The sequence below is a fragment of the Dickeya sp. ws52 genome, assembly GCF_007210685.1.
Classification (GTDB): domain Bacteria; phylum Pseudomonadota; class Gammaproteobacteria; order Enterobacterales; family Enterobacteriaceae; genus Dickeya; species Dickeya chrysanthemi.
The window spans coordinates 171,855-212,726 of the sequence record NZ_SZVX01000008.1 but is presented as its reverse complement, the minus strand read 5'-3'; the positions used below and the strand labels follow the sequence as shown (position 1 = coordinate 212,726).

The window sequence follows — 40,872 nt, the reverse complement described above, 5'->3', positions numbered from 1 at the left end:
AATGTGGCCGCGGGTCGCATATATTATGCTTTCCCGAAAAGAAGTCAAGCGATATGCGCCTGATTTCTTACTGAAACTGCTCTGGCGTTTCGCCGTTGCCGTGTCAGTGGAGGCGCATTATAGGGACTTCTTCGTCGCTGACAAGCACTAATTTCAAAAAACTTATCGAATGCCTCTTTTTTCACCATTGCGGGGTGAAACCTTATTACACCGTCTTTTTCTGGGTAAGTTGACCAAACGATTGAGCGAAACGCGCTACCTGTTCCCAATCGGTATACTCAATCTCTTTGGTACTGTCAGTCTCGCCGCCGGTCATATGCATAATCAATTGAATCATCACGCGGTCAAACCAGCGGTAACGCGGATAACGCAATGCGCCAGCAAAGACAGCCCCCAGATCCGGCTGCCAGGGCGAGCGCAACAAAAACTTACGTGTATAGGCATTGGTTTGCAGCGAACGTTTCTCCGGTTTACGGGCGGTCAAGTTGACAGAGAAAAAGGCGCTGGGTTTTTGTTGCAGTAAAACGAGATGCTGACGGATAAATTTTTCCAACGCCGGATGAAAACGCCCGTAGCGCACTGATGCGCCAATCATCACCTTGTCATACTTGTCGAAGTCAATCTCATGAGCACTCAGAATATTGACGACATCACACTCCAGGGTTCCTTTCAGGTTATTAGCGATATAAGACGCTATCGCCCGCGTTTGACCATCCCGACTGGAAAACAATATTAATGCCTTCATAGCATGTTTCCTTTATATCCGTTATTCCCGCCAAAAAGTGGGAGTAAAGAGTACCAGCATGGTGAATACCTCCAGACGACCAAATAGCATGGTGACAATCAAAATCCATTTGGCGGTGTCATTCATGGAGGTGAAATTATCGGCCACCGTTCCAAGCCCCGGCCCGAGATTGTTCAGCGTGGCGGCTACCGCTGCAAAAGCGGAGAAATTATCTACCCCCGTCGCAATCACCGCCAACATACTCACGATAAACACCAGTGCATAAGCCGAGAAAAACCCCCACACGGCTTCCAGTATCCGCTCCGGCAACGCACGTTGACCAAGCTTAATGGTATATACCGCATTCGGATGAACCAATCGCTTCAGTTCACGAGATCCCTGTAAGAACAGTAACAGGATACGAATCACTTTCAGGCCGCCGCCGGTCGAACCAGCGCAACCACCAATAAACGCGGAACACAGCAGCAATACCGGCAAAAACAGCGGCCATGAAGCAATGCTATCCGTGGTAAAACCGGCGGTAGTCGCCATTGAAACCACCTGAAAGAACGCCTGATTCAGGGTTTCCATACCATTCTTGTACACACCGTGCCCCCACAAAACGAGGGTGCAAATCACAACCAGCGACATCTGAACAAAAATGAACATACGGAATTCTGGGTCACGCCAATAAACACGCAGACTGCGCCCACTCAGAACGGAAAAATGCAAACCAAAATTACAGCCGGAAATCAGCAGAAACACCGCGATAATGGTATTGATGGTAGGGCTGTTGAAATAACCGATGCTGGCATCATGGGTAGAAAATCCACCGATGGCGATGGTAGAAAAACTATGGCTGATGGCATCAAACACCGACATACCCGCCAACCATAGCGAAAACGCGCAGATAACAGTCAGCAATACGTAAATCAACCACAGTGTTTTGGCTGTTTCCGCGATACGGGGCCGCATTTTATTATCCTTCAGCGGCCCAGGCATTTCAGCGCGATAGAGCTGCATCCCGCCGACGCCCAGAATCGGCAGAATGGCCACCGCCAGCACGATGATCCCCATGCCGCCCATCCATTGCAGCATTTGCCGGTAAAATAGAATGGCTTTCGGCAGTGAATCCAACCCGACCAGCGTGGTCGCACCGGTTGTCGTCAGGCCGGAAAAAGACTCAAAGAAGGCATCCGTCACCGACAAGCTGGGGCGCTCGGCAAACAGAAAAGGCAACGCCCCGACGCTCCCCAACACCGTCCAGAACAACACCACGATCAGAAAACCCTCACGGGCTTTCAGTTCATGGCGATGCTTGCGGTTAGGCAGCCACAGCAGCAGCCCCATCACCAACGCGACGATAAACGTCTGAATAAATGCCCGACCGGCGCCGTCACGATAAATCAAGGCCACCATGCCGGGAATGAACATGGTGCCGGAAAACAGGATGACCAGCAGTCCGACAATGCGGGTTATGGCACGCAAGTGCATCAGGGAGCCTTCCTTAAACGGTTCAAGATTACGCGCTGGATTATTGTGAAATTGGCTGCAAATGCAACGCGCCGCGGCTAATATCGCGCAGCCGTCGCGTCGCGTCGTCCACGGCCGTGACCGGAAGCGCCAGTTGAAGCGAGACATCGCCGGCGTACTCGGTTGAGACTACCTGCCCTTGTAACGCCAAGACGACGGCCTCCACCTGCGGCAACAACGCATAATCGCACTGCAATCGATACATTCGATACATCACTTTCTGCTGCAACGACAGTTGCTTCAGGGCTTGTTGCACGCCACCGCCATAGGCTTTGACCAGCCCGCCGGTCCCCAGCCTGACGCCGCCATAATAACGCACCACCACCGCCGCCACTTCGCCGATGCCGCTGCCCATCAATTGAGCCAGCATCGGTTTGCCCGCGGTTCCCGAGGGTTCTCCGTCATCGGAAAACCCGAGCTGTTGCGAATCATCCGGCGCGCCCGCGACATACGCCCAGCAATGGTGCGCCGCCGAGGGATGCTGCTCGCGAGCCTGCTGAATTACGCCACGAGCCGCGTCCACCCCGCAAGCCGGAGCGAGCAGGGTGATGAAGCGACTCTTTTTAATCTCTTCCTGAACGCTGACAGACGCAGCAGGGACCGGATAGGACTGCATCAGGCCAGATCAAGCGCGCGGGTCAGGTTTTCGATGCGTTTGTCATGAACCACGATATTGTCTTCAATACGAATACCGCCGAACGGACGCAACGCATCCAGCTTCTGCCAGTTGAAATGCTGACGTAGCTCGCCCTGACGCCAGGGCTCAAGCAACGAATCGATGAAATAGATACCCGGTTCGATAGTCAGCACCATGCGCGGCTCCAGAATCCGGGTACAGCGCAGGTAGGGATGGGCTGATGGCGCAGGCAGCGTCGTGCCGGCGTCGTCCTGCATAAATCCGCCGACGTCATGCACCTGCAAGCCAAGCGGATGGCCCAGACCGTGCGGCAGGAACGGCGACGTCACGCCCTGCTCTACCATCGCTTCTTCACTCAGCCCGGTCACCAGTTGATGACGTTTAAGTAGCGCCGCCACCCGGCGATGCATCTGCAAATGGTAGTCGGTATAGCGCACGCCGGCTTTCATCGTATCGATCAGCGCCAGTTGCTCGCGGTTCAGGTCTTTTACCAACGCAGCATAATCATTGTCATGCTGCGCGGCATAAGTGCGGGTAATGTCCGCCGCATAGCCGTTATATTCTGCGCCGGCATCCAGCAGGAAACTGCGCATTTCCGCCGGAACCCGGTGTTCGAGCTGAGTATAATGCAGCACCGCCGCGTGCTCGTTGAGAGCGACGATATTGCCATAAGGTACATCGGTATCACGGTGACCGGTGGCGGTCAGGTACGCCAGATTGATGTCAAATTCGCTCATGCCGGACTGGAACGCTTCGTATGCGGCGTGGTGGCCGACCACCGCCGTTTTCTGCGCTTCGCGCATACAAGCCAGTTCATAATCCGTTTTGTAGGCACGGTAGTAATGCAGATAATCCAGCACGCCTTTCGGGTTGATGTGTTCCGGCGCCACGCCCAGATTCAACGCCCGTTGCGGCGCAGAACCGATATAAGCGACGCGCTGGCGTTGAACCGGCAATTGTTGGCCGATGTCGTCGGCCTTGCGCAGTACCTGAATGTCCAACGAGGTGGTCCAAAAACTATCCGGCACCGGCGCCACGTTATGCCAGTAATCAACGGGGGAGTAGAACCACAGCCTCGGCGTGTTGACCCCATCCACCCACAGCCAGCAGTTCGGCACTTGCGTCACCGGCAGCCAGGCTTTGAACTGCGGGTTAACTTTGAACGGATAAGCATGATCATCCAGAAACGCCATCATCAACTCACCGGAGTGGATCAATAAGGCATCCAGATTATGTCGTGCCAGAACCGCCTGCGTGCGTTGCTGCAGAGTCGCCACATGTTGATGATACAAAGAAGTCAGCGTTTCCATCACAATCCCCATTGATAACAGACTGTTTCCCAGTGTAACACAGTGCCCTGATGACGGCAGCGTTGCTCACCTTGTGATCCTCCCGGCAAATCCCTCATGTGTTGTTTGCATTTCATTAACATCAAAACCACAATTTCTTACATCTGGTCATACCAGATTACGGATAACCGTGGAGAACACCATGATCTATCAAGGCGACACGCTGTACCTTAACTGGCTGGAAGACGGCATTGCCGAACTGGTTTTTGCCGCGCCCGGCAGCGTCAATAAGCTGGATACCCGCACCGTAGCCAGTCTTGGCGAAGCCCTGAATCACCTGACGAACCAACCCTCACTCCGCGCGCTGCTACTGCGCTCGGATAAACCCGCCTTCATTGCCGGAGCGGACATCACCGAATTCCTGTCGTTGTTTGCCGCCCCGCCGGAAGCGTTGCATCAGTGGCTGACCGAAGCCAACGCCATTTTCAGCCGACTGGAGGATTTGCCGGTGCCGACGTTATCCGCCATCAACGGCTATGCGCTGGGCGGAGGATGCGAATGCGTGCTGGCGACCGATTTTCGTCTTGCAACGCCTGATGCGCGCATCGGCCTGCCGGAAGTCAAACTGGGTATCATGCCGGGGTTTGGCGGTACGGTCCGATTGCCGCGGCTGCTGGGCGCGGACGGCGCGCTGGAAATCATCACTGCGGGTAAAGACCTGTCTGCCGGCGAGGCGCTGAAAGCCGGGCTGGTGGATGCGATAACAGATAGCGACAAGCTGCTGTCTGCCGCCCTGCATATGTTGCGTCTGGCGGCAGAGGATAAACTGGATTGGCGTACCCGTCGCCGTCAGAAACAATCGCCGCTACGGCTTAACCGTATCGAAGCCACCATGAGTTTTGCTACCGCCAACGCGCTGGTGCAACAAGCTGCAGGCCGCCACTACCCCGCACCGATGATGGCGCTCAAAACCATCGAAGCCGCCGCCGGATTACAGCGAGACGCCGCACTGAAGCTCGAAACCGATAATTTCGTCGCGCTGACTCAAACCACCGCGGCATACGCGTTGGTCGGTGTATTCCTTAATGAGCAGGCGGTAAAAAGCACCGCTAAAAAATGGGCTGCCGATGCCTCACCGCCGACTCGCGTTGCCGTACTGGGCGCCGGGATCATGGGCGGCGGCATTGCCTGCCAGTCGGCACGCAAAGGGGTGCCGGTGTGGATGAAAGATATCAGTGAAAAAGCGCTGACACTGGGGATGGAGGAAGCGGCCAAGCTGCTTAACGCGCAGTTGGAACGCGGCAAACTGGACGCCATGAGCATGGCGGGGGTGCTGGCCCGTATTCACCCGACACTCAATAACAACGGGCTTGAACAAGCTGACCTGATTATCGAAGCCGTAGTGGAAAACCCACAGGTAAAAGCCAGGGTGCTGGCAGATATCGAAGCCTATGTCAGCGAACAAACGTTGATTGTTTCCAATACGTCGACGATTCCCATCGGGCAATTAGCCGCTTCATTGCAGCGGCCGCAAAATTTCTGCGGGATGCACTTTTTCAACCCGGTACATCGTATGCCGCTGGTTGAAGTGATACGAGGCCCAAAGACCGATGAGAAAACGCTGGCCCGCGTAGTGGCCTACGCCAGCAAGATCGGCAAAACCCCGATCGTGGTGAACGACTGCCCAGGATTCTTCGTCAACCGCGTGCTGTTTCCCTACATTGCCGCCTTCAACCTGCTGATGCGCGACGGCGCGGATTTCCGCGATGTGGACGCGGTGATGGAGAAACAGTTCGGTTGGCCGATGGGGCCGGCTTACCTGTTGGACGTAGTCGGGCTGGATACCGCTCACCACGCGCAGGCGGTGATGTCTGCTGGCTTTCCGCAGCGTATGGCGAAAACCTATCGCGACGCGGTCGATGTGCTGGTGGAGCATCAGCGTTTCGGTCAGAAGAGCGGCGCAGGTTTCTACCGCTACTGTCCGGATGCCAAAGGCAAACCACGCCGCGAACAGGACGAGCAGACCGACATCTTGCTGGATGCAGTCTGCGAGCCGAAGCGAACCTTCAGTGCACAAGAGATTATCCATCGCCTGATGGTGCCGATGCTCAACGAAGTCGCGCGTTGTCTGGAAGAAGGTATCGTCGCCACCCCGGCGGAAGCCGACATGGCGCTGCTTTACGGCCTGGGTTTCCCGCCATTCCACGGCGGCGCCTGCCGTTACCTGGATACGCTGGGCAGCCGGCACTATGTCGACATCGCCCGGTCGCTGGCATCACTGGGGCCGCTTTACACCATACCGGAAAGCCTGTTGCAGATGGCGCAACGCCAACAGCGTTATTACCCGGCGGTTGAACCTCACAGCAACCTTTCTCTTCATCAACCGGCATAAGGACGCACGACGATGGAAAACGCAGTAATTGTTGATGCGGTGCGCACCCCGATGGGGCGATCCAAAGGCGGTGCGTTTCGTCAGGTCCGGGCGGAAACCCTGTCCGCTCATCTGATGCGCAGCCTGCTGAGCCGTAATCCGGCGCTGGAAGCGGACAAGATTGACGACATCTACTGGGGTTGCGTGCAACAAACGTTAGAGCAAGGCTTTAACGTGGCGCGCAACGCGGCATTGCTGGCGGAAATCCCCCATTCGGTGCCGGCGGTGACGGTCAACCGCCTGTGCGGTTCATCCATGCAAGCGTTACACGACGCGGCGCGCGCCATTATGGTGGGTGATGCCGACGTTTGTCTGGTCGGCGGCGTCGAACACATGGGACATGTGCCGATGACCCACGGCGTCGATTTTCACCCTGGACTCGGCAAGAGCATTGCCAAAGCGGCGGCGATGATGGGGCTGACGGCGGAACTGCTGGCGCGCCAACACCACATCAGCCGCGAAATGCAGGACGCGTTCGCCGTCCGCTCACACCAGCGTGCCTGGGCTGCGACCCAGTCCGGCGCCTTTCGCCGCGAAATTATCCCCACTACCGGTCATAACGCCGACGGCGCACTGCAACCGTTTGACTACGACGAAGTCGTCAGAGCGGAAACCAGTATCGATGCGCTGGCAGCGCTGCGCCCGGCATTTGACCCGGTCAATGGCACAGTCACCGCCGGCAGTTCATCAGCGCTGTCGGATGGCGCGGCAGCACTGCTGGTAATGAGCGAATCCCGCGCACTGGCGCTAGGGTTGACGCCACGGGTACGTCTCCGTGCGACGGCGGTCGTCGGGTGCGACCCATCCGTGATGGGATACGGCCCGGTGCCCGCTACCCAGAAAGCGTTACAGCGGGCCGGGCTCTCACTGAGCGATATCGGTCTGTTTGAACTGAATGAGGCGTTTGCCGCCCAAACGCTGCCCTGTCTCAAAGCGCTCGGGCTACTGGAAAGCATGGACGACAAGGTTAACCTGAACGGCGGCGCCATTGCGCTTGGTCACCCGCTGGGATGTTCCGGCGCACGCATCATCACCACACTCATCAATTTGATGGAACAGCGGAATGTGGAATTCGGCGTGGCGACCATGTGTATCGGTTTAGGTCAGGGCATCGCAACGGTGCTGGAACGGGTATAACCTCCACCCGCCGGTGCCATCGTACCGGCGGGGTCAACACCCGCGTCAGGAAACCCGCTCCCGATGGCGTGAAGAAAGCCACTCATACAACCCCATGCCCGCAAGCATGGAACCAAAGAACACCCAGCCTTTTACCGTGCCATACGACAGCAGCACCAGGGCCGGGCCGGGGCAAATACCGGCCATCCCCCAGCCGATGCCGAACAACAGGCTACCCACCACCAGCGGTTTATCGACTGCTTTTTTTAGCGGCAGGGAAAATGACGGCATACACAATGGCTTCGACATGTACTTGACCACGCGAAAGCCGATCATGCCGACGACCAGCGCGCCTCCCATCACCAGCGCCAGCGACGGGTCCCACTGCCGGGTAATATCCAGGAAACCCAGCACTTTCTGCGGGTTCGCCATACCGCTGATCAGCAGTCCGAGCCCAAAAACCAGCCCAGCCAGAAAAGAAAACAGGTTATTCATCGTCCGCTCCTTAACGTGCGTCATAACACCCTATTCAACGGAATGCGCCCAGCGCCCAGACGGTGACAAACGCCGCCCCCATGAACGTCAGCGTCGCCACCAACGATCGCAGCGACAAACGGGATAAGCCACACACACCATGTCCACTGGTGCAGCCCGCTCCATATCGAGTACCGACGCCCACCAATAGACCGGATACGACCAGCCAGAGCGTGGATGTTGATATCGTACTCTCCGGCAACGGTGCCGCCAGTTGGTAGAGCCAGGGCGCAGCGATCATTCCCAGCACAAACGCCAGCCGCCATCCTTTATCCGGCGACGAGCGGTTCAGTAGCCCACCGAGAATGCCGCTGATGCCGGCAACACGTCCGCAGAATACCGCCAGCATGACTACCGCAACGCCAATCACCAGACCGCCTGTCAGGCTCATCAGCGGCGTGAACGCCGCCATATCAATCTGCATAACCTCTACTCCCAATGATGTCAGGCCGTATACCAGCCAGCGCAATCCATACCGCACATTGCGCTGCGACGAACGTCACCAGCTCGCAGCACAACCGAGAGCCCTGTCGTGTGTTTATGCCGCGTTAGGGTAATCGGCGAGTTAGGGCAATCGGCGATGATGGTGCCTATCGCTTGTCGCCCACCCATTCAGGCTCAGGCATACAACCACTATGTGATACGCGGCTCCGCCGTACCAACCATCCCTCTCACAAAAAATAATATATTATTTAATATAATGAAAAATACAAGATTGTTACCAAACTTGTTACCAAACCCCATCACCGATCACACCATATATGACTTGATGAACGATCGGTTGTAGAAAACAGGCTGCTGAAAAACAACAAGGCCGGGTATCAACCCGGCCTCGAAAGCACAACGACGACAAAAATCAAATGAAAGAAAAAGCATCGCTGTACATATGCGCGCTCTGTGCACCACGTTCGTTGCAAAAACGCTCACGGGCAATTTTCGCCATCTCGAAACGGCCTGCGATATAAATGTCGTGCGACGCCAGCGAGCCGAAATCCTGGAGTACCGCACTCAATACGGTTCCGGAACGGCCATGCCACTGTTCATCCGGCTGTTCAACCACCGGGATCACCTTCAGGTTAGGGTGTGACTGCGCCAGAGCTTGCAACGCCCCCAGATCGTACAAGTGCCGCAACTCACGGCCCCCCCAATACACGGAAACCGGACGTTCCGGCTGGCTTGCCAGCACCGTCAGCAAAATAGAACGCACATAGGAGAACCCCGTGCCGCCCGCTATCAGAATCAACGGCCGATCGCTGTCTTCACGCAACCAGGCATCACCGTGGGGAATATCCACCACCAACGATTTTTCCTTCAAAATGCGATCCATCACCGCCATCGCATACAGGTTCATCTCAGACGCCCCGATATGCAATTCGATAGTCCCTTGTTCTGTCGGCGTTGAGGCCACGGAGAACGGGCGCTTGTCACGTTCGTCCATTACCACCATCAAATATTGCCCGGCACGAAAGGAAAAAGGTGCCGATGGCAATAAGCGCACCCGGTAAACCGTATCGGTGATAGCTTCCACCGACGTTACTGTACAGCTCAACGTTGTCATGCGATCCCTCTGTAGGGTCAAAGCAAAATGGAGAACAGCGTAAGCGCCGTCAGTGCGGCTTACCACTGTCATTCAATATGGCCAATTCGTCCCATATGGCGTCCACACGGGCGACAACCGACGGATCTTTGGTAATAGGGTGACCCCATTCACGCTGCGTTTCACCCGGCCATTTATTCGTTGCATCCAGCCCCATTTTGGAGCCAAGCCCGGAGACCGGTGAAGCAAAATCCAGATAATCAATCGGCGTATTTTCAACCAACAGCGTATCACGCGCCGGATCCATACGTGTGGTGATTGCCCAAATCACATCTTTCCAGTCGCGGGCATCAATATCGTCATCACAGACAATAACGAATTTGGTATACATGAACTGGCGTAAAAAAGACCAGACGCCCATCATCACCCGTTTGGCATGACCGGCATACTGTTTTTTCATAGTAACGACAGCCAGCCGGTAAGAACAGCCCTCCGGCGGCAGATAAAAGTCGACGATTTCCGGAAACTGCTTTTGCAGCAGCGGCACGAACACTTCATTCAGCGCCACGCCCAGAACGGCAGGCTCATCGGGCGGGCGACCGGTATAAGTGGAATGATAAATCGCGTCGCGCCGCTGGGTCACGTGAGTTACGGTAAACACCGGGAAATGGTCGACTTCATTGTAATAACCGGTGTGATCGCCATAAGGGCCTTCCGGCGCCGTTTCATCCACGTCGATATAGCCTTCCAGCACGATTTCGGCGCTGGCCGGTACGTCCAGATCGCAGGACAGGCATTTCACGACTTCGGTCTTGTGACCACGCAGTAACCCGGCAAAAGCATATTCAGATAACGTATCCGGCACCGGCGTCACCGCGCCCAGAATTGTAGCCGGATCTGCGCCCAACGCGACCGCCACCGGGAAACGCTCGCCGGGGCGTTGCTGACGCCACTCCTGAAAATCCAGCGCACCGCCGCGGTGTGACAACCAGCGCATAATCAGTTTGTTGCGGCCAATCAGTTGCTGACGGTAAATCCCCAGATTCTGGCGCTCTTTGAAAGGCCCGCGCGTTACCGTCAGTCCCCAGGTGACCAACGGCGCCACATCGCCCGGCCAGCAATGCATGATCGGAATTCGGCCCAGATCCACCTCATCGCCCTCCCATACCTGCTCCTGGCAGGGCGCGCTCGACAGCCGTTTGGTCGGCATGTTAAGCACCTGGCGAAATTTAGGTAGCTTATCCACCAGGTCACGAAAACCACGCGGCGGCTCCGGCTCTTTTAAAAATGCCAACAAGCGACCGACATCACGCAACGCGCCGACCTCTTCCTGCCCCATTCCCAGCGCCACGCGTTTAGGCGTACCGAACAGGTTGCACAACACCGGCATACCGTAACCTTTCGGATTTTCAAATAACAGCGCCGGGCCGCCGGCACGCAAGGTGCGATCGGCAATTTCGGTCATTTCCAGGTAGGGATCTATCGGCTGATGGATGCGTTTGAGTTCGCCTCTCGCCTCAAGCTGAGCGAGAAATTCACGTAAGTCACGGTATTTCATGCTGATCATCAGAAAGGTCAGTGGTGGCGGTATTATAAAGGCTATTGACCATGCTGTCGCTTACCGCCCGCGCGATTTCCGGCAAGTGCCTGAGCCGGCAACGTTCAACGCCGCCTATAATTTAGGAATTTATCCCAGAAATTTTATCCCGCAAGGGATAACGCTTTTGCTATCCTCTCCCGCGGATAAAGCCATAGAAAAGTGAAATTATGCGAGCCTGGTACTTACTTTATTGCAAGCGCGGCCAACTATTACGGGCCAAAGAACATCTGGAACGTCAGGACGTGGTCTGCCTGAGCCCGATGATTGCGCTGGAGAAAATCGTACGAGGGAAACGAACCGAGGTCAGTGAACCGTTGTTCCCCAATTACCTGTTCGTCGAGTTCGACCCGGAGCACATACATACCACCACCATCAGCGCCACTCGCGGCGTCAGTCATTTTGTCCGTTTCGGCAGCCTGCCGGCACTCGTCCCCCAGCAGGTGATTGACGATTTGCAGAACCATCAATGCACGCCTCACATCGCCCCTGAAACGCCGCAACCCGGCGATCACGTCACCATCACCGAAGGGGTGTTCAGCGGCCTTCAGGCCATTTATACCGAACCGGATGGCGAAGCGCGCTCCATGCTGTTGCTCAATCTGCTGAACAAACAGGTTCGGCAAAGCATCGACAACCGCCAGTTTCGAAAAGCGTAAACCGTCAGGGCTGCGCCCTGACGGTACAGCCATTAACGGCGCAGCGCTTCATCACGCAACCATTCGGCTACGCGTTTGGCGAAATAGGTCAACACCCCATCAGCGCCGGCACGTTTGAAACACAACAGCGACTCCATCACCAACGGCTGCTCCTGCAGCCAACCATTCTGGATCGCCGCCATCTGCATCGCGTACTCACCGGACACCTGATAAGCGAAAGTCGGTACGCCGAAGGTATCCTTCACCCGACGCACCACATCCAGATACGGCATCCCCGGTTTCACCATCACCATATCAGCCCCTTCCTGCAGGTCTTGTGCGATTTCCTGCAATGCCTCATTCGTATTGGCCGGATCCATCTGGTAATTTTTCTTGTTGCCGCCTTTCAGGTTGCCCGACGAGCCAAGCGCATCGCGGAACGGCCCGTAGTAGCAAGACGCGTACTTGGCGGAATACGCCATGATCTGGGTATTGACCAACCCCTGCTCTTCCAACCGCCCACGGATAGCGCCGACACGGCCATCCATCATATCGCTGGGTGCCACGATCTCCGCACCGGCTTGCGCGTGAGACAACGCCTGACGCACCAGAATCTCTTTGGTAATGTCATTGACCACGTAACCCTCTTCGTCGATTACGCCATCCTGACCGTGAGTGGTGTAAGGGTCCAACGCCACATCGGTCAACAGCCCCAGCTCCGGCACCGCATCTTTCAACGCGCGCACGGTACGCTGCACCAGCCCATCCGGGTTGTAGGCTTCTTCAGCCAGCAACGACTTTTTATCCGCTTCAATCACCGGGAACAGCGACAACACCGGAATGCCCAATTTGGCGATAACCTCCGCTTCGCGGACCAGTTCATCAATCGTCAGGCGATACACGCCCGGCATGGAGGGCACTTCCTGACGCCCCTGTTTGCCTTCCATGACAAACACCGGGTAGATGAGGTCGTTGACCGTGACCTGATGCTCCGCCACCAGACGACGGCTGAAATCATGACGGCGCAGACGGCGCAGGCGACGTCCAGGAAACGCACCGGGAAAAACATTACTCATCGTTATTCTCCTTTCTGGCCCGGACGGAAAATCCGACGGGCGTTTTCATCCACATTCCTGCCGAGCCATTGCGCATCCTGTTCGCGCCAATGCGCAACCTGGCGGACAATGTGCGGCAGAAAACAAGGTTCGTTACGGTGGGATGCAGGTTTAGGATGTAAATCCCGGGGTAAAAGATAGGGCGCATCGGTTTCCAACAGTAACCGATTGTCCGGGATCCGTGGCAGCAACGCGCGCAGCGCCAACCCACGACGTTCGTCACATACCCAGCCGGTAATGCCGATCATCAGCCCGGCACGCAGGCAATCATCCAGCTCGTCACCTGAACCGGTGAAACAGTGCAACACCGCCGCCGGCAGTTTATCGAGCCACGGCGTCAGCAGCGCCATAAAGCGTTCATGCGCATCGCGACAGTGCAAAAACACCGGTATCGCGCGTTCAGCGGCGATGGCTAACTGCGCGCTAAATGCCAGTTCCTGTTCTTCGGGGGTGGAAAAATTACGGTTGAAATCTAACCCGCATTCGCCAACCGCCAACACCTGATCACGTCCTGCCAGGTGATAAATCAATGCTGCGGCATCATCGTTCCAGCCGCTGGCGTCATGCGGATGCACACCGGCGGTTGACCAGCAATAATCGGGATACTGTGCCGCTATCCGGCAGGCTTGTTCACTCTCTTCGGCGTTGGTTCCCGTCAACAATAGCCCCGTTACGCCGGCCTGTCGGGCGCGTGCCACAACCTGCTCTCGGTCTGAACGGAACTGTGGGCTGGTGAGGTTAACGCCAATATCGAACATGAGCGGATATCCGGAAATTCGTCATGGTCATCCTGACGGACAACCCAAAAAACAACACCTCCCGAAAGAGGTGTCACAGTAAGAAGATCGCCGCTTACGGCGAGATGCTACTCAGGGAGACGGCGCAGATTCGTCTACGTCTTCTTGCTCTGGCTGGCGCCGCTTACCGACGTAGAATCTGGCGAAAAACACCCCGACTTCAAACAGCAAATACATCGGAATGGCCAGCAGCGTCTGGGAGAACACATCCGGCGGAGTCAGCAACATCCCCACCACGAACGCGCCCACCAGTACGTATGGCCGTTTCTGCTTCAGTTCTTCCGGCGTGACGACCCCACTCCAACACAGCAGCACAATCGCCACCGGTACTTCGAACGATACGCCGAACGCCATGAACAACGCCATCACAAAATCGAGATAGTTGTTGATGTCGGTGGCGATTAATACCCCTTTCGGCGCCGTCTGGGCAAAGAAACTGAACGCCAACGGAAAGACGACGAAATAGGCGAACGCCATCCCCATGTAGAACAGCAGGCTGCTGGACACCAGCAACGGCATCATCAGCCGCCGCTCATGTTTGTACAACGCCGGCGCCACAAACGCCCAAACCTGATACAGCACCAACGGCGCAGATAAAAACACCGACACGATCAGCGTCAGTTTAATGGGGGTGAAAAACGGCGAGGCCACATCGGTTGCAATCATGCTGGCCCCGGCTGGCAACTGTTTGATGAGCGGCGCGGAAACAATCTGATAGATGTCATTAGCGAAATAGACCAGTACCAGAAATACCACCAGCACGCTGATAATGCTATTCAACAACCGCTTACGCAGTTCGATCAGATGGCTGATCAGCGGTTGGGTTTGATCAACAGCCATAGGTTAACGATCACCAGAAGGTTGGGAAGGAGGAGCCGACGTGACCTGCTCAGGTTTGGCCTTGCTTTCGACATGGGCTGTACCGCCTAATACCGGATCGGCAGGCGCTGGCACGGTCTGGGCCGCCGTTTCGGTACGTGTGGCCGGCTCCGTAGCCGAAGCGGCGACAGCAGGGGAGGACGACACGGTCTTCCGCTCAACGTCCAGCACGCCATCATGCACGGCTTCAGGGTCGCCAAGCGGCACATGGCCCGGCGAATCACTGCCATCCAGCTTGATACTATGGGGGCGCTTCATCGCTTCGGCGGCCTCTTTCAGCTCATCCATCGACGCTTTAAGCTCTGGCGACAGATTTTGTAACTGGCTGGCCTGCTCTACTTTCTTCAGGCTGTCCTGCAATTCCTGCAGCTTCATCTCCTGCGCCAGTTCATTTTGCACCGTCGATGCCAATGAGCGCAGTGCCCGAATCCACCCCGCCACGGTTCTTACCGCTATCGGCAGACGCTCCGGCCCGAGTACGACCAGGCCAATCACCATCACCAATAGCAGTTCACTAAACCCGATATCAAACACCGGTTACACCTGCTCTTTATGCTGGCTTTTCTCTTCCGGACTGTTCTGCGGCTTCTGCTCCGAAATGGATTTGGTCGCAAAGTCAGCGTCCTGTTGTTTGTCGTTATTGGCAGCAGGCTGATCGTCGCTCATGGCTTTCTTAAAGCCTTTGATTGATGCGCCCAGGTCGGAACCCAGGGTTCTCAATTTATTGGTGCCAAACAACAACACCACGATCACTGCGATCACCAACAGATTCCAGATACTAATACCGCCCATACAGTGCTTACCTCTTTACTCAAAAGGAATTCATGTGACACGTTCATCAGGTGCCGCCAGGCGCCTGATGAGGCGCGGGTTCAACGGGTACAACTGCTCAACGAGTACAACGCCAGCCGATAATCCAGGCGACAAAGCCGGCGGCGATCAAACCCGCCGGTACGATATCGGCTTCGACCTGACTCACCAGCAGTATCGTCCCGCTCAGCAGCAACGTCGCCCCTATGCCCAGCAGATAACGAGCCTGACCATGACGGGTACGCTGTGTACGCAGTTCGCTGGTCAACAACTCCATGTTCTGCTTCAGCATCTTATGCTGACGTAAACCGTCGTAGAACAATTCGGGAATCTCAGGCAGTTTTTCCGCCCAAAACGGCGCTTTCTCTTTAAATGCTCGCAGCATGGCGGGCAAGCCGACCTGATCCTTCAGCCAGGTTTCCAGAAACGGCTTAGCCGTCTTCCACAAATCCAGCTGTGGGTAGAGCTGACGCCCCACTCCCTCAATGTACAGTAACGTCTTCTGGAGCAGCACCAATTGGGGCTGAACTTCCATATTGAAGCGACGCGCCGTATTAAAGAGGTTCAATAATACATGACCGAAAGAAATTTCTGCTAACGGCTTTTCAAATATTGGCTCACAGACCGTGCGGATAGCGAATTCGAACTCTTCTACATTGGTGTCGTGCGGCACCCAACCGGAGTCGACATGCAGTTCAGCAACGCGACGGTAGTCACGGTTGAAAAAGGCAATAAAGTTCTCCGCCAGATAGCGCTTATCGTCTTTATTCAGCGAGCCGACAATGCCGCAGTCAATACCGATGTATTGCGGGTCTTCCGGGTGATCATAACTGACGAAGATATTGCCGGGATGCATATCCGCATGGAAAAAGCTGTCGCGGAATACCTGGGTGAAAAAGACCTGTACGCCGCGTTCGGCCAACAGCGGCATATTAACGCCGTGCCGCTTCAACGCGTCCACATCCGACACCGGAATACCGTAAATACGCTCCATGACCAGTACCCGCTCATTGCAATAGTCGGAGTACACTTCCGGTACGTACAGCATCGAGCTGTTTTCAAAGTTTCGCCGCAACTGGATGGCGTTGGCCGCTTCACGCAGCAGGTTCAACTCATCCAGCAGTGTTTTTTCGTAGTCGCGCACCACTTCGCGCGGCCGCAGGCGGCGCCCATCCGGCAACAGAATCGGCAACCAGCCGGCCAGTCGATGCATCAGGCGCATATCCGCCTTGATCACCGGCAGTATGTCCGGACGAATGACCTTGATAACGATTTCTTTGCCGGTGGTTTTCAGCCTGGCGGTATGTACCTGAGCGATCGACGCCGATGCCAACGGCTTCGCGTCAAAATCATCAAACCAGGTTTCCAGCTTGCCACCCATCGACGTTTCAATCTGATGACGAGCCAGCTCACCATCGAAAGGTTCAACCTGATCCTGCAGCATTGCCAGTTGATCGGCGATAGCCGGGGGAAACAAGTCACGACGGGTGGACATCATCTGACCGAACTTGATCCACACCGGCCCCAGTTCCTGCAACGCCAATCGCAGACGCTCGCCCAACGGTTTGTCTTTGTGCCGATTCGGTAACCAGAACAATAAACAACGCCACAAACGTAACGGCATCGTCAGCGGTATTCGCGGAATCAGTTCATCCAGTCCGTAGCTCAGTAATACCCCGATAATTCGGTACAACCGCAAGAGTTCTCCTGGCGTCATGGCGATCCCTCCATTTTGGTCAGCCGGGCGGACAACGCCTCCACCGACTGCGCCAGCACATCCACCTCATCCGCAAACCAGAGTCCTTCCAGTTTACCGGGCGCCAGGCGCCACTCTTCGGTTATTGTTTCCGATAACGCCTGTTGCTGGCGGCACACAGAACGCATCAGCGTGCCGGCAACCTTGCCTGCCACCTGACTCACCCCCTCCGCCGCAACATCGCCCAACCAGGGAGATAACCATTCCGCCGGGTCAAATTCGGCCAGATCCAGCAAGGTGACAAACTGCTGTGCTACCTGAATATCCCCTTCCAGCACCAAATCGCCACTGCGCATCAGCGCAGACAATTGCTGCCGGTCGAGCAGTTTCATCAGTGCCGATAGGCGAGTCTGCAACAAACAATCTGGTTGTGCCGCCCACTGGCTCATGACATCAAGGCGGTATTCGGAAAAGATCAATACCAGCGGCGTATCCAGTTCCGCCACTTCAACTCGCAACGTTTTTCCGTGCAAACGCTGACGGGCGGCTTTCATGCTCCGGTCACGGAACAAAAGCTGGTTGAGCGCCGTTTCCAGTGCCGCCGTCAACACAGGCATTATCAACATGGGAGTATCCAACTCAGAATTTAAATCCGCGATGCAGCGCCACGATGCCGCTGGTCAGATTAAAGTAATCCACACTGTCAAAGCCGGCATCGTTCATCATCCCTTTTAATGTTTCCTGATCCGGATGCATACGGATGGACTCCGCCAGATAACGGTAACTACCGGCATCGCTGGCAACCATCTCGCCAATGCGTGGCAGCACATGGAAGGAATACGCGTCGTATACCTTGCTCAGCGCTTTCACGGTCGGCTTCGAGAATTCCAGCACCAGCAGGCGGCCACCGGGTTTCAGCACCCGATACATGGAGCGCAGCGCCCGCTCTTTTTCGGTGACGTTACGCAACCCAAACGAAATAGTAATGCAGTCGAAAAAATTCTCCGGAAACGGCAGGGCTTCGGCATTGGCCTGAACATAACTGATATTACCCACCACACCCAGGTTGCGCAGCTTCTCGCGTCCTACTTTCAACATCGACGCATTGATATCCGCCAGCACCACTTCGCCGTCATCGCCCACCAGACGAGAGAATTTGGCCGTAAGGTCGCCGGTGCCGCCGGCCAGGTCCAGCACACGCTGACCACGGCGCACACCGCTGCATTCGATGGTAAACCGCTTCCAGATACGGTGAATGCCAAATGACATCAGATCGTTCATCAAGTCATATTTAGCCGCCACAGAATGAAAAACATCCGCCACCATGGCTTCCTTATCATCTTTAGCTACCGTGCGAAAACCAAAATGTGTCGTATTATCCGAATCGTCTACCATGTTATCCGCCTGCTTTTTCAACTTCAGGATCGTGTTACCCATTAATGGGTAGCATTAATGGATAGAGAGTGTAACAGACGGCGCCTAAAAGCGACCGCCCTTCTTTTCACCCTGTGCACCGAACCTGATCAACATCATATCGCCGTGCCGTTCGGCACATCATCCATGCTATTCACGCCCTGTTCAGCCTCATCATCATGCGCATCCTGCGATAACGTGAGCCATTCATCGGGTGCCGCAGATTCATCCTGCATCATTGGTACGTTGACTGGCCGCTTAATCTCCACCCCCAACGCACGGAACCCTTCGGCCTGGCCTATCAGGTTGCCACGCCCGGACGCCAGTTTCTTCATCGCCTGACGGTAACCCGCCTGTGCCTTGTCCAATCCTTGCCCCAGCGACGCCATATCATCAACGAACAGACGCAGTTTGTCATAGAGCCGGGATGCCCGCTCCGCGATCAACTGCGCGTTGCGGCTTTGCTGCTCATAACGCCAGAGATTGTTAATCGTCCGTAACGCTACCAGTAAAGTCGTGGGGCTGACCAGCATAATATTGTGGCGTAATGCCTCGGTAATCAGATCAGGTTGACGATCGATAGCCACCAGGAACGCCGGTTCGACCGGAATAAACATCAGCACATAATCGAGAGAACGCAACCCCGGCAGTTGTTGGTAATCCTTGCTGCCCAGCAACCGCATATGATTGCGGATGGACAGCAGATGCTCGTTCAGCGCCACCGCGCGATCGGCCTCGTTAGCGCCGTTGAAATAACGCTCATAAGCCACCAGCGACATTTTGGCATCGATGACGACATCCTTGCCGTGCGGCAGCCGGACGATCACATCCGGTTGCAGACGGCTGTTGTTGCCGGTCTGGACGCTGACCTGAGTGTCATATTCGTGTCCTTCGCGCAGCCCGGAGCTTTCCAGCACCCGGCTCAGCACCACTTCCCCCCAGTTACCCTGGGTTTTGTTGTCGCCTTTTAACGCATTGGTGAGGTTGATGGCTTCCTGCGCCATTTGGGCGTTGAGTTGTTGCAGATTACGGATTTCATGCGCCAGCGTATGCCGTTCGCGAGATTCCGCCCCGAAGCTCTCCTGAACCTGGCGACGAAAACCATCCAATTGTTCCCGCAGCGGTGTCAGCAGCTTCTCCATACTCTGCTGGTTTTGCTGATCCACCTTATGCCCTGTCTGCTCAAAGATACGATTAGCGAGGTTTTCAAACTGGGTGGATAACCGCTGTTCGCTATTCATCAGCAACCGTTGCTTTTCTTCCGCCGCCAACCGGGTTTCTTCAAGGCGAATGGTCACTTCGCGCAGTTCTGCTTCCTGCGCACCGTTAGCTTCGCGCAACGCGCGCAGTTCCTGATTGAGCTGAGCGCACTCGTCCCGCAACTCCGCCAGTTGCCGCAACTTTTCTTCACCCGCCGCCAGTTGCGCGTGTAACGAACGCAACTCCTGCGTTTGCTGCTCCAACCGTTGTTGGTCTTGCTGCCGCGCCTGCTGGTTTTCGCTCAATTGCCGATGCGTCTGTTCAAGCGCCTGCTGCTGTAACTGAAATTCGGTGTCATGCCGCGCCAGGCGCTGCTGTTGCAGCAGGCTGGCGGCCAGCCAGCCCAGCAGCAAGCCGACCACGACACCGCCGACGCCATAAAATAAGGAGATCTCCACACCGCCTCCGGGTTATGCGTACCACTGCCCGCCAAGGTAGAATGAGGCTGTATATCTGTCCAGAGGTTATGCGAAAAATCAGCCGAAAAAGCCGCAGACAAACGGAAAAATGCGAGCCGACTTCAGAAAGCCGGTGACAGAAAAAACAAAACCGGCCCAGAGGGCCGGTTCAGAAACCGAGAATTAGGGATTAAGCCAGACGCTGCTTTGCGTCGGCGATGGCGCGCGCGACCTGCTCCGGCGATACCCCGCCCTGCGCGGCGCGTTTTTCCAGACAGGACTGCAACGACAGCACCGGGTACACATCGTCTTCAATCACCGCGCTGAACTGTTTAAGATCCGACAGCGACAAGGCTTCCAACGCTTTACCCTGACGAATGGCTTCCACCACCGCTTCACCGACGATATGGTGCGCTTCACGGAATGGCACACCTTTGGCGACCAGATAATCGGCCAGTTCGGTGGCGTTGGCATAGCCCTGCTGCGCCGCTTCCTGACAACGTGGACGTTTCACCTGGATGCCTTCCAGCACCAGCGCCGCCATCAGCAGGCAGTCGTGCCAGGTATCCAACGCATCGAACAGCCCTTCCTTGTCTTCCTGCATATCCTTGTTATAGGCCAGCGGCAGCCCTTTCAGCGTCACCAGCATACCAGCCAGCGCACCCTGCACCCGGCCGCACTTACCGCGGATCAGCTCCAGCGCGTCCGGGTTCTTTTTCTGCGGCATCAACGAAGAGCCGGAGGTCACGCGGTCAGACAGCTCGACAAACGCCGCTTCACCGCTGTTGAAGAAAATCAAATCTTCGGCGAAGCGCGACAGGTGCACCATGCCGATAGACGCGTCAGACAGCAGCTCCAGCACGTGATCGCGGTCAGAGACCGTATCCAGACTGTTGCGGGTAGCCGATGCAAAGCCCAGCCAACCGGCCAGTTGCTCGCGGTCAATCGGATAAGCGGTGCCTGCCAGCGCGCCGCACCCCAACGGGCTGACGTCCAGACGCTTGAGCGTATCCTCAAGACGGCTCTCATCACGCGCCAGCATTTCGTGATAAGCCAGGCACCAGTGGGCGAAGGTGACCGGCTGTGCACGTTGCAGATGGGTATAACCCGGCATCACCGCATCCTGAGTCGCTTCGGCGGTAGCCACCAACGCCGCGCGCAGATGACGAATCGCCTGCGACAGTTCGCTCACCTGCGCCTTGCACCACAGTTTCAGGTCGGTAGCGACCTGATCGTTACGGCTACGCCCGGTGTGCAGTTTCTTACCCAAATCGCCGACTTTCCCGATCAGTTTCTGCTCCACCCAGCTGTGGATGTCTTCCGCGTCGCTTTGCAGGACAGCCTCAGGGTCCGCCTGTACCTCTTGCAACAGTGCATTGAGCGCCTGCTCCAGTTGCTGCTGTTCCTGAGCGCTCAGTACGTTCACCGTCACCAGCGCCTTAGACCAGCCGATGGAGCCGATGATGTCCTGTTCCGCCAGACGGTAATCAAACCGCAGTGAATCGTTGAACTGTTTAAAACGCCTATCTGCCGCCTGCGTGAACCGTCCGCCCCACAAAGCCATAACTACACTCCCGGTCTCTCTGATAAAGGCGGGTCGACTCCTGTCCGGCCCACCGTTGAACTGCCCGCGTTTCACCGGCGGCTTACGCCGGGAGAAAGCGCGATGAATGCTTGCTGATTACGCCAGAATACGGGTGCCGATAGACACGCCGTTGAACAACGCCGGCAACTGCTCGGCGTGGCGCCAGCTGGCGATATCCACCGGGCGCCCCAGCGCACGCGCCGCGTCCAGCGCCGCATTCACTTTCACGATCATACCGTCGGTAATAATGCCCTGAGCGATCAGATCTTCCGCTTTACCAGCAGTCATTTCCGCGATGCGCTGGCCTTTGCCGTCCAGAATGCCGCTCACATCGGACAACAGGATCAAATCAGCGCCCAGTGTTTGCGCCAGTGCGGTAGCCGCTTGGTCGGCGTTGACGTTCATCAGCTCACCGCCGGCAGTAATGCCGATGGAACTGATCACCGGCAGATAACCGGCACTCAACAGGGTGTTAAGCAACGCCGGAGAACCCGCTTGCGCTTTGCCCACATGACCCAGCTCATCATTCAGTTGTGTCACCACGGTGCTGCCGCCATCCGCCAGGCTCAGGCCCACCGCGTTGATGCCGTGACGAAGCGCCCAGGCCAGCAGGGTTTTGTTGGCGGAGCCGGCCAGCGCGCCGGTAATAATGTCGATCTGGTCGGCAGGCGTCACACGCAGGCCGTTTTTCTTGACCACCGGCAGCGACAGTTTCTTCATCAGGTCATCCACCAGACAGCCGCCGCCATGCACGATAACCAGCGGGCGCTGATGCTGTTGACGGTAAGTTACCAGCGCGGTGAACAGGCGCTCCAGCGCCTCTTCGCTATCCAGTAATACGCCACCTAATTTGATAATTAACGGATTCATCGGTCTTTGCGCCTCAGGGTGTCATCAGAGTAAGGATTGGGTTTCAGGGAAACCGAAGCGAATGTTCATGCACTGCACCGCCTGTGCCGCCGCGCCTTTGAGCAGGTTATCTTCGGTAGCGACCACGATCAGGTGCTCATCCTGCACCAAGAAGCCGATATCGCAGAACGGCAGCCCGACCACCGATTTCAGCGCCGGTACGCCTTTTTCATACAACCGCACCAGCGGCTTGTCGTGGTAGGCATTGTGGTAGGCTTCCGCAACGTCCTGTGCAGTAACGCCCGGCTGCAAACGGCAGGTGATCGTCGCCAAAATACCACGCGGGAAATTGCCCAGATGCGGGGTGAAAATCACCGGAATACCCAGATGGGTGGCGATTTCCGGATGATGGCGATGATTGAAAATGCCATACGGTTGCAGGCTGACTTCACAGAAGCTGTTGGTCATGCTCGCTTTGCGACCGGCACCGCTGACGCCGCTGGTGGCGTCGATCACCGGCCACTGGTTCGGGTTCAGCAAACCGCCTTCCACCAGCGGTTTCAATGCCAATTGAGAAGCGGTTGGGTAACACCCCGGCACGGCGATAAGCCGCGCTTGCTTGATAGACTCCGCCTGCCATTCCGCCAGGCCGTACACCGCCTGCGCCAGCCAGCCAGCGTGCTGATGCTCGAAACCGTAGTAACGGGTATAGAATTCAGGGTCCTGCACGCGAAATGCGCCGGAAAGATCGAACACGGTACAACCGGCGTTCAGGAATTGCGGTGCAAGATCGTGGCTCACCTTGTGGTCGGTGGCCAGAAACACCACATCCACACCCTTTGCGGCCTCGGCCACGTCGGCCAACGGTTGCACCGGCAAATCAATAATGCCTTTAAGCTGGGGATGCAGGTCGGAAATGCGTTTTCCCGCATCAACGCTTTGCGCGGATACCGCCAAAGCGGTTATGTTCATCTGCGGGTGACGGTTCAGGTACAAGGCCAGCTCAGCGCCGGTATAGCCACTTGCACCAACGATCAACGTATTCAGCATGAGTTCGGTATACCTTTATTGCCAGATAGGTGGAACAGGGAGCAGGCTCATCAGCGTGGCCACGCCGTTTACCCACAACAGCCAGAAGAAACGATTATGCGACAATCTCACCTCGCCGCACAGCTTGTGATTTCATTTCGCCTGGCATTATTGTATTTTTATTCACAATAAATGCATGAATATTGATACTATCCTAACCCAGAGGCTGTCAACAGTGAAGATGAATTTACCCCCTTTTATGGAGCTCTACCGGGCATTGATCGCCACGCCGTCCATCAGCGCCACCGAGCGCGCTCTGGATCAAAGCAACGAGACCTTAATCAATCTGTTGGCGGGATGGTTTAGCGATCTGGGTTTTCACGTTGATGTGCAGCCGGTCCCCGGTACGTTTAATAAATTCAATCTGTTGGCTCGCCTGGGCGAAGGCAGCGGCGGGCTGCTGCTGGCCGGCCACACCGATACGGTGCCGTTCGACGACGGCCGCTGGACGCGCGACCCGTTTACCCTGACCGAGCACGACAACAAGCTGTATGGGCTCGGCACCGCCGACATGAAAGGCTTTTTTGCTTTTATTCTTGATGCACTGCGCGATGTGGATGCCGGTAAACTGACTAAGCCGCTGTACATTCTAGCCACCGCGGATGAAGAAACCACGATGGCGGGCGCCAAGTATTTCTCCGGATCGACCGGTATTCGCCCGGATTGCGCCATTATCGGCGAGCCAACCTCGCTGCAACCGGTACGCGCTCACAAGGGCCACATGTCGAACGTGGTTCGCATTCAGGGCCAGTCCGGTCATTCCAGCGATCCGTCGCGCGGCGTCAATGCCATTGAGCTGATGCACGAAGCCATTTCCGAGCTGATGGTGCTGCGCAACACCCTGCAACAGCGCTACCACAACCCGGCGTTCCACATTCCTTATCCGACCATGAATTTCGGCCACATTCATGGCGGCGACGCCGCCAACCGCATTTGCGCCTGCTGCGACCTGCACATGGACATCCGCCCGTTACCGGGCATGACGCTCAGCGATCTCAACGGCTTGCTGAGCGAAGCGCTGGCGCCGGTTAGTGAACGTTGGCCGGGCCGCCTGACCATCAGCGAGCTGCATCCGCCGATTCCCGGCTACGAATGCCCGGCGGACCATCAACTGGCGCAGGTGGTGGAAAAACTGGTAGGGCAACCGACCGATGTAGTGAATTACTGCACCGAAGCACCGTTTATTCAGGCACTGTGCCCGACGCTGGTACTCGGCCCCGGCTCCATCAACCAGGCGCATCAGCCGGATGAATTTATCGACATGTCGTTCATCAAACCCACGCGCACGTTGATTACCCAGTTGGTGCATCATTTCTGCCGGCATTGATACCGTTGTTCACATTTGCAGCGCCGTGCTGAGCAGGCGGCGCTGTTCACCAGGTGTTCGATGAAGAAAAAAGACTTTATTGCACAGGACTTGCTGAGCAAAATTTACCAGCACGCCGCATCACTGCCGGGCAAACAGATGCCGGAAAAACTACCGCCGGAACGTACGCTGGCGGAGGAATACGGTGTATCGCGCTTCACCATCCGCAAGGCGCTGGAAAAGCTGGCCAGTATCGGTGCCGTTCGTCTGGTGCAGGGCGCGGGTAATTACATCAATCCGGATATTCGCAACAATCCGCTGGTGTATAACTCCGTTACCGAGAAGAAATTTAATCAGATCACATTCCGCCTGCTCAGTTTGCATAAGCGCCTGCCCACCCGAGACGAGCAACAGATGTTCGGTATTTCCGATGCCGTTTTTTTATGGGAATTCTGCCGGTTACGGTGCGTTGATAATCAAAAGGTACAAATCGAGGTCTCCAGAATGCCTGCCGACCTGTTTGCCGATATGACGCGACGTGTTCCAGAGCAATCCATCCAAAAATACGTTCTGGGCAAGGGCTATGAAATTTCTCACTTTTTAACCCATTACCAGGCCGTCACCGTAAATCAGGTACAAGCGCAACTGCTGGAGTGCAAGAAAGGTATCGCCGCGATGCATATTATCAATCGCGGCATGTTGAAAGATGGGCGGGTATACGAAGTCAGCGATATCATCGACATCAACTACACCTGTACCTACGTGATTCCCTTCAATCAGGACAACCTAACCTTCCGTCAGTCACCCTGAACAATCGTTTTCCCGAAACGGCTATGGCGTATGCAACGAGCCGTCCGGCAGGCGACTCTGCGTCCATTCGTGCGGCCGATAGACTACCGGGAACGCCTGCGCCGCCTCTTCCGCCATTTCGACGCCGATGCCCGCCCGTTCTATTGGGTACAAATATCCCTGCTCCGGTCTCGGCGAATCCGGGAACACATGCCGAGTGTTGTCCGGATACGCGATATATTCCTGAATGGCGGCGTTATGCAGGTGAATATTGAGGTGTAAATTCACCGCCGCGCCAATCGGCGTCATATCCGGCGGGCAGTGCCAGGCCAGGCGGATGCCAAAATTCTGGCACAGTGCCGCCAGCTTCAACGCAGGCGAAATACCGCCGATCTGGGAGACATGACAGCGGATAAAATCGATGTGCCGATGGATAATCAATTCCTGCCACTCGGCGGGATTGTTGAACAGCTCCCCTGTCGCCAGCGGCACCGCCGTCTGGGCACGGATTTGTGCCAACCAGCCGTTCTGCGCAGGAGGCAGAATATCCTCAATAAAGTAAGGCCGGTAGCTTTCCACCGCACGGGCAAACTGCACCGCCTGAGACGGGAATAGCCGCTCATGCACGTCATGCAAAATGTGAAACTTGTCGCCGTAACGCTCCCGCAGGGCACGAAACATGGTCAACGTATTCGCCATGTACTGTTCCTGATCGTAATAGGCTCCCGGCGTCGGTTGACGCGTCGCGTGCCATTGCGCAGGGGTTCCGCCGTAAAAACCCAGTTGGCAACGAATATGCCGGTAACCGTCGGCGTAATGGCGATCAACCTCGTCGAACAGACCGGTCAACGTATCGCTGGCGGCATGGGTATATACGGCAATCGCATCACGCGATTTTCCGCCCAGCAGTTGATACAACGGCATATCCGCCAGCTTGCCTTTAATATCCCATAACGCCATATCAACGCCGGCTATCGCATTGTTGATGACAGGGCCATTGCGCCAATAGGCGTTGACCATCATCAAATGCCAAAGATCTTCAATGTGATTTGCATCCCTCCCCACCAACAGAGGAGACAGATATTCATCCACCAATGTTTTCACCGCCAGAGGGCGTTGCTGGAAAGTCGCGCAGCCATAACCGGTAATACCTTTATTTGTATTCACTATCACCGTGACCAGATTATGCCTATCCGGTTTAGTGATAATACATTTTATATGAGTAATGATCGTTGGAGTCACAGAAACATATTCCCTGGTGTTGATAGCCGTTTTCCCGATGGCGAAAACACGCTTTTCACTGCGCGAAACGGCATGAGATAAGAGGGTTTTACTTATTTAAAACCGACTTGTAAAGGCATTATTTTTTGGTCTAAAAACACCATCATTATTGAATTAAAAACCATACCAATTTTAAAAAAAATGCCACAAACACCGCAATAAACGGGCAAATGTGACCATCATCATGTTTTATTGGTTTGTTTTTACTAGGTCATGTCACTATCATCGAAGCCGTTATTTTCACAATAATGACATTGAGGTTTTATTTATGGGGAAAAATGAAGTTGTTCAATCAATTATTACAATGATGGGCGGCGCAGAAAACATCAATAAGGTCTGGCATTGTATGACCCGGCTCCGCTTTGATGTCATCAATAAAGAAAATATCAATATCGACACGATAAAAAATCTCCCAGGAATATTAGGCGCACAATATCAGAGCGAACAATTTCAAATTATTATCGGCCCACAAGTCGCTGAATATTACACTTTGCTGACGCAAAACCTGTCGGGCAATACCGCCAGGCACACTGAGCCCGCGGCTACGCATCCGGCGACAAAGAAAGGGATTGTGTCGTTGTTCATGGATACGGTTTCCGGTGTATTCGGCCCGATTGTTCCGGCTATCGCCGGTGCCGGGATGATAAAAGGGTTACTGGCTGGGTTATTGGCCCTGAAGGTGATCCCCACCAAAACCGACACCGTTATCATCATCGACCTTATCGCCAGCGGCGTTTTTTATTTCCTGCCATTCTTTCTGGCTATTTCAGCGGCCCGCATGTTCAAAACCAATGAATATCTGGCCGCAGCGATAGCCGCCTGCATGATGTACCCCTCGCTGATTGATGCGGCGAAAGCGCTGTCAAGCAAGGCACCGAATGCTATCGACTCGTTTTATTTTATCGGCCTGTTACCCATACCGGTATTTAATTACTCCGCCAGCGTTATACCGGTAATATTCTCCATCCTGGCCTTAAGCTATATCCATCAGGGAGTCGACCGGATTATGCCGGCCGTACTGAAAACGGTGTTTACCCCAACGCTGACGCTGTTCATTACCGCATTAGTTTCACTGACGATCATCGGCCCATTGGGGATCCACTTCGGTAAAGGGCTCGCCTGGCTGATTCAAGGGCTGTTCGATCTCTCCTCTGTGCTGGCCGGTCTTGTCGTCGGCGCCATCCGCCCGGTAGCGATACTCACCGGTATGCATCACGCCATGACGCCTATCGCCTTGCAGAACTTTGCCGAAAAAGGCTACGACATGCTGATGCCTATGATGTGTATGGCCAATATGGCGATTGCCGGATCGACGTTCGCCATCTATTTTTACGAAAAAACGCGGCAGGATAAATCGGTGGTGCTGTCTGCCGCCGTCTCGGCGCTGTTGGGTATCACGGAACCGGCGTTATTCGGCGTACTCACCAAATACAAAAAAGCGTTTTTGTCTGCGACCATCGCCAGTTCGATTGCATCCGCATTCATCGCTTTCTTCGGCGTGAGATTGTTCGGATATATCCTGTCGAGCGTATTTAGCCTGCCCGCCTACATTGGCCCTTACTTCGTTTATGCCATCAGTGGCGTACTCATTGCCTTGACTCTCTCTTTTTCACTCTCTTACTTGTTGGTCGTCAGGCAGAACCGCTAATTTTTCCCCCGCCATCCGGTGCTTCGCCCGCAGGAGCACCGGACTGGCTTGCCTCCCCCCCCTCGTCTTTCCCCCTCTGAAACGGACAAATAATAAGTGACTCTTATAGGCAAGCTTTTGTAATTAAATTTCACAAATTGCCTTTGTACCGGTTAAACAGGTACAACTGTAGGGATTAAATGACGTTCATTGACGAACAATCGCGAACGTGGCTAGATAACAGACAGTAACCACACATTTTTTGTGTGTAATAAATTTACAAAATCACGAGGTGGGTCAGGGTAACTATGAATGAACAATATTCCGCCATGCGGAGCAATGTCAGCATGTTGGGTAAATTGCTGGGCGACACCATCAAGGAGGCGCTGGGCGCCAATATCCTTGAGCGTGTTGAAACCATCCGCAAGCTGTCTAAAGCCTCGCGGGCCGGCAGCGAAACACACCGTCAGGAACTGCTGACCACATTGCAGAACCTGTCCAACGAAGAACTGCTGCCGGTCGCCCGTGCGTTTAGCCAGTTCCTTAACCTGACCAATACCGCCGAGCAGTACCACAGTATTTCACCGCACGGCGAAGCGGCCAGTAACCCGGAAGCGCTGGCGACGGTGTTTCGCAACCTGAAAAACCGCGACAATCTGAGCGACAAAGACATCCGCGACGCCGTGGAATCGCTTTCTATCGAGCTGGTACTGACCGCGCACCCAACCGAAATCACCCGCCGCACGCTGATCCACAAACTGGTCGAAGTGAATACCTGCCTCAAGCAGCTCGATCATGACGATCTGGCCGATTATGAACGTCACCAGATCATGCGTCGCCTGCGCCAATTGATCGCCCAATATTGGCATACCGATGAAATCCGCAAAATCCGCCCGACGCCGGTAGACGAAGCGAAATGGGGCTTTGCGGTAGTAGAAAACAGCCTGTGGGAAGGGGTGCCCGCCTTCTTGCGTGAACTCGACGAGCAAATGGACAAGGAACTGGGTTACCGCCTGCCGGTGGATTCGGTGCCGGTACGCTTTACCTCGTGGATGGGCGGCGACCGGGACGGCAACCCGAACGTAACCGCCGAAATTACCCGTCGCGTGCTGCTGCTGAGCCGCTGGAAAGCCGCTGACCTGTTCCTGCGTGATGTGCAGGTGCTGGTATCCGAACTGTCGATGACCACTTGCACGCCTGAGTTGCAGCAACTGGCCGGCGGTGACGAGATACAAGAACCGTACCGCGAACTGATGAAAGCATTGCGCGCGCAATTAACCTCCACGCTGGACTATCTGGATGCCCGCCTGAAAGGCGAGCAACGCGTGCCGCCTAAAGATTTGCTGGTCACCAACGAGCAGCTATGGCAACCGCTGTACGCTTGTTACCAATCGCTGCACGCCTGCGGCATGGGTATCATCGCCGATGGTCAGTTGCTCGATACCCTGCGCCGCGTGCGTTGCTTTGGCGTACCGCTGGTACGTATCGACGTACGTCAGGAAAGCACCCGTCACACCGATGCGCTGGCGGAAATCACCCGTTATCTGGGGTTAGGGGATTATGAAAGCTGGTCGGAATCCGACAAGCAGGCGTTCCTGATCCGCGAACTGAACTCCAAGCGCCCATTGCTGCCCCGTCAATGGGAACCCAGCGCCGACACTCAGGAAGTGCTGGAAACCTGCCGCGTCATCGCCGAAACCCCACGCGACTCCATCGCCGCTTATGTTATTTCGATGGCGCGTACCCCGTCCGACGTGCTGGCGGTGCATTTGCTGCTGAAAGAAGCCGGCTGCCCGTACGCGCTACCGGTAGCGCCGCTGTTCGAAACACTGGACGACCTGAATAACGCCGATAGCGTCATGATTCAGTTGCTCAATATCGACTGGTATCGCGGCTTCATCCAGGGCAAGCAGATGGTGATGATCGGCTATTCCGATTCCGCCAAAGACGCCGGGGTGATGGCGGCGTCCTGGGCGCAGTACCGCGCGCAGGACGCACTGATCAAGACCTGCGAAAAATACGGTATCGCGCTGACGTTGTTCCACGGTCGCGGCGGTTCGATTGGCCGTGGCGGCGCGCCGGCTCACGCGGCGCTGCTCTCCCAGCCGCCGGGCAGCTTGAAAGGCGGCCTGCGCGTTACCGAACAAGGCGAGATGATCCGCTTCAAGTTCGGCCTGCCGGAAGTCACCATCAGCAGCCTGTCGCTCTACACGTCCGCCATTCTGGAAGCCAACCTGCTGCCGCCGCCGGAACCGAAGCCTGAGTGGCATCACATCATGGATGAGCTGTCGCGTATTTCCTGCGACATGTATCGTGGTTACGTGCGTGAAAATCCGGATTTCGTACCCTATTTCCGCGCGGCTACGCCGGAACTGGAACTGGGCAAACTGCCGTTGGGGTCGCGCCCGGCCAAACGCCGTCCGAACGGCGGCGTGGAAAGCCTGCGCGCCATTCCGTGGATTTTCGCCTGGACGCAAAACCGCCTGATGTTGCCTGCCTGGCTGGGTGCCGGTGCGGCATTGCAGAAAGTGATCGACGACGGCAACCAAAACCAGCTCGAAGCCATGTGCCGCGACTGGCCGTTCTTCTCCACCCGTATCGGTATGCTGGAAATGGTGTTCGCCAAAGCGGACCTGTGGCTGGCGGAATATTACGATCAACGGCTGGTGGAAGAGAAACTGTGGTCGCTCGGCAAACAGCTGCGCGAGCAACTGGCGAAAGATATCAAGGCGGTGCTGACCATCTCCAACGATGATCACCTGATGGCTGATTTGCCGTGGATCGCCGAATCCATTGCGTTACGCAACGTCTACACCGACCCGCTCAACGTACTACAGGCAGAGTTGCTGCACCGCTCACGTCAGCAGGACACGCTGGACCCGCAGGTCGAACAGGCGCTGATGGTCACCATCGCCGGTGTCGCCGCCGGGATGCGTAATACGGGTTAGTCGCGAACATCTTGCTGTATAACAACACCGGGAGTGCATAGCTCCCGGTTTTTACCCGCCATACTGCAAGTTGCAGGTGCGTTGGCTTTATTACCCGGCTCATCTCCGGGTCTCGCCTCGTTGGGTCCAACACATTACGTGGTTCAACACGCTGGCGTGTTTCCCTGCAACTTGAAGTGTGACGGATATAAATGACATAAGGCTTACTCATGTCATATCATTTTACATTATCGCTTTCTTTTCCTTTATCCGTACTCTCTTCTTTTTCATGATCTTTTCCTTTGATATCCGAAGGAAATAAATTTCTTATTACAACCACAAATACTGCGACAATATTTATTGTCACACCAGAAATAAGCGCAATAACAATTTCTTTATCCAGTTTAAAATCATGTGCATTAAACTGAATAAATAAGAATTTAAATGATGGATAGGATGAACCTTGCAAGAGCAGAATAACGATCAGTGCGATAGACCATAGCCACACAAAACGATACGCTTTTGATGCATAAGTCTGCCGCATATCAAGCTGTTGTTGCTGAAGTTTTACTTTTCCCTGCAACAGTTCAACACGAAGAGCAGACATCCGCTGAGACATGGCAACGTTTGCTCTCTTTAATCTGGCAATATCTTGTTCTTCTAATGTCGCTTCTGAGTAAGCTTCGCTCATCTCTTCTGTCGGAAACGTATCCTGACTCTCTGAAGAGAGACTATTGTTTTCCCGGCTTCGGAGCGTGGCCTGCTTTAACTTCTGATTAAATAAGACATCATCATCCTTGAGCTCTTTCATAAAAAGCTATAACCCAAGTTTCCGTTTCATGGCAGATTTAATAATTTCATTATCGATGACAAAACCTCTTCGGCTGCCATCATGATGATCACTTTTGGTAATACTCCAGGCAGAGTCGGGGGCATGAGTCAAATTTGACAGAAAGGTCGCACTCTTATCGCCATAAGTATCTAAAATCGCATCCATAACAGAATGCGCTCTGGTATCAGAGCTATCAACATACGGCGTAATAAATCCAACGTCGGGAACACCGCCATTATCCTCTGCATCAATCAGATCAAATTCGGTGCCAAAAGAATCAATATTTTTAGCACCGTATGCTTTGAATTCATGATAAACGGAATCAATGACAGGGCCAAATTTCCAGGCTTTAACGGTTTCATTAATTAAAGGACGCTCGTCAATCGCTAACATCCATGCATGAGCGAAATAAACCAGCTTTTGCAACTTCATTGGTGTGAGGTCTGTAATTCCTCTATTTTTTGCTTTTTCTATCAAAGAGTTGGCGACGGATATTGCAGAGTAAGCCATTTTACGCCTCCTTTTGATGTGTTCATAAACACCAATTACTGTTTTTTTATACAGTTAAAAATTACTACCAATAGTATCAAAAAAATTTGATAAGTCCAGAATTAGAACCATATGTAAAACAAAAAGTTATCAATGAAATGATGATAATTAAATATCTGCGTCTTTATGGATAAACAATATTTATCTCAATAGCAAAAACTCTATATCAACCAGTTTATATCGCCTTTCGCAACCTATTATCCTGATTACAAATAACGACAATCAGGGCAAATAAACGAGAGGCGATGCAAACCAGCAGAATGACAACTCATCATTCGCCAACGCGAGTTAAGCCAGATACTTCTCCCGCAGCGCATCACGCGATGAGGCGTCCAGCCCGTAATCCTGTACCAGCCAGTTATCCACCGACCCATGCTTCTCACGGATTGTATGTAGCGCCGTTGCCAGAAACTCTTCACGGGCGGAGAGCACAAAATCGAACCGCTTCAGCGCTTTTTCGCTCAGGCTGGCTGCCAGATCTTCCAGCAACTGCCGACGAAACGGCGTCAACGTGGACTCGGTAACCAGATAATCCTCCATCACCGTCTGCTCATCCGCCCCCAGAGCAAACAGCACCAGCGCGGAACCAATACCGGTGCGATCTTTACCCACCGCACAATGTTGCACCAGAGCGCCGTCATCCGGCTGGCGCAGCAACGCCACCAGATGTTGATAGGCCGGATTGCCGAACGGTAAACGGCGATACAGCTCCATCATAAAAGCACGGGAATCGAACGCTTCGAGTTTTGCCGATCCCAACGTTTCCAGACTGGCGGTCACTTCATGACGCAGCGGATTGGCGGGAACAGAATGATAACGCGCGCCGGACCATAGCCGGTCTGGCCGCAGCGCGGCCTCGTCCTGATCGCGGTAATCGACCACGTGGGCGACCGGCATACTGGCGAGTTGGTCGATGTCGCGCTCGCTTAATTGGTCAAGGGCGCCGGAGCGAAGCAGTTTGCCGTGGCGAACTTGCCGACCGTCCGCCACTCGAATTCCCCCTAAATCACGAAAATTGACGCCGCCGTCGAGCGGTAGCACCGAGGGATGCAGTAATAAAGATGAAGTCATATCGTTCCCTGTAGTTATCAAGAATGAGTTATCAAGAATGAGTTATCTATGCCGAACAATTACGTTTACGCCATAGTCGAACAACGGAAACTGACGGGTATTATCAGATCTGACAGTTAAATTAGCATTAAGGCAGACAAACAGATGAACAGCTCGTGGGGTGGTATCCCAGCGGAAATAAAACAGGCGGTACGCGAGCGTCGTCGTACCGCCGGCCGAGCGTCTCGCCCGGCGATAACATCAGGTTCAGGCGTCCAGTAATTTACGCGCCGCCGACAACACGACATTGACGGACGCATGTTCCGCTTTTTGCATCGTGGCGGTATCGGGAATTTCCTGTTGGGTGCGGTTGACAATCACCCCCGCCACCATGCCGGCGCGCAGGCCCTGACTGGCGCACATCGTCAGTAGCGTCGCGGACTCCATTTCATAGTTCAGCACGCCCATGCTCTGCCATTCAGCCATAGAGCCCTGAAAACGCCGCACGACCCGGCCGGAATAGGTGTCGTAACGCTCCTGACCCGGATAGAAAGTATCCGAGGACGCGGTAATGCCGACATGCAGCGTCGCCCCCGCTTCACGCGCCGCTTCCGCCAGTGCGCAGGTGCAGGCAAAATCGGCCGCGGCCGGGAACTCCAGCGGCGCAAAGTGCAGGCTGGCGCCGTCCAAACGCACCGCCGCGGTGGTGACCAACACATCCCCCACCGCGATATGCGGCTGGATAGCGCCGGTAGTGCCGACGCGCAGGAAAGTACGCACACCCAGTTGCGCCAGTTCCTCTACTGCGATCGACGTAGACGGGCCGCCAATGCCGGTAGAGCAGACAATAACCGGTTTACCCGCCAGTTCCGCACGCCAGGAGGTGAACTCCCGGTGCGACGCCAGAAAAACCGGGCTCTCCATCAACCGGGCGATCTTTTCCACACGCGCAGGATCACCGGGAACAATCGCCAGCGTGGCCCCTTGCAAATCTTGCTTTGTTAAACCGAGATGAAATACATCGGACATAAACGCCTCCCAGGCAAGCTGTCAGGTACAGGGTGATCTTAGCGCACAGGTAGCCGCCGTTAAGTGAAGCACGTCGCTCATTGGAAAGTAACGAATCTCTATTTACATAAACATTGTGATTTACATCACAATTTAAGGCGCAATAGTCCGCTGTTGCACCTCACAATGTGCGCACTGATTGCCCTATCTGGCTGCTGTTATTCGCAATACACTACAAAGTTTCTACACTTGCTTAACACGGGGGCGACATTGTCTCACTGGCAGATTTGTCCCACTGGCAGATTTGTCCCACTGGCAGATTTGTCCCACCGGCAGATTCCCGTCTTGATAAAGGAAAGGCAATGAAAACCGATGCGCTACTGACACTCAGAGAGACCACACGGGCATTTTCGCCAGCCGTCATGCCGCTGGCTTCTTCTGCGATGACGACTGACGCCGTCGGGCTGGTGGCCGGCGAAACCACCATCCCTTCGCAGGGCGACAGCCTGCCTGCTTATATTGCCAAACCGGAAAAAGCCGACGGCCCGCTGCCGATCGTATTGGTAGTCCAGGAAATCTTCGGTGTGCATGAACATATTCGTGATGTCTGTCGGCGGCTGGCTAAACAGGGTTATCTGGCCATCGCGCCGGAACTCTATTTTCGCCACGGCGACCCACAGCAATACAGCGATATCCCAACATTGATGAGTGAACTGGTCAGCAAAGTGCCGGACAATCAGGTCTTGTCCGACCTTGACCATACCGCGCACTGGGCGGTACGTCAGGGTGGCGACGCCAAACGGCTGGCGATTACCGGTTTCTGCTGGGGCGGCCGCATTAGTTGGTTGTACGCCGCACATAACCCACAGTTAAAAGCCGCCGTCGCCTGGTACGGTAAACTGGTCGCCGAAAAAACGCTGACCTCGCCGCAACATCCGGTGGATGTGGCGAAAGATCTGAGCGCGCCGGTGCTCGGGCTGTACGGCGGGCAGGACAAAAGCATTCCGCCGGAACAGGTGGAAACCATGCGTCAGGCGTTACGGGCGGTCAATGCCGATGCGGAGATTGTGGTCTATCCGGACGCGGATCACGCTTTCCATGCTGATTACCGCGCAACGTACCATGAAGCCTCCGCCAAAGACGGTTGGCAACGTATGCTGGCGTGGTTTGCACGCTACGGCGTGGCGTAATTCCCGCAGTAAGATCGGGAAAAGCGCAGCAAGCGCAAAAACAACCCACCACCTCACCAAGAGGTGGTTTAACGCTAACAAGAAAAAGGGAGACATTATCGTCTCCCTCAGACTGCTGACAAACGCATTAAGTACAGGATGAAGCATCTTTCCGGCGTCAAAAACTGTGCTGAGGTGGGCGACTTCGCCGGGTGAGCGACAGGACGTCGCGAAAGCCCGTGCCGTGTTGGGAACACGTCACGGGCGGCCCGAACCGCGAAGTCGAACGCCGAAGGTAGCGCGTAGCGCCGCAGTTTAGCCACCCAGCCAGTGGTCAAGGAGAGGTGGCGCTTGCACCTCTCCTTGTCGTGCGTGCGATGAAATAGCAGAGGAACCACACCGTTTATCCCGCACGAAACCATTCACTGAATAGGCAGACTTTCACCGTTCACAAGACAACCCGGCTGTTTGTCAACAGCCTCACCACCGCCTTGGCGGTGGTTTTTTTATGCGCAAGATTTTGTGGCCGCCGTCGCCTTCAGGCTCGGGAGTCGGGATGACGCCAGTGCGGACGGGTGGGGACGTAGATCCGGCTTTCTGTCAGCGGCCGCCCTTCGATAAGCGTCGTGATCATCTCAAAGCTGTTGCGTGCCAGTGTCTCGCAATCCTGGGATACGGTATCGATTTTCATCGTCAGGCAATCGAACATATAGTGATCGTCGAAGCTGCACAACCGCATGTCGCAATCCATCAGGTTATGCTGATTCAGGTAACGCAAAACCCCTTCCAGCAAACCACAAGCGGCGGTAAATAAGGCGCGGGGCGGGCGGCCAAGACTGGCGCACAGTTGGGCGAACATTTCGTAACCGGCGCTGGAGTGGTAGTTGCCGTGGATGATCCACTCCGGACGGCACTCAACACCCGCGCGCTCCAGCCCAAGCTGGAAACCGGCCAGCCGGTCGCGAGTCGGTGATATGCGGGACGGCCCGCCGATAAAATAGAATTCGTCCTGGTGCCGCCGCGCGATGTTTTCCACCAGCGCAGCGGTGGATTCCACCGCCTCGGAAACGACCATCGGCAAGTCGGAATCGCCGATGACCCGGTCGAATTGCAAGACCGGCAACTGCTGGTTGATCTTCTGATATTCAGCGTCGCTCAGCATACTGGAAGCAACGATCAGGCCGTCTACCTGACGTTGAATCAAACTGTTGACCGCCATCATTTCCTGACTGGCGTTTTCGTCGGTACAGGCGATCAGCAACTGTAATCCGGCTTCCCGGCACAGACACTCCAGCTCGCGCGAGATCATCGCAAAACCGTAGTTGGTCATTTCCGGTACCACCAGCCCCAGCGTGTTGCTGCGGCTGGAGCGCAGAGAACGGGCATGAATGCTGGGTTGGTAGCGTTGTTGTTGCGCCAGCGCCAGCACCCGGTCACGGGTTTCGTCCGAAACGCGGAACTCTTTGCTGCGGCCATTGAGAACCAGACTGGCAGTGGATTTGGATACCCCTGCCAGTCGTGCGATGTCGCTGATTGTGACGCGTTTGGTTGGTTTCACCGTGATATCTTTAGAAATCAGTGTGCCGCTAACGGCATGAAAAGGAGTCTTATTCTACCACGCATGGTGCTAACAGCCAGTGTTGCAGCGTGATACGACCGGAGCCGCTGAAACTGATCATGGCATCGCAAGTGGGGAAATAACGCGATGACATAACCGCCTGCCCGTGGTTGATAAAAATTTCCACGCTGGAGCGGTCGCACAGGATTTGCAGGTGGTACAGCGGCCCGTCATGCCAGTAACGGTGCTCCGGCTCGTTGGTGCGCCGATTGCGGCGGCTCAGGGTCAAGCGCTCTCCGTCCCAGCACAACACCATCACACCGGCAAAGTTGATTTGAAATTCGCCTTGCGTATCCATCATCAATTCGGCATTGCTGGCGGGTAAGGCGGGCGCATAGTCGGCAACGCCCTGCCACAGATGTTCCAGATGACGCAGGCTTTGCAGTTCGCGCGCCGGTTGTTGGTAGATCCGATCATCGCGCAGCGTCAGTTCACGCGGGCAGGTCATGGTATGGATCCAGCCGTGGGTGAGCGTCGGCTGGAAAAACTCGTTCTGATCCGGCACGCCCATCCAGCCGAACAGCAGCCGGCGGCCGTCTTCGCTCTGCGTGGTCTGCGGTGCGTAGAATTCGAAGCCTAAATCCAATTCGTGGAAGGCGTGATGAGTGAAACGGCCGTTCTCGTAATCGAGCGAGCCGATGAAATAGCCGGACTGATACGTGTTCAGATAGCGCTCTTCTTCCGCCGACAGCCCTTGCGGGCAACAGATCAACACCTCGCGGTTTTCCAGCGTAAACAGGTCCGGGCATTCCCACATGTAACCGAAATCGCCGAGGCCGTTGAGCCGTGAACCGGCGATTTCTCCCAGCAAGTGCCATTGCCGCAGGTCAGCCGACCGGTACAGCAGCACTTTGCCCTGCAAATCCAGATCCTGGGCTCCCAGCACCATGTACCAGTTATCCTGATGACGCCAGACTTTGGGGTCGCGGACATGGCCGGTATACCCTTCCGGCAGTGACAATACCGGGCCGAGTTTATCGAATTCGCCATGTTCATTGGCTTGCGCCAGGCATTGGTACGCGGTGCGTGAGCCGTTGTCATATTTCACGTTGCCGGTATACACCAGCATCAGCGTGTCGTTGTCTACCACGGCGGAACCGGAATAGCAGCCGTGGCTTTCATAGCTTTCAGCCGGCACCAGCGCCACCGGTTCATGACGCCAGTGCACCAGATCGGTCGAACTCCAGTGTCCCCAGAATTTGGCGCCGTGGGCGCAGGCGAGCGGGTTCCACTGATAAAACAGATGGTAACGCCCCTTGTGCTGGATGAACCCGTTGGGATCGTTCAGCAACCCGACTTGCGGCGACAGGTGCCACAGCGGCCGATGGGGATCGAATGCCTGTTTCGAGGAGGCAGACATCAGAGCGCAGGCCATGCGTTTTATCAGATGGATTTCCTTCATTATGCGTTATCCGTTTTGTATTTCAGCAACAGGGAAATGAGGAAGGCGGCACCAAAGGCGACAACCATACCAATCAGATAGTTCATGATAGAACCTGCCTGCACGATAGCGAGCCCTGGAATCCCCGTCAGCCCGACCGCCGTCATAGTGACCTGATTGGCGACGACCCAGGCGCCGCCCAGCGCGCCGCCCGCCAGCCCGGCCAGGAACGGCTTGATGAAGCGTAGGTTAATCCCGAAGATCGCCGCTTCGGTAATACCGAGCAGGCAGGATAACGACGACGGCACCGCGATGGCCCTGATTTTGGCATCACGGGTTTTGAAATACACCGCCAGACAGGCACCGCCCTGCGCCACGTTCGCCATCGCCCAAATCGGCAGCAGGAAGTTGACGCCGATGGAGGGGTTGCCCAGCAATCCGGCTTCAATCGCGTGGAAACTGTGGTGTACGCCGGTGATGACGATGGCGGAATACAACCCGCCAAACAACAGCCCGGCCAGCCAGCCTGCGTGAGTAATCAGCGTGCTCAGTACGAGGGAAATACCATCGCCCAACATGCGGCCTGCCGGCCCAATCACCAGCATGGCGACGAAGCCGGAAATGATCACCGTCAGGAACGGCGTAACGATAATATCCAGTGCGTTTGGCACCACTTTGCGCAGCCGCTTCTCCACCAGGCTCATGAACCATACCGCCAGCAGTACCGGGAATACCGTCCCCTGATAGCCGATCATGGCGAATTCCAGCCCGAACAGATGCATGGTTTTGAAACCACCGGCCACCCCCCAGGCGTTGGTCAACGCCGGGTGAGTCAGGATGCCGCCCAGCGTCGCCCCCAGATAGGGGTTGCCGCCGAATTCGCGCGCAGCGGTAAAGCCGATCAGGATCGGCAAAATGATGAATGCCGCGGAGCTAAACATGTCCAGCATGATGAAAATGGCGCTGCCGGCATCGACCCAGCCATAGGTCTTGATCATGCCGAGCAACCCCATCAACAGGCCGGATGCCACAATCGCCGGGATAATCGGCACGAAAATGTTCGACAACAAACGGGCCAGGCGTTGCAGCGGATTGAGTTTTTGCGCCGCCAACGTGGCGGCCTCGCTGGTGCTGGCTTCGCTGATCCCGGCGGCCTGGATGAATTCGGCGTAGACCTTGTTTACCAACCCTGAGCCGAAAATAATCTGCATCTGACCGGCGTTCTGGAAACAGCCTTTGACACCCTCGACACGTTCGATGGCGGCTTTATCGGCTAGGTTGTCATCATTAAGCACCAGCCGCAGGCGGGTAGCGCAGTGCGCGGCGCTGGCGATATTTTCCCGGCCGCCCAGCAAGGGGAGCAGAGATGCCGCAATGGCACGAATATCCATAATGTTCCTCTTTTATC

General features: G+C 55.4%; 37 protein-coding genes. 9 read left to right on the top strand and 28 right to left on the bottom strand.

Annotated elements, in window-relative coordinates:
* Positions 1-205: 205 nt before the first annotated feature.
* From hemG to pepQ, 4 genes are read right to left on the bottom strand one after another with little or no spacing between them, the layout of a single operon-like run.
* The gene (hemG, locus tag FDP13_RS10140) at positions 206-745 is read right to left on the bottom strand and encodes a menaquinone-dependent protoporphyrinogen IX dehydrogenase (RefSeq protein ID WP_015848195.1); all 540 of its coding nucleotides are present in this window, start codon (positions 743-745) and stop codon (positions 206-208) included.
* Positions 746-766: 21 nt separating this feature from the next.
* Positions 767-2,218 carry a Trk system potassium transporter TrkH gene (trkH, locus tag FDP13_RS10135; RefSeq protein ID WP_015848196.1) on the bottom strand — a complete coding sequence of 484 codons (1,452 nt, stop codon included), beginning with the start codon at positions 2,216-2,218 and terminating at the stop codon, positions 767-769.
* 40 nt (positions 2,219-2,258) lie between these two features.
* Positions 2,259-2,873, bottom strand: a complete 615-nt coding sequence (locus FDP13_RS10130) for an IMPACT family protein (protein WP_143839364.1) — start codon at positions 2,871-2,873, stop codon at positions 2,259-2,261.
* The gene (gene pepQ / locus FDP13_RS10125) at positions 2,873-4,204 is read right to left on the bottom strand and encodes a Xaa-Pro dipeptidase (protein ID WP_143839363.1); all 1,332 of its coding nucleotides are present in this window, start codon (positions 4,202-4,204) and stop codon (positions 2,873-2,875) included. Before pepQ ends, FDP13_RS10130 begins: the two co-directional genes overlap by 1 nt.
* A gap of 181 nt (positions 4,205-4,385) precedes the next feature.
* Here pepQ and fadB point away from each other — a divergent pair, with 181 nt between their 5' ends.
* Positions 4,386-6,575 carry a fatty acid oxidation complex subunit alpha FadB gene (gene fadB / locus FDP13_RS10120; RefSeq protein ID WP_143839362.1) on the top strand — a complete coding sequence of 730 codons (2,190 nt, stop codon included), beginning with the start codon at positions 4,386-4,388 and terminating at the stop codon, positions 6,573-6,575.
* 12 nt (positions 6,576-6,587) lie between these two features.
* Positions 6,588-7,751, top strand: coding sequence for an acetyl-CoA C-acyltransferase FadA (gene fadA, locus FDP13_RS10115; protein WP_143839361.1), 1,164 nt, complete (start codon positions 6,588-6,590; stop codon positions 7,749-7,751).
* 45 nt (positions 7,752-7,796) lie between these two features.
* Here the strand turns inward: fadA and FDP13_RS10110 are convergent, their stop codons facing one another.
* The 4 genes from FDP13_RS10110 to ubiD all read right to left on the bottom strand — a co-directional run bounded on the left by FDP13_RS10110 (position 7,797) and on the right by ubiD (position 11,368).
* On the bottom strand, positions 7,797-8,225 hold the full coding sequence (locus FDP13_RS10110; RefSeq protein ID WP_143839360.1) for a DUF6691 family protein: 429 nt from the start codon (positions 8,223-8,225) through the stop codon (positions 7,797-7,799).
* 34 nt (positions 8,226-8,259) lie between these two features.
* Entirely contained in the window at positions 8,260-8,688 is a 429-nt protein-coding gene (locus FDP13_RS10105; RefSeq protein WP_040003755.1) for a YeeE/YedE family protein, read from the bottom strand.
* Between the two features lie 432 nt (positions 8,689-9,120).
* On the bottom strand, positions 9,121-9,822 hold the full coding sequence (gene fre / locus FDP13_RS10100; protein WP_015848203.1) for an NAD(P)H-flavin reductase: 702 nt from the start codon (positions 9,820-9,822) through the stop codon (positions 9,121-9,123).
* Between the two features lie 49 nt (positions 9,823-9,871).
* A complete protein-coding gene (gene ubiD / locus FDP13_RS10095) occupies positions 9,872-11,368 on the bottom strand; it encodes a 4-hydroxy-3-polyprenylbenzoate decarboxylase (RefSeq protein WP_015848204.1) in 1,497 nt (498 codons plus the stop codon).
* On the opposite strand from ubiD, the gene FDP13_RS10090 reads away from it, so the two are divergent.
* Together FDP13_RS10090 and rfaH are read left to right on the top strand one after the other, a co-directional pair.
* The gene (locus tag FDP13_RS10090; protein WP_038927114.1) at positions 11,358-11,564 is read left to right on the top strand and encodes a hypothetical protein; all 207 of its coding nucleotides are present in this window, start codon (positions 11,358-11,360) and stop codon (positions 11,562-11,564) included. The two genes, ubiD and FDP13_RS10090, sit on opposite strands and share 11 nt — an antisense overlap.
* Positions 11,565-11,568: 4 nt before the next feature.
* Positions 11,569-12,057: a transcription/translation regulatory transformer protein RfaH gene (gene rfaH, locus FDP13_RS10085; protein ID WP_015848205.1), complete on the top strand. Its 489-nt coding sequence runs from the start codon at positions 11,569-11,571 to the stop codon at positions 12,055-12,057.
* A gap of 32 nt (positions 12,058-12,089) precedes the next feature.
* Here rfaH and hemB read toward each other — a convergent pair whose 3' ends face one another.
* The 12 genes from hemB to argC form a co-directional block, all read right to left on the bottom strand.
* On the bottom strand, positions 12,090-13,112 hold the full coding sequence (gene hemB / locus FDP13_RS10080; RefSeq protein WP_015848206.1) for a porphobilinogen synthase: 1,023 nt from the start codon (positions 13,110-13,112) through the stop codon (positions 12,090-12,092).
* 2 nt (positions 13,113-13,114) lie between these two features.
* Positions 13,115-13,909, bottom strand: a complete 795-nt coding sequence (gene tatD, locus FDP13_RS10075; RefSeq protein WP_015848207.1) for a 3'-5' ssDNA/RNA exonuclease TatD — start codon at positions 13,907-13,909, stop codon at positions 13,115-13,117.
* 111 nt (positions 13,910-14,020) lie between these two features.
* Complete coding sequence (gene tatC / locus FDP13_RS10070; protein ID WP_015848208.1) at positions 14,021-14,788, bottom strand: Sec-independent protein translocase subunit TatC; 768 nt, start codon at positions 14,786-14,788, stop codon at positions 14,021-14,023.
* Between the two features lie 3 nt (positions 14,789-14,791).
* A complete protein-coding gene (gene tatB, locus FDP13_RS10065) occupies positions 14,792-15,361 on the bottom strand; it encodes a Sec-independent protein translocase protein TatB (protein ID WP_033576476.1) in 570 nt (189 codons plus the stop codon).
* Between the two features lie 3 nt (positions 15,362-15,364).
* The gene (tatA, locus tag FDP13_RS10060; RefSeq protein ID WP_015848210.1) at positions 15,365-15,619 is read right to left on the bottom strand and encodes a Sec-independent protein translocase subunit TatA; all 255 of its coding nucleotides are present in this window, start codon (positions 15,617-15,619) and stop codon (positions 15,365-15,367) included.
* A gap of 97 nt (positions 15,620-15,716) precedes the next feature.
* Positions 15,717-17,354 carry a ubiquinone biosynthesis regulatory protein kinase UbiB gene (gene ubiB / locus FDP13_RS10055; protein ID WP_033576477.1) on the bottom strand — a complete coding sequence of 546 codons (1,638 nt, stop codon included), beginning with the start codon at positions 17,352-17,354 and terminating at the stop codon, positions 15,717-15,719.
* Positions 17,351-17,959 carry an SCP2 domain-containing protein gene (locus FDP13_RS10050; RefSeq protein WP_143839359.1) on the bottom strand — a complete coding sequence of 203 codons (609 nt, stop codon included), beginning with the start codon at positions 17,957-17,959 and terminating at the stop codon, positions 17,351-17,353. The genes ubiB and FDP13_RS10050 overlap by 4 nt, the downstream gene beginning before the upstream one ends.
* A gap of 13 nt (positions 17,960-17,972) precedes the next feature.
* Positions 17,973-18,728: a bifunctional demethylmenaquinone methyltransferase/2-methoxy-6-polyprenyl-1,4-benzoquinol methylase UbiE gene (ubiE, locus tag FDP13_RS10045; protein WP_027713438.1), complete on the bottom strand. Its 756-nt coding sequence runs from the start codon at positions 18,726-18,728 to the stop codon at positions 17,973-17,975.
* A 134-nt stretch (positions 18,729-18,862) separates the two neighbouring features.
* The gene (rmuC, locus tag FDP13_RS10040) at positions 18,863-20,404 is read right to left on the bottom strand and encodes a DNA recombination protein RmuC (protein WP_143839358.1); all 1,542 of its coding nucleotides are present in this window, start codon (positions 20,402-20,404) and stop codon (positions 18,863-18,865) included.
* Positions 20,405-20,594: 190 nt separating this feature from the next.
* Positions 20,595-21,968 (bottom strand): argininosuccinate lyase, encoded by a 1,374-nt coding sequence (gene argH / locus FDP13_RS10035; RefSeq protein WP_143839357.1) that lies wholly within the window; start codon positions 21,966-21,968, stop codon positions 20,595-20,597.
* Positions 21,969-22,085: 117 nt separating this feature from the next.
* Positions 22,086-22,859 (bottom strand): acetylglutamate kinase, encoded by a 774-nt coding sequence (gene argB, locus FDP13_RS10030; protein ID WP_033576480.1) that lies wholly within the window; start codon positions 22,857-22,859, stop codon positions 22,086-22,088.
* A gap of 24 nt (positions 22,860-22,883) precedes the next feature.
* The gene (gene argC, locus FDP13_RS10025) at positions 22,884-23,888 is read right to left on the bottom strand and encodes an N-acetyl-gamma-glutamyl-phosphate reductase (protein WP_143839356.1); all 1,005 of its coding nucleotides are present in this window, start codon (positions 23,886-23,888) and stop codon (positions 22,884-22,886) included.
* A gap of 214 nt (positions 23,889-24,102) precedes the next feature.
* Between argC and argE the strand changes: the two genes are divergently transcribed.
* Both argE and FDP13_RS10015 read left to right on the top strand, forming a co-directional pair.
* Entirely contained in the window at positions 24,103-25,254 is a 1,152-nt protein-coding gene (gene argE, locus FDP13_RS10020; protein ID WP_143839355.1) for an acetylornithine deacetylase, read from the top strand.
* 60 nt (positions 25,255-25,314) lie between these two features.
* On the top strand, positions 25,315-26,043 hold the full coding sequence (locus tag FDP13_RS10015) for a GntR family transcriptional regulator (protein ID WP_027713444.1): 729 nt from the start codon (positions 25,315-25,317) through the stop codon (positions 26,041-26,043).
* 21 nt (positions 26,044-26,064) lie between these two features.
* Here FDP13_RS10015 and FDP13_RS10010 read toward each other — a convergent pair whose 3' ends face one another.
* Positions 26,065-27,264, bottom strand: coding sequence for an enolase C-terminal domain-like protein (locus tag FDP13_RS10010; RefSeq protein ID WP_143839354.1), 1,200 nt, complete (start codon positions 27,262-27,264; stop codon positions 26,065-26,067).
* Positions 27,265-27,571: 307 nt separating this feature from the next.
* Here FDP13_RS10010 and FDP13_RS10005 point away from each other — a divergent pair, with 307 nt between their 5' ends.
* On the top strand, positions 27,572-28,951 hold the full coding sequence (locus FDP13_RS10005; protein ID WP_143839353.1) for a PTS transporter subunit EIIC: 1,380 nt from the start codon (positions 27,572-27,574) through the stop codon (positions 28,949-28,951).
* 287 nt (positions 28,952-29,238) lie between these two features.
* On the top strand, positions 29,239-31,878 hold the full coding sequence (gene ppc, locus FDP13_RS10000; protein WP_015848226.1) for a phosphoenolpyruvate carboxylase: 2,640 nt from the start codon (positions 29,239-29,241) through the stop codon (positions 31,876-31,878).
* A 217-nt stretch (positions 31,879-32,095) separates the two neighbouring features.
* On the opposite strand, the gene FDP13_RS09995 is transcribed toward ppc, so the two are convergent.
* From FDP13_RS09995 to udp, 4 genes are all read right to left on the bottom strand, one after another.
* Entirely contained in the window at positions 32,096-32,668 is a 573-nt protein-coding gene (locus FDP13_RS09995; RefSeq protein WP_143839352.1) for a hypothetical protein, read from the bottom strand.
* 6 nt (positions 32,669-32,674) lie between these two features.
* Positions 32,675-33,199: a Panacea domain-containing protein gene (locus FDP13_RS09990; RefSeq protein WP_015848228.1), complete on the bottom strand. Its 525-nt coding sequence runs from the start codon at positions 33,197-33,199 to the stop codon at positions 32,675-32,677.
* A gap of 327 nt (positions 33,200-33,526) precedes the next feature.
* Positions 33,527-34,309, bottom strand: coding sequence for a tyrosine-protein phosphatase (locus FDP13_RS09985; RefSeq protein WP_143839351.1), 783 nt, complete (start codon positions 34,307-34,309; stop codon positions 33,527-33,529).
* A gap of 246 nt (positions 34,310-34,555) precedes the next feature.
* The gene (udp, locus tag FDP13_RS09980; RefSeq protein ID WP_143839350.1) at positions 34,556-35,317 is read right to left on the bottom strand and encodes a uridine phosphorylase; all 762 of its coding nucleotides are present in this window, start codon (positions 35,315-35,317) and stop codon (positions 34,556-34,558) included.
* A 341-nt stretch (positions 35,318-35,658) separates the two neighbouring features.
* Between udp and FDP13_RS09975 the strand changes: the two genes are divergently transcribed.
* On the top strand, positions 35,659-36,486 hold the full coding sequence (locus FDP13_RS09975; protein WP_015848231.1) for a dienelactone hydrolase family protein: 828 nt from the start codon (positions 35,659-35,661) through the stop codon (positions 36,484-36,486).
* A gap of 517 nt (positions 36,487-37,003) precedes the next feature.
* Here FDP13_RS09975 and FDP13_RS09965 read toward each other — a convergent pair.
* Genes FDP13_RS09965 through FDP13_RS09955 form a run of 3 tightly spaced genes read right to left on the bottom strand, consistent with a single transcriptional unit; the run spans position 37,004 to position 40,855 of the window.
* Positions 37,004-38,023 carry a substrate-binding domain-containing protein gene (locus FDP13_RS09965; protein ID WP_015848068.1) on the bottom strand — a complete coding sequence of 340 codons (1,020 nt, stop codon included), beginning with the start codon at positions 38,021-38,023 and terminating at the stop codon, positions 37,004-37,006.
* 49 nt (positions 38,024-38,072) lie between these two features.
* Entirely contained in the window at positions 38,073-39,485 is a 1,413-nt protein-coding gene (locus tag FDP13_RS09960; protein WP_143839349.1) for a sucrose-6-phosphate hydrolase, read from the bottom strand.
* Positions 39,485-40,855 carry a sucrose-specific PTS transporter subunit IIBC gene (locus FDP13_RS09955; RefSeq protein ID WP_015848066.1) on the bottom strand — a complete coding sequence of 457 codons (1,371 nt, stop codon included), beginning with the start codon at positions 40,853-40,855 and terminating at the stop codon, positions 39,485-39,487. The genes FDP13_RS09960 and FDP13_RS09955 overlap by 1 nt, the downstream gene beginning before the upstream one ends.
* Positions 40,856-40,872: the final 17 nt, after the last annotated feature.

What these genes read in the sequence shown, in the direction of transcription:
- FDP13_RS10050 (WP_143839359.1), bottom strand. Translation starts at nt 17,959, where the DNA reads ATGTTGATAATGCCTGTGTTGACGGCGGCACTGGAAACGGCGCTCAAC.
- FDP13_RS10090 (WP_038927114.1), top strand. Translation starts at nt 11,358, where the DNA reads ATGCTGATCATCAGAAAGGTCAGTGGTGGCGGTATTATAAAGGCTATT.
- pepQ (WP_143839363.1), bottom strand. Translation starts at nt 4,204, where the DNA reads ATGGAAACGCTGACTTCTTTGTATCATCAACATGTGGCGACTCTGCAG.
- argH (WP_143839357.1), bottom strand. Translation starts at nt 21,968, where the DNA reads ATGGCTTTGTGGGGCGGACGGTTCACGCAGGCGGCAGATAGGCGTTTT.
- argC (WP_143839356.1), bottom strand. Translation starts at nt 23,888, where the DNA reads ATGCTGAATACGTTGATCGTTGGTGCAAGTGGCTATACCGGCGCTGAG.
- FDP13_RS09955 (WP_015848066.1), bottom strand. Translation starts at nt 40,855, where the DNA reads ATGGATATTCGTGCCATTGCGGCATCTCTGCTCCCCTTGCTGGGCGGC.
- tatA (WP_015848210.1), bottom strand. Translation starts at nt 15,619, where the DNA reads ATGGGCGGTATTAGTATCTGGAATCTGTTGGTGATCGCAGTGATCGTG.
- argB (WP_033576480.1), bottom strand. Translation starts at nt 22,859, where the DNA reads ATGAATCCGTTAATTATCAAATTAGGTGGCGTATTACTGGATAGCGAA.
- ubiB (WP_033576477.1), bottom strand. Translation starts at nt 17,354, where the DNA reads ATGACGCCAGGAGAACTCTTGCGGTTGTACCGAATTATCGGGGTATTA.
- FDP13_RS10110 (WP_143839360.1), bottom strand. Translation starts at nt 8,225, where the DNA reads ATGAATAACCTGTTTTCTTTTCTGGCTGGGCTGGTTTTTGGGCTCGGA.
- tatC (WP_015848208.1), bottom strand. Translation starts at nt 14,788, where the DNA reads ATGGCTGTTGATCAAACCCAACCGCTGATCAGCCATCTGATCGAACTG.
- ppc (WP_015848226.1), top strand. Translation starts at nt 29,239, where the DNA reads ATGAATGAACAATATTCCGCCATGCGGAGCAATGTCAGCATGTTGGGT.
- tatD (WP_015848207.1), bottom strand. Translation starts at nt 13,909, where the DNA reads ATGTTCGATATTGGCGTTAACCTCACCAGCCCACAGTTCCGTTCAGAC.
- FDP13_RS10015 (WP_027713444.1), top strand. Translation starts at nt 25,315, where the DNA reads ATGAAGAAAAAAGACTTTATTGCACAGGACTTGCTGAGCAAAATTTAC.
- rfaH (WP_015848205.1), top strand. Translation starts at nt 11,569, where the DNA reads ATGCGAGCCTGGTACTTACTTTATTGCAAGCGCGGCCAACTATTACGG.
- FDP13_RS10130 (WP_143839364.1), bottom strand. Translation starts at nt 2,873, where the DNA reads ATGCAGTCCTATCCGGTCCCTGCTGCGTCTGTCAGCGTTCAGGAAGAG.
- fadB (WP_143839362.1), top strand. Translation starts at nt 4,386, where the DNA reads ATGATCTATCAAGGCGACACGCTGTACCTTAACTGGCTGGAAGACGGC.
- udp (WP_143839350.1), bottom strand. Translation starts at nt 35,317, where the DNA reads ATGTCCGATGTATTTCATCTCGGTTTAACAAAGCAAGATTTGCAAGGG.
- fadA (WP_143839361.1), top strand. Translation starts at nt 6,588, where the DNA reads ATGGAAAACGCAGTAATTGTTGATGCGGTGCGCACCCCGATGGGGCGA.
- hemB (WP_015848206.1), bottom strand. Translation starts at nt 13,112, where the DNA reads ATGAGTAATGTTTTTCCCGGTGCGTTTCCTGGACGTCGCCTGCGCCGT.
- ubiE (WP_027713438.1), bottom strand. Translation starts at nt 18,728, where the DNA reads ATGGTAGACGATTCGGATAATACGACACATTTTGGTTTTCGCACGGTA.
- fre (WP_015848203.1), bottom strand. Translation starts at nt 9,822, where the DNA reads ATGACAACGTTGAGCTGTACAGTAACGTCGGTGGAAGCTATCACCGAT.
- FDP13_RS09990 (WP_015848228.1), bottom strand. Translation starts at nt 33,199, where the DNA reads ATGGCTTACTCTGCAATATCCGTCGCCAACTCTTTGATAGAAAAAGCA.
- FDP13_RS10005 (WP_143839353.1), top strand. Translation starts at nt 27,572, where the DNA reads ATGGGGAAAAATGAAGTTGTTCAATCAATTATTACAATGATGGGCGGC.
- FDP13_RS09985 (WP_143839351.1), bottom strand. Translation starts at nt 34,309, where the DNA reads ATGACTTCATCTTTATTACTGCATCCCTCGGTGCTACCGCTCGACGGC.
- FDP13_RS09960 (WP_143839349.1), bottom strand. Translation starts at nt 39,485, where the DNA reads ATGAAGGAAATCCATCTGATAAAACGCATGGCCTGCGCTCTGATGTCT.
- trkH (WP_015848196.1), bottom strand. Translation starts at nt 2,218, where the DNA reads ATGCACTTGCGTGCCATAACCCGCATTGTCGGACTGCTGGTCATCCTG.
- hemG (WP_015848195.1), bottom strand. Translation starts at nt 745, where the DNA reads ATGAAGGCATTAATATTGTTTTCCAGTCGGGATGGTCAAACGCGGGCG.
- ubiD (WP_015848204.1), bottom strand. Translation starts at nt 11,368, where the DNA reads ATGATCAGCATGAAATACCGTGACTTACGTGAATTTCTCGCTCAGCTT.
- FDP13_RS10105 (WP_040003755.1), bottom strand. Translation starts at nt 8,688, where the DNA reads ATGCAGATTGATATGGCGGCGTTCACGCCGCTGATGAGCCTGACAGGC.
- FDP13_RS09995 (WP_143839352.1), bottom strand. Translation starts at nt 32,668, where the DNA reads ATGAAAGAGCTCAAGGATGATGATGTCTTATTTAATCAGAAGTTAAAG.
- FDP13_RS09975 (WP_015848231.1), top strand. Translation starts at nt 35,659, where the DNA reads ATGAAAACCGATGCGCTACTGACACTCAGAGAGACCACACGGGCATTT.